At 71.2% G+C, this 52,910-nt stretch carries 60 protein-coding genes, 1 tRNA gene and 1 pseudogene (2 of these 62 running past the window's edge); 34 read left to right on the top strand and 28 right to left on the bottom strand.

Going from position 1 to position 52,910, the window contains the following annotated elements; all coding sequences use genetic code 11:
• Positions 1–160, top strand: the 3' end of a protein-coding gene (locus tag C2L59_RS41055; protein WP_103354982.1) for an alpha/beta fold hydrolase. Its footprint begins 542 nt before the window's first position; only the last 160 of its 702 coding nucleotides appear in the window; the start codon falls outside the window, past its left edge; the stop codon is at positions 158–160.
• Positions 161–287: 127 nt separating this feature from the next.
• Positions 288–1,022 carry a 3D domain-containing protein gene (locus tag C2L59_RS41050; protein ID WP_103354981.1) on the top strand — a complete coding sequence of 245 codons (735 nt, stop codon included), beginning with the start codon at positions 288–290 and terminating at the stop codon, positions 1,020–1,022.
• 71 nt (positions 1,023–1,093) lie between these two features.
• Here C2L59_RS41050 and C2L59_RS41045 read toward each other — a convergent pair whose 3' ends face one another.
• Genes C2L59_RS41045 through C2L59_RS41035 form a run of 3 tightly spaced genes read right to left on the bottom strand, consistent with a single transcriptional unit; the run spans position 1,094 to position 3,273 of the window.
• Positions 1,094–1,642, bottom strand: coding sequence for an SMI1/KNR4 family protein (locus C2L59_RS41045; RefSeq protein ID WP_199199600.1), 549 nt, complete (start codon positions 1,640–1,642; stop codon positions 1,094–1,096).
• Positions 1,639–2,277 carry a nitroreductase family protein gene (locus tag C2L59_RS41040; protein ID WP_103354980.1) on the bottom strand — a complete coding sequence of 213 codons (639 nt, stop codon included), beginning with the start codon at positions 2,275–2,277 and terminating at the stop codon, positions 1,639–1,641. Before C2L59_RS41040 ends, C2L59_RS41045 begins: the two co-directional genes overlap by 4 nt.
• Positions 2,278–2,295: 18 nt before the next feature.
• Positions 2,296–3,273, bottom strand: coding sequence for an aldo/keto reductase (locus C2L59_RS41035; RefSeq protein WP_103354979.1), 978 nt, complete (start codon positions 3,271–3,273; stop codon positions 2,296–2,298).
• 47 nt (positions 3,274–3,320) lie between these two features.
• Here C2L59_RS41035 and C2L59_RS41030 point away from each other — a divergent pair, with 47 nt between their 5' ends.
• Complete coding sequence (locus tag C2L59_RS41030) at positions 3,321–3,800, top strand: MarR family winged helix-turn-helix transcriptional regulator (RefSeq protein ID WP_370444824.1); 480 nt, start codon at positions 3,321–3,323, stop codon at positions 3,798–3,800.
• Here C2L59_RS41030 and C2L59_RS41025 read toward each other — a convergent pair whose 3' ends face one another.
• The 3 genes from C2L59_RS41025 to C2L59_RS41015 all read right to left on the bottom strand — a co-directional run bounded on the left by C2L59_RS41025 (position 3,801) and on the right by C2L59_RS41015 (position 5,475).
• On the bottom strand, positions 3,801–4,220 hold the full coding sequence (locus C2L59_RS41025) for an ATP-binding protein (protein ID WP_103354977.1): 420 nt from the start codon (positions 4,218–4,220) through the stop codon (positions 3,801–3,803). It abuts the gene before it with no gap.
• A 62-nt stretch (positions 4,221–4,282) separates the two neighbouring features.
• Positions 4,283–5,062 carry a SigB/SigF/SigG family RNA polymerase sigma factor gene (locus C2L59_RS41020; RefSeq protein ID WP_103354976.1) on the bottom strand — a complete coding sequence of 260 codons (780 nt, stop codon included), beginning with the start codon at positions 5,060–5,062 and terminating at the stop codon, positions 4,283–4,285.
• Complete coding sequence (locus C2L59_RS41015; RefSeq protein WP_103354975.1) at positions 5,059–5,475, bottom strand: anti-sigma factor; 417 nt, start codon at positions 5,473–5,475, stop codon at positions 5,059–5,061. The genes C2L59_RS41020 and C2L59_RS41015 overlap by 4 nt, the downstream gene beginning before the upstream one ends.
• A 162-nt stretch (positions 5,476–5,637) precedes the next feature.
• Between C2L59_RS41015 and C2L59_RS41010 the strand changes: the two genes are divergently transcribed.
• From C2L59_RS41010 to C2L59_RS41000, 3 genes are all read left to right on the top strand, one after another.
• Entirely contained in the window at positions 5,638–5,946 is a 309-nt protein-coding gene (locus C2L59_RS41010) for a WhiB family transcriptional regulator (RefSeq protein ID WP_103354974.1), read from the top strand.
• A 230-nt stretch (positions 5,947–6,176) separates the two neighbouring features.
• Positions 6,177–6,530, top strand: a complete 354-nt coding sequence (locus C2L59_RS41005; protein WP_003078104.1) for an STAS domain-containing protein — start codon at positions 6,177–6,179, stop codon at positions 6,528–6,530.
• Between the two features lie 56 nt (positions 6,531–6,586).
• Positions 6,587–7,375 carry a metal-dependent hydrolase gene (locus C2L59_RS41000; protein WP_103354973.1) on the top strand — a complete coding sequence of 263 codons (789 nt, stop codon included), beginning with the start codon at positions 6,587–6,589 and terminating at the stop codon, positions 7,373–7,375.
• On the opposite strand, the gene C2L59_RS40995 is transcribed toward C2L59_RS41000, so the two are convergent.
• Positions 7,338–8,111, bottom strand: a complete 774-nt coding sequence (locus tag C2L59_RS40995; RefSeq protein WP_103354972.1) for a nuclear transport factor 2 family protein — start codon at positions 8,109–8,111, stop codon at positions 7,338–7,340. The genes C2L59_RS41000 and C2L59_RS40995 overlap by 38 nt on opposite strands.
• A gap of 95 nt (positions 8,112–8,206) precedes the next feature.
• On the opposite strand from C2L59_RS40995, the gene C2L59_RS40990 reads away from it, so the two are divergent.
• The 3 genes from C2L59_RS40990 to C2L59_RS40980 all read left to right on the top strand — a co-directional run bounded on the left by C2L59_RS40990 (position 8,207) and on the right by C2L59_RS40980 (position 9,705).
• On the top strand, positions 8,207–8,779 hold the full coding sequence (locus C2L59_RS40990; RefSeq protein WP_103354971.1) for a TetR/AcrR family transcriptional regulator: 573 nt from the start codon (positions 8,207–8,209) through the stop codon (positions 8,777–8,779).
• 96 nt (positions 8,780–8,875) lie between these two features.
• Positions 8,876–9,199, top strand: coding sequence for a hypothetical protein (locus tag C2L59_RS48345; protein WP_199199599.1), 324 nt, complete (start codon positions 8,876–8,878; stop codon positions 9,197–9,199).
• 38 nt (positions 9,200–9,237) lie between these two features.
• Positions 9,238–9,705, top strand: coding sequence for a hypothetical protein (locus C2L59_RS40980; RefSeq protein WP_233223978.1), 468 nt, complete (start codon positions 9,238–9,240; stop codon positions 9,703–9,705).
• Here the strand turns inward: C2L59_RS40980 and C2L59_RS40975 are convergent.
• The 3 genes and pseudogenes from C2L59_RS40975 to C2L59_RS40965 all read right to left on the bottom strand — a co-directional run bounded on the left by C2L59_RS40975 (position 9,702) and on the right by C2L59_RS40965 (position 12,788).
• Positions 9,702–10,165, bottom strand: a pseudogene (locus tag C2L59_RS40975) (helix-turn-helix domain-containing protein). The gene C2L59_RS40980 and the pseudogene C2L59_RS40975 sit on opposite strands and share 4 nt — an antisense overlap.
• Positions 10,166–10,248: 83 nt before the next feature.
• Positions 10,249–11,886 (bottom strand): ABC transporter permease, encoded by a 1,638-nt coding sequence (locus C2L59_RS40970; protein ID WP_103354968.1) that lies wholly within the window; start codon positions 11,884–11,886, stop codon positions 10,249–10,251.
• On the bottom strand, positions 11,883–12,788 hold the full coding sequence (locus C2L59_RS40965; RefSeq protein WP_103354967.1) for an ABC transporter ATP-binding protein: 906 nt from the start codon (positions 12,786–12,788) through the stop codon (positions 11,883–11,885). Before C2L59_RS40965 ends, C2L59_RS40970 begins: the two co-directional genes overlap by 4 nt.
• A 93-nt stretch (positions 12,789–12,881) precedes the next feature.
• Here C2L59_RS40965 and C2L59_RS40960 point away from each other — a divergent pair, with 93 nt between their 5' ends.
• A complete protein-coding gene (locus C2L59_RS40960; protein ID WP_103354966.1) occupies positions 12,882–13,370 on the top strand; it encodes a GbsR/MarR family transcriptional regulator in 489 nt (162 codons plus the stop codon).
• Here C2L59_RS40960 and C2L59_RS40955 read toward each other — a convergent pair.
• Positions 13,367–13,930, bottom strand: coding sequence for a TetR/AcrR family transcriptional regulator (locus C2L59_RS40955; protein WP_103354965.1), 564 nt, complete (start codon positions 13,928–13,930; stop codon positions 13,367–13,369). The genes C2L59_RS40960 and C2L59_RS40955 overlap by 4 nt on opposite strands.
• Positions 13,931–14,014: 84 nt before the next feature.
• Between C2L59_RS40955 and C2L59_RS40950 the strand changes: the two genes are divergently transcribed.
• The 4 genes from C2L59_RS40950 to C2L59_RS40935 all read left to right on the top strand — a co-directional run bounded on the left by C2L59_RS40950 (position 14,015) and on the right by C2L59_RS40935 (position 16,808).
• Positions 14,015–14,623 (top strand): NAD(P)-dependent oxidoreductase, encoded by a 609-nt coding sequence (locus C2L59_RS40950; RefSeq protein ID WP_103354964.1) that lies wholly within the window; start codon positions 14,015–14,017, stop codon positions 14,621–14,623.
• 10 nt (positions 14,624–14,633) lie between these two features.
• Positions 14,634–15,305: an SGNH/GDSL hydrolase family protein gene (locus C2L59_RS40945; protein WP_103354963.1), complete on the top strand. Its 672-nt coding sequence runs from the start codon at positions 14,634–14,636 to the stop codon at positions 15,303–15,305.
• Positions 15,306–15,726: 421 nt separating this feature from the next.
• Positions 15,727–16,332, top strand: coding sequence for an RNA polymerase sigma factor (locus tag C2L59_RS40940; RefSeq protein ID WP_103354962.1), 606 nt, complete (start codon positions 15,727–15,729; stop codon positions 16,330–16,332).
• Positions 16,329–16,808: a hypothetical protein gene (locus tag C2L59_RS40935; protein WP_103354961.1), complete on the top strand. Its 480-nt coding sequence runs from the start codon at positions 16,329–16,331 to the stop codon at positions 16,806–16,808. The genes C2L59_RS40940 and C2L59_RS40935 overlap by 4 nt, the downstream gene beginning before the upstream one ends.
• On the opposite strand, the gene C2L59_RS40930 is transcribed toward C2L59_RS40935, so the two are convergent.
• Both C2L59_RS40930 and C2L59_RS40925 read right to left on the bottom strand, forming a co-directional pair.
• Complete coding sequence (locus C2L59_RS40930; protein ID WP_103354960.1) at positions 16,805–17,554, bottom strand: polysaccharide deacetylase family protein; 750 nt, start codon at positions 17,552–17,554, stop codon at positions 16,805–16,807. The two genes, C2L59_RS40935 and C2L59_RS40930, sit on opposite strands and share 4 nt — an antisense overlap.
• Before the next feature lie 113 nt (positions 17,555–17,667).
• A complete protein-coding gene (locus C2L59_RS40925) occupies positions 17,668–18,117 on the bottom strand; it encodes an SRPBCC family protein (protein ID WP_103354959.1) in 450 nt (149 codons plus the stop codon).
• Between the two features lie 69 nt (positions 18,118–18,186).
• On the opposite strand from C2L59_RS40925, the gene C2L59_RS40920 reads away from it, so the two are divergent.
• On the top strand, positions 18,187–20,154 hold the full coding sequence (locus C2L59_RS40920) for an FUSC family protein (protein WP_103354958.1): 1,968 nt from the start codon (positions 18,187–18,189) through the stop codon (positions 20,152–20,154).
• Positions 20,155–20,177: 23 nt separating this feature from the next.
• Positions 20,178–20,375, top strand: a complete 198-nt coding sequence (locus C2L59_RS40915) for an antitoxin (protein WP_103354957.1) — start codon at positions 20,178–20,180, stop codon at positions 20,373–20,375.
• On the opposite strand, the gene C2L59_RS40910 is transcribed toward C2L59_RS40915, so the two are convergent.
• From C2L59_RS40910 to C2L59_RS40900, 3 genes are all read right to left on the bottom strand, one after another.
• Positions 20,376–21,344: a prephenate dehydrogenase gene (locus C2L59_RS40910; RefSeq protein WP_103354956.1), complete on the bottom strand. Its 969-nt coding sequence runs from the start codon at positions 21,342–21,344 to the stop codon at positions 20,376–20,378. It lies immediately after the preceding gene.
• Between the two features lie 98 nt (positions 21,345–21,442).
• Positions 21,443–23,455, bottom strand: a complete 2,013-nt coding sequence (locus tag C2L59_RS40905) for an NADPH-dependent 2,4-dienoyl-CoA reductase (protein WP_103354955.1) — start codon at positions 23,453–23,455, stop codon at positions 21,443–21,445.
• Entirely contained in the window at positions 23,452–23,994 is a 543-nt protein-coding gene (locus C2L59_RS40900) for a PadR family transcriptional regulator (RefSeq protein WP_103354954.1), read from the bottom strand. Before C2L59_RS40900 ends, C2L59_RS40905 begins: the two co-directional genes overlap by 4 nt.
• Positions 23,995–24,110: 116 nt before the next feature.
• Between C2L59_RS40900 and C2L59_RS40895 the strand changes: the two genes are divergently transcribed.
• On the top strand, positions 24,111–25,049 hold the full coding sequence (locus tag C2L59_RS40895; protein ID WP_233223976.1) for a patatin family protein: 939 nt from the start codon (positions 24,111–24,113) through the stop codon (positions 25,047–25,049).
• On the opposite strand, the gene C2L59_RS40890 is transcribed toward C2L59_RS40895, so the two are convergent.
• Complete coding sequence (locus C2L59_RS40890; RefSeq protein ID WP_103354952.1) at positions 25,046–25,888, bottom strand: SAM-dependent methyltransferase; 843 nt, start codon at positions 25,886–25,888, stop codon at positions 25,046–25,048. The two genes, C2L59_RS40895 and C2L59_RS40890, sit on opposite strands and share 4 nt — an antisense overlap.
• Positions 25,885–26,334 (bottom strand): MarR family winged helix-turn-helix transcriptional regulator, encoded by a 450-nt coding sequence (locus C2L59_RS40885; RefSeq protein ID WP_103354951.1) that lies wholly within the window; start codon positions 26,332–26,334, stop codon positions 25,885–25,887. Before C2L59_RS40885 ends, C2L59_RS40890 begins: the two co-directional genes overlap by 4 nt.
• 153 nt (positions 26,335–26,487) lie before the next feature.
• Between C2L59_RS40885 and C2L59_RS40880 the strand changes: the two genes are divergently transcribed.
• Together C2L59_RS40880 and C2L59_RS40875 are read left to right on the top strand one after the other, a co-directional pair.
• Entirely contained in the window at positions 26,488–27,450 is a 963-nt protein-coding gene (locus C2L59_RS40880; RefSeq protein WP_103354950.1) for an alpha/beta hydrolase, read from the top strand.
• A gap of 144 nt (positions 27,451–27,594) precedes the next feature.
• Entirely contained in the window at positions 27,595–28,803 is a 1,209-nt protein-coding gene (locus tag C2L59_RS40875) for an esterase family protein (RefSeq protein ID WP_103354949.1), read from the top strand.
• 5 nt (positions 28,804–28,808) lie between these two features.
• On the opposite strand, the gene C2L59_RS40870 is transcribed toward C2L59_RS40875, so the two are convergent.
• Positions 28,809–29,705, bottom strand: coding sequence for a hypothetical protein (locus C2L59_RS40870; protein WP_103354948.1), 897 nt, complete (start codon positions 29,703–29,705; stop codon positions 28,809–28,811).
• Between the two features lie 187 nt (positions 29,706–29,892).
• Here C2L59_RS40870 and C2L59_RS40865 point away from each other — a divergent pair, with 187 nt between their 5' ends.
• Positions 29,893–30,657, top strand: coding sequence for a DUF4383 domain-containing protein (locus C2L59_RS40865; protein WP_103354947.1), 765 nt, complete (start codon positions 29,893–29,895; stop codon positions 30,655–30,657).
• A gap of 6 nt (positions 30,658–30,663) precedes the next feature.
• Here C2L59_RS40865 and C2L59_RS40860 read toward each other — a convergent pair whose 3' ends face one another.
• Together C2L59_RS40860 and pcaB are read right to left on the bottom strand one after the other, a co-directional pair.
• Complete coding sequence (locus C2L59_RS40860; RefSeq protein WP_103354946.1) at positions 30,664–31,668, bottom strand: SCO0930 family lipoprotein; 1,005 nt, start codon at positions 31,666–31,668, stop codon at positions 30,664–30,666.
• Between the two features lie 345 nt (positions 31,669–32,013).
• Positions 32,014–33,411, bottom strand: a complete 1,398-nt coding sequence (pcaB, locus tag C2L59_RS40855; protein WP_199199597.1) for a 3-carboxy-cis,cis-muconate cycloisomerase — start codon at positions 33,409–33,411, stop codon at positions 32,014–32,016.
• A gap of 68 nt (positions 33,412–33,479) precedes the next feature.
• Between pcaB and C2L59_RS40850 the strand changes: the two genes are divergently transcribed.
• A complete protein-coding gene (locus C2L59_RS40850; RefSeq protein ID WP_103354944.1) occupies positions 33,480–34,121 on the top strand; it encodes a TMEM175 family protein in 642 nt (213 codons plus the stop codon).
• A gap of 4 nt (positions 34,122–34,125) precedes the next feature.
• Here C2L59_RS40850 and C2L59_RS40845 read toward each other — a convergent pair whose 3' ends face one another.
• Positions 34,126–34,671: a DinB family protein gene (locus C2L59_RS40845; protein WP_103354943.1), complete on the bottom strand. Its 546-nt coding sequence runs from the start codon at positions 34,669–34,671 to the stop codon at positions 34,126–34,128.
• Between the two features lie 268 nt (positions 34,672–34,939).
• Here C2L59_RS40845 and C2L59_RS40840 point away from each other — a divergent pair, with 268 nt between their 5' ends.
• Positions 34,940–35,731, top strand: a complete 792-nt coding sequence (locus C2L59_RS40840; protein WP_233223975.1) for a DUF11 domain-containing protein — start codon at positions 34,940–34,942, stop codon at positions 35,729–35,731.
• 54 nt (positions 35,732–35,785) lie between these two features.
• Here C2L59_RS40840 and C2L59_RS40835 read toward each other — a convergent pair whose 3' ends face one another.
• Complete coding sequence (locus C2L59_RS40835; protein ID WP_103354942.1) at positions 35,786–36,322, bottom strand: AAA family ATPase; 537 nt, start codon at positions 36,320–36,322, stop codon at positions 35,786–35,788.
• 111 nt (positions 36,323–36,433) lie between these two features.
• On the opposite strand from C2L59_RS40835, the gene C2L59_RS40830 reads away from it, so the two are divergent.
• The 3 genes from C2L59_RS40830 (at position 36,434) to C2L59_RS40820 (ending at position 38,507) form a co-directional block, all read left to right on the top strand.
• A tRNA-Lys gene (locus tag C2L59_RS40830) sits at positions 36,434–36,506 on the top strand.
• Positions 36,507–36,580: 74 nt separating this feature from the next.
• Positions 36,581–37,090 (top strand): histidine phosphatase family protein, encoded by a 510-nt coding sequence (locus C2L59_RS40825; RefSeq protein ID WP_103354941.1) that lies wholly within the window; start codon positions 36,581–36,583, stop codon positions 37,088–37,090.
• Positions 37,091–37,325: 235 nt separating this feature from the next.
• Positions 37,326–38,507, top strand: a complete 1,182-nt coding sequence (locus C2L59_RS40820) for an alginate lyase family protein (protein ID WP_370444823.1) — start codon at positions 37,326–37,328, stop codon at positions 38,505–38,507.
• Positions 38,508–38,549: 42 nt separating this feature from the next.
• On the opposite strand, the gene C2L59_RS40815 is transcribed toward C2L59_RS40820, so the two are convergent.
• The 3 genes from C2L59_RS40815 to C2L59_RS40805 all read right to left on the bottom strand — a co-directional run bounded on the left by C2L59_RS40815 (position 38,550) and on the right by C2L59_RS40805 (position 40,279).
• On the bottom strand, positions 38,550–39,266 hold the full coding sequence (locus C2L59_RS40815) for a trypsin-like serine protease (RefSeq protein WP_103354939.1): 717 nt from the start codon (positions 39,264–39,266) through the stop codon (positions 38,550–38,552).
• A gap of 253 nt (positions 39,267–39,519) precedes the next feature.
• Positions 39,520–39,891: a hypothetical protein gene (locus C2L59_RS40810; protein ID WP_103354938.1), complete on the bottom strand. Its 372-nt coding sequence runs from the start codon at positions 39,889–39,891 to the stop codon at positions 39,520–39,522.
• 22 nt (positions 39,892–39,913) lie between these two features.
• Entirely contained in the window at positions 39,914–40,279 is a 366-nt protein-coding gene (locus C2L59_RS40805) for a hypothetical protein (protein ID WP_103354937.1), read from the bottom strand.
• A gap of 442 nt (positions 40,280–40,721) precedes the next feature.
• Here C2L59_RS40805 and lanKC point away from each other — a divergent pair, with 442 nt between their 5' ends.
• Entirely contained in the window at positions 40,722–43,286 is a 2,565-nt protein-coding gene (gene lanKC / locus C2L59_RS40800) for a class III lanthionine synthetase LanKC (protein ID WP_103354936.1), read from the top strand.
• 582 nt (positions 43,287–43,868) lie between these two features.
• On the opposite strand, the gene C2L59_RS40795 is transcribed toward lanKC, so the two are convergent.
• Positions 43,869–44,282, bottom strand: coding sequence for a thioesterase family protein (locus C2L59_RS40795; RefSeq protein WP_103354935.1), 414 nt, complete (start codon positions 44,280–44,282; stop codon positions 43,869–43,871).
• Positions 44,276–45,556 carry a hydroxyacid-oxoacid transhydrogenase gene (locus tag C2L59_RS40790; protein WP_103354934.1) on the bottom strand — a complete coding sequence of 427 codons (1,281 nt, stop codon included), beginning with the start codon at positions 45,554–45,556 and terminating at the stop codon, positions 44,276–44,278. The genes C2L59_RS40795 and C2L59_RS40790 overlap by 7 nt, the downstream gene beginning before the upstream one ends.
• Positions 45,557–45,691: 135 nt before the next feature.
• Between C2L59_RS40790 and C2L59_RS40785 the strand changes: the two genes are divergently transcribed.
• The 8 genes from C2L59_RS40785 to C2L59_RS40755 all read left to right on the top strand — a co-directional run.
• Entirely contained in the window at positions 45,692–47,350 is a 1,659-nt protein-coding gene (locus C2L59_RS40785) for a thiamine pyrophosphate-dependent enzyme (protein WP_103354933.1), read from the top strand.
• A 213-nt stretch (positions 47,351–47,563) separates the two neighbouring features.
• Entirely contained in the window at positions 47,564–47,737 is a 174-nt protein-coding gene (locus tag C2L59_RS48340; protein ID WP_199199595.1) for a hypothetical protein, read from the top strand.
• A gap of 200 nt (positions 47,738–47,937) precedes the next feature.
• The gene (locus C2L59_RS40780) at positions 47,938–48,141 is read left to right on the top strand and encodes a cold-shock protein (RefSeq protein WP_013222289.1); all 204 of its coding nucleotides are present in this window, start codon (positions 47,938–47,940) and stop codon (positions 48,139–48,141) included.
• Positions 48,142–48,205: 64 nt separating this feature from the next.
• Positions 48,206–48,418, top strand: a complete 213-nt coding sequence (locus C2L59_RS40775) for a heavy-metal-associated domain-containing protein (protein WP_103354932.1) — start codon at positions 48,206–48,208, stop codon at positions 48,416–48,418.
• A gap of 187 nt (positions 48,419–48,605) precedes the next feature.
• Positions 48,606–49,640, top strand: a complete 1,035-nt coding sequence (locus C2L59_RS40770) for an ATP-NAD kinase family protein (RefSeq protein WP_103354931.1) — start codon at positions 48,606–48,608, stop codon at positions 49,638–49,640.
• Complete coding sequence (locus C2L59_RS40765; protein ID WP_103354930.1) at positions 49,637–50,404, top strand: thiamine pyrophosphate-dependent enzyme; 768 nt, start codon at positions 49,637–49,639, stop codon at positions 50,402–50,404. Before C2L59_RS40770 ends, C2L59_RS40765 begins: the two co-directional genes overlap by 4 nt.
• Positions 50,405–50,500: 96 nt before the next feature.
• Positions 50,501–51,763 carry a helix-turn-helix domain-containing protein gene (locus C2L59_RS40760; RefSeq protein WP_103354929.1) on the top strand — a complete coding sequence of 421 codons (1,263 nt, stop codon included), beginning with the start codon at positions 50,501–50,503 and terminating at the stop codon, positions 51,761–51,763.
• 264 nt (positions 51,764–52,027) lie between these two features.
• A protein-coding gene (locus C2L59_RS40755; RefSeq protein ID WP_103354928.1) for a hypothetical protein crosses the window boundary here: on the top strand, positions 52,028–52,910 show its 5' portion. It continues 533 nt past the right edge of the window; 883 of the gene's 1,416 nt are visible here — the first part of the coding sequence; the start codon lies at positions 52,028–52,030; its stop codon lies beyond the right edge, outside the window.

Here is a 52,910-nt window from a genome sequence, read left to right as displayed (position 1 = left end):
GGTGCTGCTCGCGCGCGACGACCGGTTCTTCGTCCCGGACTTCCAGCGGCGGGTGGCGCGCGAGCGCCTCGGGATCGAGCCGGACGAGCTCGACGGCCCGCACTGCGTGCCCCTCAGCCACCCGGCCGCACTGGCCGACCGGCTGGTGAGTTACCTCTGACTGCGCCGATCGGCGATTAAAGGTCTAGACCTATTGACGGAGTGGTTCAGGCCACTTAACGTCGTGAGCAGCGGCGAACCCGCTCGCGTCACCTCCACCCCGGTCCCCGCCATGGAGGTTCCCCGTCATGCGTCTCGCTCACCTCCTCGCGCTGACCGTCTTCGCGAGCGTGCTCGTCGCTCCCGCGGCCTCCGCCGCTTTGTCCGCCTGCCAGCACTTCTACCCCGGCCCGATCCCGGACCGACCGGTCACCGGCGGGCACGGCCCCGGTGCGCTCGTCGGCGCCGTCGACGTGAGCAACCGCCTGCCCGCGCCCGGCTCGGTCAGCGGGGGACTGGGCACCGACGGCAAGGTCACCTTCGCCTTCGCCCGGGTCGCCGGCGCAAAGGCCTACCGTGCATTCCGCAACGGCCAGGCCCTGCAGTGGATCAGCGACTGGGGCCAGCCGACGCTCACGGTCACCGACGCGAGCCCGTGCCAGAACGCGAATTACCAGCTCTACGCGATGACGGCGGAGGACAACTCGCCGGGCTCGCTCGGCCAGATCTCGACCGCCTACCGCCTCGACGGCGGGAACCGGCTGGCGCCCTACCGCGTCCCGGCCGGCACCACGCTGAACTACCGCGTGACGTCGTACAACGACGTCGCTCAGACGGCCTTGGGGTACACCGCCGGGCCGGGTTTTTGCGCCGTCGACACCCGCACCATCCCGTGGGGCACCCGGTTCTCCGTCCCCGGCTACGGCGAGTGCTTCGCCGCCGACATCGGCAGCTGGATCTCCGGCGACATCGTCGACGTCTGGCTACCGGGCGCCCAGGCCGACGCCTGGGGCATCCAGCGGCTCACGCTCACCGTGCGCTAGACCACCTGGCCGCCGAAAGGCCGTGAAGGCCTCCTTGCCGACGTCCCCCATCTGCCCCGGCAAGGAGGCCGTCACGGACGGTCGAGCCACTCCGAGTACCACTCGCGAAAGCCCGTGCCGACGGGCGAGATGCCGCCGTCGGAGCCGCGGTCGTCGAACCACAGCCGCCCCCGTTCCGGCCCGGTCACGACCAACCGGAAGTACGCGCCGCAGCCGAAGTGGCACAGCTTCAGCGAACCGGCGATCCAGCGCTGGTCCTCGTACAGCGCGTCCGGGATCTCGTTTTCGGCCGGGTGGTGCTCGGCGCGGTTCCACGCGCTCGTGTGCGGGAACGGTGCCGACAGGAAGCCGGGCCGCCACTCGTCCTCGAAGGGGCACTCCGGTGCGCCGAGCGAGTAGAGGCCGTAGTACGGCCCGGCGCCCTGTTCGCCGGCGGTCAACAGGAAGTCCCGGTAGTCCTCCGGCAACGTCACGCCGTGCCGGGTCTCGAACTCCTCGAGTTCCGCCTCCGGCTTCGGCGGCCCGAGCCGGTACTCGTGCTCGCGCGCGCCGAACCGTTCGAACCCCGGGTCGGCGGCGGCCAGGCCGGCCAGCCGCTCCCGGACGCCGTCCCAGTTCACCAGCGGTCGAGGTGCAGGACCTCCTCCAGCGGCTGCCGCGCCGCCGGCTTGAACGTCTCGCCCGTGTAGAACGCCGTCGGGATCAACGCCGCCTGGTGCACGTTCTTCGGCAGCTCCAGCACCTCCGCCGCCTCCTGCTCGTACTTCAGGTGCAGCGTCGTCCACGCCGTGCCCAGCGTCACCGAGCGCGCCGCGAGCATGAAGCTCCACACCGCCGGCAGCAACGACGCCCAGAGGCCGGCCTGGTTGCCCGCCGGCAGCTCCGTCGACTCCGTCTCCAGGCAGGGGACGACGAGCACCGGGACGTCACCCATCCGGTCGGCCAGGTACGCGACGCTGTCGCCGACGCGCTGCTGCACCTTCGACCGCTCGGGGTCGTCGGCGAACAGCTTGCCCGCCGCCCGCGCCGACTCCAGGTACTCCTGGCACGCCCGCCGGTAGATCGCGCCGAGCGCGGCGCGGCGGCCGGCGTCGGTGACCACCAGCCACTGCCACCGCTGCGTGTTCGAACCGCTCGGCGCCTGCAGGGCCACCTGCACGCAGTGCTTCACCAGGTCGAGCGGCACCGGGCGCTCGAGGTCGAGCCGCTTGCGGACGGTCCTGGTGGTCGTCAGGAGCTCTTCGGGCGTCATCATCGGCCCATCATGCCGGGCTTACCAGCGATCGTGCACCAGCGGCCGGATCAGCTCGTCGTAGGTTTCGCGGACGCCGGCGGCGGCTTCCGCGGACAGCGGGGGCAGTGCGGCCGCCGCGGTGTTCGCCGCCGCCTGCTCCGCGTTGCGGGCGCCCGGGATCACCGTGCTCACGCCCGGCTGGTCGATGATCCAGCGCAACGCGAACTGCGCCAGCGTCTGCCCGGCCGGCACCAGCCCGCGCAGCCGCTCGACGGCCTCCAGCCCGGCCTCGTACGGCACGCCGGAGAAGGTCTCGCCGACGTCGAACGCCTCGCCGTGGCGGTTGAAGTTGCGGTGGTCGTTCTCGGCGAACGTCGTCTGCGCGGTGTAGCGCCCGGACAGCAGGCCCGACGCCAGCGGCACCCGCGCGATGATCCCGGCGCCCGCCGCCACCGCCGCGGGCAGCACGCGCTCCAGGGGCTTGAGCCGCAGGCAGTTGAGGATGATCTGGACGGAAGCCACGTGCGGCCGCGCCAGCGCCGTCAGCGCCTCCTCGGCCGTCTCGACGCTCACGCCGTACGCCTTGATGCGGCCCTCGTCGACCATCGCGTCCAGGGCGTCGTACACGGCGTCCGAGGAGTACACCGGCGTCGGCGGGCAGTGCAGCTGGACCAGGTCGAGCGAGTCGACGCCGAGGTTGCGGCGCGACCGGTCGTTCCATTCGCGGAAGTTCTCGGCGACGTAGTTCTCCGGCACCTGCTCGACCCGGCGGCCCATCTTGGTCGCCACGAACACGTCGCCGCGCTCGGCGAGGAACCGGCCGACCAGCCGTTCGCTGCGGCCGTCGCCGTAGACGTCGGCGGTGTCGAAGAAGGTGACACCGTTGTCAGCGGCCGCGTGCAGCACGGCCAGCGCGTCGTTCTCGTCGACCTCGCCCCAGTCCGCGCCGAGCTGCCAGCAGCCGAGCCCGATGACGGACACCTCACGGCCCAGACGGGCGATCTTGCGGTTCTCCATGCCGCGATCCAAGCACACGCGCCCGCCTATGATCGGCCGTCATGGCCATGACTTCGGGTCCGGACGGGCTGGGGACCCGGCTGCGGCACGTCCTGGAGATCCTCGACGGCGACGTCGCGCGGTTCCTCGCCGACATCGGCCTCGAGGACTACCGGCCGCGGTACTCGCCGGTGGTCCGGGCCCTGCTGGCGCGGGGCCCGCTGGCCATCCGGGACCTCGCCGCGGAGATGCGCGTGACGCACTCGGCGGCCAGCCAGACCGTCGCGCAGATGAGCCGGGCCGGCCTGGTGACCCTCGAACCGGGCGCCGACGCCCGGCAGCGGATCGTGTCGCTCACCGCGAAGACCCGTGACCTGCTGCCGCTGATCGAGGCGGAGTGGGCGGCGACGACCGAAGCGGCGGCGGCGCTGGAGGCCGAGCTGCCGTATTCGCTGCGGGCCCTGCTGGACGCGATCGTCGAGGCCCTCGACCGGAAGCCGTTCCGGGACCGGATCGGCGAGACCGCGGCCGCGCGGAAGGTGCGCTGATCAGGCGGGCGGGAGCTGGAAAACCGCCCAGACGTACTTGCCGCCGGGACAGCGTTCGAAGCCCCAGTCCAGCGACAGCGCCTGCACCAGGACGAGCCCCCGGCTGCGGGCCTCGGCCGGGGACGGCGCCCGCAGCTCGGGCAGCTGCCGCCCGGTGTCGTGCACCCGCAGCGTCAATGGCCCGCCGGCGTACTCCAGCTCGAGCCGCTGCGGCCGGTCGCCGTGCTCGAAGGCGTTGGTGACCAGCTCCGACGTCGCCAGCAGGACGTCGTCGAACTGGCACTCCTGCAGGCCGAAGCCGAGCAGCGCGTTCCGCACCGCGTGCCGGGCCAACGCCGGAGCCGTGACGTCAGCGGGGAGGAGCACCCTCAGCGGGGCGGCCGGCGCAGCTGCCCGCTGCGGCATCCTCGACGTCGTCATCCGGTCCCCCTCCCAGTGAGTTCGGCACCGCCCGCCAAATACCCAGGCGGTTGTTCGGCTAATCAGGTGCCGTCGGCCAGCTCGGATTCGTCCAGACCGGACCGCAGCTTCTTGAGCGTCGCAGCGAGTAGCCGGGACACTTGCATCTGGGACACCCCGACGCGGCGCGCGATGTCCGATTGGCTCATTCCCGAGCCGAACCGCAGCGCGACGATCTTGCGTTCCCGCTCCGGCAGGCTCTCCAGCATCGGGCGCAGCGCCTCGCGCAGCTCGGCCTGGCCCAGCTCGGCGTCGGGCGCCCCGAACCGGGTGTGTGCCGCGTTCTCCAGCAGGTGGTCCAGCGAAGCGCCGTAGCGGCCCTGACCGGCTCGAAGACCTTCGTAGACGTCTTCGACGGGCACCCCGACGCGGGCGGCGATCTCACTCGGCTTCGGCGCGCGCGAGAGCTGCACGGTGAGCTCTTCACGCGCGGCGGAGATGTTCGCGTTCAGCTCCTTGAGCCGCCGCGGCACCCGCACCGACCAGCTGTTGTCCCGGAAGTGGTGCCGCAGTTCGCCGGAGATGGTCGGCACGGCGAAGGCCAGGAAGTCCGTCCCCTGTTCGGGGTCGAACCGGTCGACGGCGTGGATCAGGCCGACCGTGGCGATCTGGATGAGATCCTCCATCGCCTCGTCGCGGTTGCGGAACTTCCGGGCGAGGTTGCGCGCCAGCTCCAGGTGCGCGCGCACGAGGGTGTCGCGGATGCGCTCGCGCTCGGGCGAGTTCGCGCCCGCGGCCGCGAGTTGGGTGAACAGCGCGCTGACGTCGAGGTCGCTCCCGCTGCTCCCGGCGGGATCGCTCACGAGTCCGCCGCCTGGCTCTCCCGGACGAGGTCGACCCGGGACAGGTAGCGCCCGTTCTCGGGGGTGATCGTGCGTTCGGCGGTCGTCGCGAGCGCGGTGAGCAGCTGCCACGACAGGCCGGCGTCGTCCTCGTGGTCCGCGCTGTCGGCCAGTACCGACACGGAGACCTCGATGCGCGGCCCGCGCCAGGAGAAGACGCAGGTCAGGCGGCCGTCCGAGCTGGCGGGAAGCAACAGTGAGCAGGCTTCGTCCACCGCCATCCGGAGGTCCTCGACGGCGTCGAGGTCGAAATCCTGGCGCATCGCGATGTCGGCCACGATGGTTCGCAGGGTGGGTACGACGTGCGGAATCGCTGCGGTCCGCACCTCGATGACCTGCGCGCCTTCCGGGACGAGCGGGGCGTTGTCCTCCACGTTTGTTCCTTTCTCCGGCTCGCGCTCCAGGGGATCGGCGGTGTCCTCCACGCCCGGCAGCGAGATGCCCGTGGTGTGAGCAAACCAAACCCGGGTTTGATCCGCTCCACCGGCGGGCATGTAGCGGTCGACACGGGAGATCCTGGGAAAGGCAGGGACAACATGGCTGACGTGAGCCGGCTGCCCAACGTGGTTGCTGAAGAGTGGGAATGGCAGCTGCGCGGCTCTTGCCGGGGTGCGGACAGCAGCCTTTTCTTCCACACGGACAACGAGCGGGGTTCGGCGCGGGAGCGGCGTGAGTCGCGGGCCAAGGCCATCTGCCAGACCTGTCCGGTCCTGGCCCAGTGCCGCACGCACGCGATGACCGTACAGGAGCCCTACGGCATCTGGGGCGGCCTCGGCGAGATCGAGCGGCGGCAGCTGTTCCTGCGCCAGCGCAGGGCCGCCCGCAAGGCGATGAGTGCGCACTGAGCAGCGCGCTGAACAGGCAGGATTTGATCGCAGGTGAGCAGTCCACGCGAAAGAGCGGCGGCCGTGGCGGGCGCGGCCGCTTCCTGGGTTAGGGTTGGCGCCGGAGTTGCCTGGACCGTGTCCGGTGCGGGGTCCGGCCCCGTGCCGCGGAAGGCGCGGTGACACGGATGCCGCTTGAGACAACAGGCGCGTACCCGGCGCAGGAGCAGCGCCTGACGAGGAGAAACTGCATGCCCGCAGCCGACCAGAACGCCACCCCGCCCGGGTTCGGCATCACGCTGGACACCGACGCGACGGAGCCCCGGGTGGTGGTCACCGGCGAGCTCGATCTGCTGACCAGCCCGCAGCTGCAGGAGGCCCTGGCCGGGCTGATCGCGGACAAGCGCGCGCAGCGGGTCGTGGCCGATCTGACCGGGGTGACCTTCTTCGATTCCTCCGCGCTGAACGTGGTGCTCCGCGCACAACGCCAGGCCGGCGAGCAGGACGTCGAACTCGCGGTCGTCCCCAGCCCCGCGGTGAGCCGCGTGATCGAGCTCACCGGCGTGGCCGAACACCTGAGCGTGTCGGAAGATCCCCAAGCCTGACCGCCCGCTAACGTTCCGCGGACTGATTTTCCGCGGATCCTGGGGGCGGCACGATGATGGGGCGCACGCATGCCCTGACCGGCTGGTGCGCGGGCTTGGCCCTGGCGCCCGCGGTCGGGGCGGGGTCGGTGCACCAGGCGGTGGTCTTCGCGGCCACGACGGCGGGGTTCGCCCTGCTGCCCGACCTCGACCACCCCGGAGCGAGCGCCTCCCGCCTGCTCGGCTGGCTGACGGGCGCCCTGTCCTGGCTCCTGCGCCACGTCTCGGCGGGGATCTACGCCCTCACGAAGGGCCCGCGCGACGAGAAGGTCACCGGCAAGCACCGCCACCTGTCCCACACGGTCCTGTTCGCGGCCGGCCTGGGCCTCCTGACGTCATGGGGTACCGAGCAGGGCGGCCCGTGGGCGGTCGTCGGCGTGGTGATCTTCGGCCTGATGCTGGCGGAAGGCGCGTTGGGCGACTGGCTGCTCCCGGTGAGCGGAGCGGCGGTGGCGTGGTGGTTCTTCACGGCCCCGCCGGACCGGGCGGGTGAGCTGGAGTCGATCTCGGGCTGGCTGGGCATCGCGGTGGCAGCGGGGTGCTTGACCCATTGCCTGGGTGACGCGTTGACGGAGGCCGGGTGCCCGTTCCTGTTCCCGGTCCCGATCGCGGGCGAGACGTGGTACGAGATCCGGCCGCCGAAGGCGCTGCGCTTCCGGACCGGCAAGAAGGTCGAGAAGCGGCTGATCTTCCCGGTGTTCGCGCTGCTGGGGGTACTGCTGGTGCCGGGGGTGTGGGAGCACACGGTGAGCACGTTCGAGCGGCTGTTCATTCCCCCGTCGAGTCAGCAGGCGACAACGCCTTGAGCCGCTCCGCCGCGGCGGCGGTGTCCGTGTAGTCGCGGGAGTGGGTGATCCGGCCGTTCTGGACCGTCATCACCATCACGTACGTGGACACGAACGCCGCGCCGCCGACCTCGCCGTGCAGGTCGAACTCCGCGACCAGCACCGCCGGGTCCGCGGTCGCGTGGACCACGACGTTCTCCGCTTTCACCAGCCGGCGAACCTGCCCCGCGGCGTGGAAGCGGCGGCGCAGCTCTTCGCGCCCCTTCGTCAGCCGCGGTACGCCGGGGAGCGTGAACGGCATCTCGATGGTGACGTCCTCGGCGTAGAGGTCCGCGAGGTCGTCCCAGCGGTTCTCCACCGAGGCGGCGAGGAACCGGTCGAACACCGGCCGGGCGAGCCGCGCGGCCGCGGCCAGGTTCGGGTAGTCGCGGTACGACGTGATCTCCCCGTCCGCAACCGTCACGACCCCCACCGAAGACGGGAACTCGCCCGCCGGGCCCGAAACCACCAGCTCCACCGCGAACCCCGACTCGGTCAGCGTGGTCGTGACCTGCGCTTTCGTCAGGCCGAAAGCTCTGGCCCGGACACCGCCCGCGGCCAACGCCGTCACCACTGCGTCGCGGCCTTCGATCCGTTCCCCGAGGAACGGCAGCTCGTACACCGCGTCGGCGGCGAACAGGTCGGCGAACGGGGTGGTGTCCAAGGTGGACAGGCCCTTGGCGACCAGGGCGGCAACTTCGGGCACGGTGCGCGGCATCGGAATTCTCCTGCAAGACTGGGCGTTGAATCGGAACGGTGGACCCGCTTGCGACCATACGGAGCGCGCGTTCCGGTTGTCAACGAGGAGACTTGATGGAAAAGATGCGTGTCGACGCCCGGCGCAACCGGGCCAAGGTGCTGGCCGCCGCCGAGGAGGCGTTCGCGCTTGACGGCCTGGCCGTGCCGCTTGACGACATCGCGCGGCTGGCCGGGGTCGGGGCCGGCACCGTCTACCGGCACTTCCCCAGCAAGGAAGCCCTTTTCCAGGCCGTCGTCCTCGAACGCATCCAGCAGTTCGCCGAGGAAGCCCACGCCCTGGCGACCGCCGATGACCCCGGCGCCGTCTTCTTCGACTACTTCGTCCGCGTCATCCGGCAGGCGTCGCTCAACCGGGCGATCTGCGACGCGCTCGCCGAATCGAGCGGGCACGCCCTCAAGGCCGGAGCGGGCGACGAGTTCCGCGCGGCCCTCGCCGAGCTGCTCCGGCGGGCCCAGGCGGCCGGCGCCATCCGCCCGGACATCGACGGCGACGACCTGCGGGCGCTCATCGTCGGCTGCCTCGCCGTCGAGCGGTACGCGCCGGGCAGCGAACACCTGATCCGCGTGGTCGTCGACGGCCTGCGCGCCACCGCGGCCCTTCAAGCCGCGCCTGCGACGCAAAGTTGAGCCGGCAGAACTCAATGTGCACTTCGGGTAACACGACGTAAGATCAACGCGAGTTAGTCCTCGTACCTGCGCTGCGCGTGGCGAGGGGGTGCCCGGATGAGTGGCCGACCTACCTGGGGTTCCGCCGCGGTCACCGGGCTGGCGGGGTTCGCCACCGGGTTGCTCGTCGCCGCGCTGCTCGTCGCCGGCCGGTCCGGTCCGCGGCCGGTCGACACCACCAGCGATCCGACGACCCGGACCGTGTCCGCGGTGCCCGTCACCGTGACCGAGTCGGGGCCGGCGGCCACCGTCACCTCCGTCGAGACGTCGCCGCCCACGACCACCACCAGCGTCGTCGAGGTCACCGTGACGTCGGCGACGTCCGTCACGCCGACCTCGTCGTCGCCGGCGTTCCCGCTGACTTCGGGGTGGCGTGACTGATGATGCAACCGGGCGGGCGCGGGGCCCGTCTGGCCGGTATGCGTGCTTTCCCCTGGATCGCCCTGGCCGCGGCGGGCACGGCCGGCTGCGCCGCGCCGGTCGTCGCCTGCCCCGCGATCGGCTACCTGACCGGGATCAGCCTGACGATCCCGGCGCCCGCCGGCATCACCCGCGCGACGCTGGAGGCGTGCTGGCGCGGCCAGTGCGTCAACCGGGCAATCGACCTCACGCCCGAGACGACCGCGGGCGCCGCGACCTGCGCCGGCACCGGCCCGGACAGCGCCTGCGGCGCCTCGATGGTGCCGACCGGCGGCCTGCACGGCTTCGCCGACATCCCGGGCCTGCCCGCCGAGCCGGTCCGGGTCACCGTCCGGTTCGACGACGGCCGGCCGCACGCCACCGACGTCACGCCCACCTTCAGCGAGCCGAACGGCCCCGCCTGCGGAAAGGCGGGGCCGCAGGTGCAGCTGCTGGTCGGGCCGGACCGCGAGCTGCGGCCGATCTAGCCGTACTGACCCGTGAGGTTGAGGACGCGGCCGGCGGGTGGTTGGCCTGCGAGTGCGGTGTGACCGCGGTAGTGATTGTAGGTGTGCAGCCAGCCTGGTAAGGCTTGACGGCGTTCGGCTTCGGTGCGGTAGGGCTGGGCGTATGCCCACTCGTCGAGCCGGTAGCGGGTCAGGATCCGATGCACGGTCGAGGGGTTGAGCCCGAGCAGGTAGCCGATGCGGGCTGGGCCCCATCGGCGTAGGACGCGGACCTTGATTACCCGCCGCTCCGTCCGGGATGGGGTGCGGTTCGGGCTGGTCCGGTCGGCCAGGCCGGCTTCGCCGTGGTCGCGGTAACGGCAGGCCCACCGCGCGGCGGTCGAGACCGACACCTGGCACCGTTCCGCAGTGGCCATCCCTTCTCCGCGACACAGCGGGCCAGGCGCAGTCTCCCGGTCGGCGTTAAGGGTGCGTGAGTCACGAAGGGCCTCCGTTGACCGGTGTAGACGTCGCAATCCACACCGAACCCGGAGGCCCTTCCCTACCGCAAGATCATCCGCTCGTCTAGCCGACGTCGCGGCGCCTCCAGCCGAGCAGCCCGGCGGCCAGCGCGACGACGGCGACCGCCAGCAGCCAGGCGAGCGGGGTCGCGGTGAACGCCTGGCCGGGGATCTTCGGCGGGTGCTGAAAAGGCGAGACGTCCAGCATCGCCTGCGGCAGGTCGAGCACCGGGCCGAACAGGCTGAGCAGCAGCGCCAGCGCGCCGGCCGCCCACGCCGCGGCCGAGAAGCCCGGCAGCAGCCCGAAGATCGCCACCGCCAGCGCGACCACCACCCAGGCCGCGGGCAGCTGGACGAGCATCCCGGCGAGGGTGTCCGCGATCGAGCCGCCGACATCGCCGGTGCGCAACCCGTTGGCCAGCCCCATGAACACCCCGCCCGACAGCAGCAGCGCCGCCGTGCCGAAGAAGGCGAACACCAGGTGGCTGCCCGCCCAGCGCAGCCGGCCGACGCTGGTGGCCAGCACCGGCTCGAGCCGGATCGCGGTCTCCTCGCCGCGCATCCGCAGCACCGCCTGGACGCCGTACAGCGACGCGACCATGGCGAACATCCCGGCCATCGCGGCGAGGAACGCCTGCGTCAGCGCGTGGCTGCCGCCGAGCCGCTCGAAGATCTGCTGCGCCTGCGGGCTCGAGCCGACGAGGTCGCCGATGCCGCTGGCGATCGAGCCGAAGACCGCGCCGACCACGGCGGTGCCGATCGTCCAGCCGAGCAGCGGGCCGCGGTGCAGCCGCCAGGCCAGCGCGAGCGGCGACCGCAGGCTCGGGGCCGCCGTCGCCGGGCCCGGCCGGGGCGGCAGGATGCCGACGCCGACGTCCCGGCGGGGGAGCAGCCAGTACCCGAGGGCGCCGGCGACCAGGGTGAACGCCACCGGCAGCAGGAGGACCCACCAGCGTTCCCCGGCGAACGCCCGTACCTGCTGAACCCACCCGATCGGCGACAGCCAGGACAGCCAGCGAGCGTCCACAGTGGAGTCCCCGGCCCCGCGGAGCAGGAAGGCGGCACCGACCACGGCCGTCCCGATGCCGTTGGCCGTGCGCGAATACTCGGCCAGCTGGACGGCGACCGCCGCCACCGCGGTGAACACCAGCCCCACCAGCGCTTCCGACGCGCCGAAGGCGACCGAACCGGCCGCGGGCAGGCCGGCGCCGACCATCGTGCCGGCCTGGACCAGCCCGGTCAGCACGCTCGCGCCGCCGGCCACCAGCAGCGACGCCGTCAGCGCCGCGTACCGGCCGACCACCGCGGACGCGAGCAGCTCCGCGCGCCCGGTGTCCTCCTCGGCGCGGGTGTGCCGGGTGACGGTGAAGACGACCATCAGGCCGGTGAGCACGGCGAGGAACCCGCACATGCGCCAGGCGATGAACCCGCCGGCCGTGGTCAGGTCGAACGGCGGGCCGTAGAGCAGTGCGTACGACGGGTTGGCGTTCGCGCCGGCCTGCAGCGCGAGCCGGTCGGCGACGGTCGGGTAGAACTGCGTGAACGTGTTGACCGTGCTCGCCGGGACGACGCTGAGCAGCACGATCCAGATCGGCAGGACCACGCGGTCGCGGCGCAGCGCGAGCCGGGTGAGGTGCCAGGTGCCGGCCAATTCGTGCGCGGGCGCGACCGCGGCTTCGGCGCGTGAGAGGGTCGCGGTCATTTCGCGCCCGCCTCGGTCGTGTAGTGGCGCAGGAACAGCTCTTCCAGCGTCGGCGGCTGGCTGACCAGGCTGCGGACGCCGACCTCGGTCAGCTGCCGCAGGGCTTCGTCGAGCGAACGCGTCTCGACGTCGAAGCGGACGCGGTTGCCCTCGACCTTGAGGTCGTGGATGTCGGCCAGGTTCGCGAGCCCGTTCGGCGGGGCGGCCAGCTCGGCGGTGATCGACGTCCGGGTCAGGTGCCGCAGCTCGGCGAGCGTGCCGGACTCCACCGTGCGGCCGTTGCGGATGATGCTGACCTTGTCGCACAGCGCTTCGACCTCGGCGAGGATGTGGCTGGAGAGCAGCACGGTCCGCCCCTGCTCGCGTTCCTCCTGGATGGCGTACTGGAAGGTCGCCTCCATCAGCGGGTCGAGCCCGGACGTCGGCTCGTCGAGGATCAGCAGGTCGACCCGGGACGCGAGGGCGGCGACGATGGCCACCTTCTGCCGGTTGCCCTTCGAGTACGTCCGCCCCTTCTTCTTCGGGTCGAGGTCGAACCGCTCGATCAGCTCGGTGCGGCGCTTGACGTCCAGGCCGCCGCGCAGGCGCCCGAGCAGGTCGATCACCTCGCCGCCGGAGAGGTTGGGCCAGAGGTTGACGTCGCCGGGCACGTAGGCCAGGCGGCGGTGCAGGCTCGCGGCGTCCTTCCAGGGGTCGCCGCCGAGCACACGAACTTCCCCCGAAGCACCAGGATCCTTGCGGAGCAGGCCGAGCAGCACCCGGACGGTGGTCGACTTCCCGGCGCCGTTCGGGCCGAGGAAGCCGTGCACCTCCCCCGCGGGCACCTGCAGGTCGAGGCCGTCGAGGGCCTTCGTCCGGCCGAACGACTTGTGCAGGTCGATGACCGAAATGGCGTTTTCCATGGTTCGGAAGCTACGCTTGCTTCACAAAGTTGTGAAGTTAAGAAAATGTCTAGATCAAGTGATCGCTGGGGGCGGGTACGGGAGGATGGGCCGATGACGACGCCTGAAGCGAAGCGAGATGAAGACGCCGTCCGCCGGTACGTCGAGAGCCTGGCGCTGGTGCTCTCCCAGATCGGGATGCAGCGCATGTCCGCGCGGGTGTTCGCCGCGCTGATGACCACCGACGAGGGCCGCCTGACCGCGGCGGAGCTGGCCGCGCAGCTGTCGGTCAGCCCGGCCGCCGTCTCGGGCGCGGTGCGCTTCCTCGAGCAGGTCGGCCTGGTCGCCAAGGAGCGCGAGCCCGGCGAGCGCCGCGACCACTACCGGCTCTTCGACGACCTCTGGTACGCCACGTTCCTCAAGCGCGACCGCATGATCACTATGTGGCGCGACGCGGCCGACAACGGCATCGACGCCCTCGGCGAGGACTCGCCCGCGGGCCGGCGGCTCGCCGAGATGCGCGACTTCCTGTCGTTCATGCTGGCGGAGCTCAACGGCATGTACGAGCGCTGGCACAAGCTTCGCGAGGAAAAGAACGCCTAGAGAGCGGCGAGCAGCGTGCCCGCGAGCCGGTCGGCGAGGTCGGCCGGCTCGCGCTCGTGGAACGTGGCCAGGAACGCCTGGTGGAAGCACGCGCCGAGGAGCAGGGCCGCGGCCGCTTCGACGTCGGTGTCCGCCTTGATCCGGCCCAGCGCCCGCTCGGCGCGCAGGTAGTCCGCGACGGCGCCGAGCAGCACGTGCGGGCCGTGCTCGCCCAGCCGTTCGCGGTGCGACCGCAGCAGGTCCCGCGAGGAGAAGACCGAGACCGCGATCGGGAACCCTTCGGTGTAGAAGGCCAGGCCGAGCCGGGCGACGCGGGCCAGGTTGTCCCGCAGCGGCGCCCGGCCGGGGTCGGCGATGAGTTCGCCCAGGGTGGCGCCGAGCGCCGGCAGTTCCTCGCCCATGACGCTGAGGAACAGGTCGGTCTTGTCGTGGAAGTGCTTGTAGAGCAGCGCCTCCGAGTAGCCCGCGGTCTGCGCGATGACCTTGGTCGTGGCGTGCGCGTAGCCCTGCTCGCGCATCACCTTCGCGGCCGCGGCGACGATCTCTTCGCGGCTTCCCATGGCGGCTCCCTGAGTGCGTTCTCAGCGTGGTTAGTGAACACTCACCCTACCCGGTGAGTGTTCACTAACCACGAAGGAGGCACCATGCGGATCACCGTTCTGGGGGCGACCGGTGGCGTCGGCGGCGAGGTCGTCAAGCAGGCGCTGGAGCGCGGCTGGCACGTGACGGCCGTCGTCCGCGACCCCGCGCGCCTGAAGCAGCCGGCCGAGGTCGTCGTGGCGGGCCTGCACGAACACGGGAAACTGGCGGCCGCCGTCGAAGGCCGGGACGCGGTGATTTCGGCGGTCGGCTCCCGCGACCGCGGGCCGACGACGGTCTGCGTGGACGGCGCCCGCGCGGCGATCGGCGCCGGGGCGAAGCGCCTGCTCGTGGTCAGCGCGAGCGGCATGCACACCGAAGGGGACGGCTTCTTCACCCGTTCCCTGGTGAAGCCGCTGCTCAACACCTTCCTCAAGCACGGCTGGGCGGACATGCTGGCGATGGAGGCCGTGGTCGCCGCCACCGACCTGGACTGGACGATCGTCCGGCCGCCGATGCTGCTGAACGGGCCGCGCACCGGCAAGGTCGCGAGCCGGCTCGACGGGAACGTCCGCACGTTCACCATCCGGCGCGCCGACGTCGCCGCGTACCTGCTGGACGCCGTGGCGGACCCCACGCTGATCAGGCGCAAGGTCTCGATCGCCCACGGCTAGCTTCGAACCCATGGTGATCCTGGCTCAAGCGCTGTACGTCAAGCGGACGACCCCGCGGCTCCCGGGCGCGGCCGGCCCCACCGAAGGGCTCGTGCCGGGCGCCGGCGAGCCCTTCCGGCTGGCCGTGCTCGGCGAATCCACAGTGGACGGCGTCGGCGCGGCCGACCACGAGGAAGCGCTCACCGGCTGCCTCGCCCGCGAGCTGGCCCGCGGCGGCCGGGCGGTGCGCTGGCAGGCGGCCGGCCGGACCGGCGCCAACGCCCGGACGGTCCGCGCCGAGCTCGTCCCGCTGGTCGCGCCGGCCGACCTGGTCGTGATCGCCCTCGGCGTCAACGACACGATCGAGTTCCGGACGGCCGCGGGCTACCGGCGTGACCTGCTGGCGCTGGTGCTCGACCTGCGCCGGCGGCTCGGCCCGGTGGACGTCCTGCTGGCCGGCGTGCCGCCGATGTCCCGGTTCCCCGCGCTGCCCCGGCCGCTGCGGGACGTCCTGTCCGCGCGGTCGACGGCGCTCGACACCGCGGCCGCCGCCCTCGCGCGGCTCCCCGGCGTCACGCACCTGCCGATGGACCCCGCCCTGCTCGACCCCGGCGCCTTCGCATCCGACCGCTTCCACCCGGGGCCGGCCGGGTACGCGCGGTGGGCGAAGACCCTCGCCGATGCACTCCCCGTGATCAGTTAGCCGCTCAGCGTCGATCTTCAAAAAAATCCGCCGGATCGTGTATCTGGGGGTCCGGCCACTGCGTCCTGTGGAGCAGCCACGCACGAAAGAACGCGACAGGGGGTGTCGAGTTCGAGGAAACGCGGTGGCCGGGAGCCGAGGGGGCTGCCGGACACCGTCGGCCGGATGGCCTTTCGGGGGAGGGGACATCCGGCGGGGCCCGTTGGGGAGCGGGCCCTTGAGGGAGGGGAGTATCGGTCGGCGCGGGCCTGCCCGCCCGCGTCGGCCGGTACCTCCCTTGCAGCCAGTTGACCGGTAGGGCACGACCGACGAAGTAAGTGACTTGATGTATCCGAGATCCACCTGCACGCTCCTTCCCCCCGAAGGACCCGCGATACTGCCATTGCCGACTCGAGAACTCTTCCGAAGAGGGGCAGCTACGGTGACCGACGTGCAAACCACAGAGGTAGATCCGCCCTGGGAAGGCCTGACCGGCGCCGAGCTGCACGCCGCGTGCATGCAGGCCGCCCGCGACGGCGACCGCCGGGCGATGGCCCGCCTCGTCGACGAGCTGACGCCGCTCCTCTGGCACGTCGCCCGGGCCAACGGGCTCGACCGCTCGGTCGCCGAGGACGTGGTCCAGACCGTGTGGCTGGCGCTGTTCAGCCAGCTCGGCAAGCTCCGCGACCCGAAGGCGCTCGCCGCGTGGCTGATCACCACCACCCGCCGCGAGGCCACCCACCCGTTCGGCCGCCGCATGCAGCCGGTGCCGCTGAGCGACGAGGTCGCCGAAGCCATGCCGAGCACCCAACCGGCACCCGAAGACGAAGCCGTCCGCGCCGACCGCGACCGCCGGGTCTGGCGCGCCTTCGTCCGGCTGCCCCACCGCTGTCAGGAACTGCTCCGGCTCACCGTGCTCGCGGGCCGCGCGGAGTACCAGCTCGTGGCCGAAGCGCTGCGCATGCCGCGCGGCAGTGTCGGCCCGACCAGAGGTCGCTGCCTCGACCAGATGCGCGATCTCCTCACCAGTGAAGGGGGAAGCCGATGAACGACCTCGGGGCGCCGGGGGGCCAAGCCTCCTTCGGTGACGACGTACTGCTGGCCGACATCGGCCGCTTCCTCGACGAACTGGACCCGCCGCCGGGCGACCTGGTGCAGCGGGTCCAGTTCGCGCTCGCGCTGGAGGACCTGGACGTGGAGGTCGCCCGCTGGGAGCACCTGGACAACCTGGCGGGTGTCCGCGGCACCGGCACCGGCACGATCACGTTCACGGTCAGCGACCTGACGGTGATGATCAACCTGACCAAGATGGGCAAGCTCCACCGCATCGACGGCTGGCTGGTCCCGGCGGGCCAGTACGGCGTGGAGGTCCGCGTAGCCGAGCACGGCACGTCCTCCACAACGGCGGACGAGGGCGGCCGCTTCGTGCTGGACAACGTGCCGCGAGGAACGACGCAGATCCTGGTGCACCTGGGTGACGTGTCGTGCCGCCGGACCGTCGTGACGCCGACGGTGGTGCTTTAGCCGAGGAAATCGGCCAGGGGGACGGGAGTCAGCCCGTCCTTCTTGGCCTGTTCCACGAACGCCGTGTAGTCCTCTTTGAACGTCTTGCGGAAGTGCATCAGCACGATGTCGCCCGGCTTGAGCTTGTCGCCGGCCTGGAACTGGACGTGCCCGTCGTTGACCGCGGCCGTCCACAGGACCGCCGCGCGCATTCCGCACGCCGCCGCGGCTTTCAGGGTGTTCTGGTCGTAGTTGCCGAACGGTGGGCGGAACAGGGCCGGGCGGATGCCGAGGCCGCGCTGGAAGTCGTCCGCGTCGTCGCAGATCTCCTTGCGCTGGAACTCGAACGGCTTGCCCTTGAGGTTCGGGCGGTCGACCGTGTGGTCGCCGAGGGTGGCGCCGGTGGCGTCGAGGATCTGCTTGAAGTACGCCTCGTGGCCCTGGACGTACTTCTGGTTCAGGAACAGCACCGGGTGGGTGGGGCTCTGCTGCATCAGCTTGAGCGCGTCGGGGTCCTTGACCGCGCCGTCGTCCATGGTGAGGAAGACGTACGGCTTGTCGGTGGTGATCCGCTTGACCGCGGCAACCTGGCCGTTCTGGACCGCGGGCGCCTTCTGCTGGACCGTGCCGAACGGGTACGGGCCGGCCGTCTTCGCGCCGGGGCCCACGCCCTGCGGTGCCGGGTTCGGCTGGCTGGTGCCGAACTCGCGCTGGTCGGATTCGTGGCCCGAACACGCGGTCAGTGCCAGTGCCGCCGCGGCGACCACGGCTGTCAAGCGCTTCCTCACGCTTTCCCCCTTTCGTGTACTCCCGAAAGGGTGACGCGGGGGAGGGCGGGGAAGTTGCGTGAGGCGATCTTGTGTGGCCGGAGCCACCCAGGTCAGCGCCCGGTTTCGGCGGCCTTGACCAGCTTCGCCGAGAACAGCCGGATCACCGCGCGCAGCGTCGCCGCCAGCACCGGGCCGCTGCCGCGCACCGGCTCGGTGAACGACCCGGTCCACCGCAGGTGCGTCCCACCGCCGGGCGCGGGCGTGAAGAGCACCTCGGCGCGGTAGTCCTTGATCGGATTCGCGCCGAAGAACGTGTAGACGTGCTTGCGCCCCGGCTCGTACTCGACCGTCTCCTCGCGGATCAGCACCGGCCACAGCCCGACCTCCCGGACCGCGCCGACGCCGTCCGGGTCCTCGGTGCCCCGCCGCGCCCAGCGGGCCTGGACGATGAGTGGCTTTCCCCACTCCGCCCAGCGCGGGCCGTCCGCTTCGAGCGCGAACAGCGCCGACGGCGACGCCGTGCTCGTGCGGTTGACCTCGAAGGAGTACTTGCGGCCCACCCGGAACCTCCCGCGTTGTTGACAGACTGATAATTAATCGTCTCGCGCAGCGTAGGTCAAGATGAACCGGTGAGCACGCCGCGTCCCGACCTCGCCGCGCCGCACTGGCTCGTCCAGCTGCTCCGCAGCAAGCCGGTCCCGGTGCCGTGGAACATGGTCGCCCGCGCCGTCTTCGCGCTGGCCGTCCCGCTCGGCGTGGCGTACGCGGCGGGGGACATCGCCGTCGGCGCGCTGATCTCCACCGGCGCGCTCCCCGCCGTGCTGTCCGAATCGGCCGGCCCGTACCGCTACCGCGCCCGCCGGCTGGGCGGGGCGACGCTGGCCGCGACCGCCGGCTACCTCGTCGGCCTGCTCACCGGCGGCACCCCGGCGCTGTCCGTGCCCGCGGTGATCCTGGTCGCCGCGGTCTCGGCGCTGATCAGCGCGGCCGGCAGCAACGCCTCCGTCGCCGGGCTGCAGATGTTCGTGTTCTGCGTGCTCGGCACCGGGCAGCACGCGACCGGCGTGCGCGTCGAAGTCCTCTTCGGCTTCTTCTGCCTCGGCGCCGCCTGGAGCTTCCTGGTCGCGCTCGTGACGTGGACGGTCCGGGCGACCAGCCCCGAGCGCAGCGCCGTCGCGCACGTCTACGTCGAGCTGGCCGCGATGCTCTCGGCGACCGACGAGCCCGTCTCGCGGGTGGCCCGGCACCGGCTGACCACGGCCATGAACACCGCCTACGACCAGCTGCTCACCGCGCGCTCGTGGCTGTCCGGCCGCGACGCCGCCTACCGGCACCTGCTCAACCTGCTTTCGGCGACCACCCCGGCGGTCGAAGCGTCGGTGGCCATGGTCAACGCCGGCCGCCGCCCGCCCCAGGCGGTCATCGACCACTTCGTCGCGCTGTCCGCGTCGGTGCTGGCCAGCCAGCCGCTGCCGGAACCGCCGCCGGTGCCGTCCGACGACGGCGATCCGCTGCTCGCCGCGCTCTACGCGGGGCTCGTCCGGATCGGCAAGGGCGACGACCGCAAGCGCCGCGAGCCGACGCCGTGGTACCGGCGCCTGCGGACGTGGGCCGGCTCGCTCGCGTCCGGTCCGCTGACCTGGATCGCTGCCCTGCGGCTGACCCTGTGCGTCGCGATCGCCGAGGTCGTCGGCCTGCTGGTGCCGTTCGAGCGGTCCTACTGGATCACCCTGACCGTCGGGATCGTGCTCAAGCCCGACTTCGGCTCGGTGTTCGGCCGCGCGGTGCTGCGCGGGATCGGCACGCTCGCCGGCGTCGGCATCGGGGCCGTGGTGCTCGCCGCCGGCGGGCACGGGTGGCTGCTGGTCGCGCTGATCGCGATCTTCGCCGGCGGGGTCGCGGTCGGGAAGGTGCGCAACTACGGCATCCTCAGCGCGTTCGTGACGCCCCTGATCATCCTGCAGATGGACCTGGCGAATACCGGCAGCTGGAACGTCGTCGTGGCGCGGCTGGTCGACACCGCGCTGGGCTGCGTGATCGTGCTCGTCTTCGGCTACCTGCTGTGGCCGGGCAGCCGGCGGCCCCAGGTCGGCGGCCGGCTCGCCGACGGGCTGGACGCGGTCGCGAAGTACGTCTCGCACGCGCTGGTGGAGGCGTCCGGCGGGGAGGCGCGGCTGGCGCGGTCGCGGGCCCGGCGCGGCGCCTACCGGGCCCTGGCCGACCTGCGGACGGCGTTCCAGCAGGTCGTCGTCGAGCCGTCCGCGAACGGCCGCCAGGCGGTGGCGTGGTGGCCGGTGATCGCCGCGCAGGAGCGCGTCGCGGACGCCGTCACCGAGGTCGGCGTGACGATCGGGCGGGGCGTGCCGCCGCCGGCTCCGGCCGACGTCGAGCTGCTCACGGCGGCCCTCGGCGAACTCGCCGCGGCGGTCCGGGAGCAGCGCGAGCCGCGGTCGGTGCCCTTGCCGGACGCGGAGCAGCTGGCCGGCGTGGTCGACCAGCTGGAGTCGGCGTTCGACGCCGTCCGCGGCCCCGACCTCGCCGAACGCGCGCCGCTGCGGCTCGTCCGGCGGTTCCTGCCGTACCACCGGCGCACGTGACGGGCGTGCTGTTCAATGCACCCATGGGAATCGACTTCGAAGCGTTGAAGGGCAAGGCCGAAGAGGCCCTGCGCGAGCACAACGACAAGATCGAGGATGGCCTCGACAAAGCCGCTGACTTCGCGAAGTCGAAGTTCACCGGGCACGACAGCCAGATCGACACCGGTGTCGAGAAGGCGAAGGACTTCCTCAACAAGTTCGACGACACGCCCGATCGGTAGCTACTGGACCTCGCCGGTGGCAATCCCGTCGGACAGCCCGGTGATCCGGCCGCCGCGCTCGCCGAGCGCGATCAGGCCCTGCCGGGCGTCCGGCGCGGACAGGCTGATCCGGACCCCGGCCCGTTCGGCGTCGAGGCCGGCCGCAAGGGCTTGCGCGCCTTCGTACCCGGCGTTGATCGTCGCCGCGAGGCCGCCGGTCGACGCCAGCGAGCCGCGGGCCGCGCCGAGCCGGCCGAGGGCCTCGTCGACGATCGGCAGCAGCGCGTCGCGGTTGCCTTCGGTCATCGCGCGGACGAGCTGCGGGTTCGAGCCCGCGACGCGCGTGCCGTCGCGGTAGGACCCGGCCGCCAGCGACATCGCCAGCGGGCCGCCCTGCGCGCCGATCGTGGCCAGGATCGCCGCGAACAGGTGCGGCAGGTGCGAAATCCGGGCGACGGCCTCGTCGTGCGACTCCGCGGGCAGCGGCACCACGTGCGCGCCGACGTCCAGTACGAACTTCGCCACCTCGGCCCAGGCGTCGAGGTCGGTGTCCTCCTCCACGGCGACCACCCACGCGGCGCCCTGGAACAGCGTGGCGTCGCCGGCCAGCCAGCCGGAGTTCGACGTGCCGGCCATCGGGTGCCCGCCGACGTACCGCGTGTACGGCACGCGGCGGCGGACCGCGTCCAGCACCGGCGCTTTCACGCTGGTCACGTCGGTGAGCAGGCCGTGCGACGCGTGCTGGGAGACCAGGCGCAGCAGGTCCTCGACGGCCGGGAGCGGCACGGCGAGCACGACCATCGCGTCCTCGGCCGCGGCCCGGTGCAGGGCCGCTTCGACGTCGGTCGTGACGTCGTAGCCCGCTCTGCTCGCCGCGTCGGCGTCCACTTCGGATACCGCGGCACCCCACGCCGTGCGGCCGCTGGCGGCCGCCGCGCGCAGCAGCGACCCGCCGATCAGCCCGAGCCCGATCACGCATACGTCTCGCACGGGTTCATCCTGCCAGTAACAAGCGGGTCTGCGCCCCGAGCCGGGGGCTCCGCCACCCGGACCCCCGAAAAGAAGGTGTGTGCCGGACGCATATCGGGCTACAGCGCGGCGGCGAGCCTCGTTCCCTGGTCGATGGCGCGTTTCGCGTCGAGTTCGGCGGCGACGTCCGCGCCGCCGATCAGGTGCACCGGCAGCCCCGTCGCACGGAGTTCGCCGGCGAGGTCCCGCACGGGTTCCTGACCGGCGCAGACGACGATCGTGTCGACCTCGAGGAGCCGCGGGGTGCCGTCGACGGTGATGTGCAGGCCGTCGTCGTCGATCCGCTCGTAGGTCACGCCGGTGAGCTGTTCGACCTTCTTCGCCTTGAGCGCGGCCCGGTGCACCCAGCCCGACGTCTTGCCGAGCCCGGAACCGATCCCGGATTTCTTGCGCTGCAGCAGGTACACCTGCCGCGGCGACGGCTCGGGCTTCGGCGTGCCGAGTCCGCCCGCCGCCTGTTCCGGGTCGGTGACACCCCATTCGGCCATCCACGCGGCGCGGTCCAGCGCCGGGGACGCGGTGTGCGTCAGGAACTCGCTGACGTCGACGCCGATGCCGCCGGCCCCGATCACCGCGACCCGCTCGCCGACCGCCTTGCCGTGCTTGACGACGTCGACGTAGGACAGCACCTTCGGGTGGTCGATCCCGGGCAGCGACGGCACCCGCGGCGCGACGCCGGTGGCCAGCACGACCTCGTCGAAGCCGGCCAGGTCGCCGGCTTTCGCGCGCGTTCCGAGGTGCAGCTTCACGCCGGTGACTTCGAGGCGCCGCCGGTAGTAGCGGATGGTCTCGGCGAACTCCTCCTTGCCGGGGATCTTCCGCGCGATGCCGAACTGGCCGCCGATCTCGTCGTCGGCTTCGAACAGCTCGACGCTGTGCCCGCGTTCGGCCAGCGCGGTGGCGGCGGAGAGGCCCGCGGGCCCCGCGCCGACGACGGCGACGTGCTTCGACCGCCGCGTCGGGGCGAGCGTCAACGTCGTTTCGTGGCCGGCGCGCGGGTTGACCATGCAGGACACGAGCTTGCGCTTGAAGGCGTGGTCGAGGCACGCCTGGTTGCAGGCGATGCAGGTGTTGATCTCGTCCTCGCGGCCGGTCTCGGCCTTGCGGATCCACTCGGGATCGGCGAGGAACGGCCGCGCCATCGACACGAGGTCGGCGTCGCCGCTGCTCAGCGCTTCCTCGGCGACCTGCGGCATGTTGATCCGGTTCGAGGTGACGACCGGGATGCCCACGTGCGGTTTGAGCTTCCCGGTCACCCAGGTGAACGCGGCGCGCGGCACCGACGTCACGATCGTCGGCACGCGGGCCTCGTGCCAGCCGATGCCGGTGTTGATGATCGTCGCGCCGGCGGCCTCGACCTCCTTCGCGAGCGCGACGACGTCCTCCCAGCGCTGGCCGCCCGGCACGAGGTCGAGCATCGACAGCCGGTAGATGATGATGAAGTCATCGCCGGCCTTTTCCCTGGTGCGCTTGACGATCTCGACGGCGAACCGGCGGCGCTTCTCCGGCGTGCCGCCCCAGGCGTCGGTGCGCTTGTTGGTGCGCTCGGCCAGGAACTGGTTGATCAGGTAGCCCTCGGAGCCCATAATCTCGACGCCGTCGTAGCCCGCTTCGCGCGCGAGAGCGGCGCAGTCGGCGAAGGCACGGATCTGCTGACGCACGCCGTAGCCGGTCAGCGCGCGCGGCCGGAACGGGTTGATCGGCGCCTTGCTGCTCGACGCCGACACGCTCAGCGGGTGGTAGGCGTACCGGCCCGCGTGCAGGACCTGCAGCGCGATCTTGCCGCCGGCGTCGTGCACCGGCTTGGTGAGCTGCCGGTGTTCCTTTGCCTCGGCGGACGTCGTCAGCTTGGAGGCGAGCGGCAGCAGCCAGCCGGTGCGGTTCGGCGCGAAGCCGCCGGTCACGATGAGGCCGACGCCGCCGCGGGCGCGCTCGGCGTAGTACTCGGCGAGCTCGGGGAAGTGCGCGGCCTTGTCCTCCAGGCCGGTGTGCATCGACCCCATCAGGACGCGGTTGCGCAGCGTCGTGAAGCCGAGGTCGAGCGGGGACAGCAGGTGCGGGTACGGGCTCATCGGGCGTCCTTCGGGTTGAGGGCGGCGAGGACTTCGTCGAACCACTCGACCTGGCCCTCTTCGACGCGGATGCCGCCGCGCAGGACCAGGTACTGGTGCAGGTCCTGGCCGGTCAGTGCGGCCGGCGCGGGGAAATCGCGCTTCTCGATCTGCCGGTAGACGTCGAGGCGTCCCGCGTGCGTCGCGCGGTGCCGGACGATCTCCTCGGCGACTTTCGCGGGGTCGCCGAAGGTCGCGCCGCGGATCTTCACGGCCAGTTCGACCGGTCCGGCGGCCGGATCCGGCTCGGCCAGCCAGCGGACGAGCTCGGCGCGGCCGCCGTCGCTGACCGTGTAGACCTTCTTGTCCGGCCGGCCCGACTGCGCGACGACGTCGACGGCCACCCAGCCGGCCTCTTCCATCCGCTTGAGCACGCGGTAGATCTGCTGGTGGGTGGCGCTCCAGAAGAGCCCGATCGACTTTTCGAACCGGCGCGTCAGCTCGTAGCCCGAGCCGGCGCGCTCGGACAGCGAGACGAGGATCGCGTGCTCCAGTGCCATGCATCCAGTTTCATATGCACCCAGTTGCACAGCAACGAGGGACGCGTCACTTTCACGTGAAAGTGCCCACCTGGGAGCGGCACTTTCACGTGAAAGTGCCGCCTTGGGGGAGCAGGATGGGAGGAGTGCACCCGGTACTCGAACTGATCTCCGGACGGATGGCGGCGGGCAGTGTCCCGGGCGAACGCACCGACGGCCGGCGCCTCGCGCTCGTCATCGAAGGCGGCAGCAGCCGCGGCACGTACTCCAGCGGCATGGTCCTGGCGCTGGACGAACTCGGCGTGACACCCGCGTTCGACGCCGTCTACGGCTCGTCGGCCGGCGCGCTGAACGGCGCCTGGCTGCTCTGCGGCCGCTCGTCGACCGGCGTCCGGACCTGGTGGAACCCGGTCGTCATGCGGCGGATCATCAACCCGCTGCACACCCTGCGCGGCCGCGCGGTGATCGACCTCGAATACCTCGTCCACCAGGTCTACTCGGTGCTGGAACCGATGGACTTCCCGGCGATCCTGGCCAACCCCGTGACCTTCCACCCGCTGGCCACCGACGCCGACACCGGCGAGTCCACCGACCTGCACCCCTTCCTGACCGACGTCGACGCGATCAAGGTCGCGCTGGCCGCGTCGTCGTGCATGCCGGTGCTGGCCGGGCCGCCGATCCCGATGGCCGGCCGCCGGTTCGTCGACGCCGGCGTCGCGGAGCCGATCCCGTACCGGACCGCGCTCGCCCAAGGCGCGACCGACGTCCTGGTGCTGCGCACCCGCCGCGCCGACGAGCTGCCGGTCCGGCCGCCGCGGATGCACGACGTCGTCGTACCGCGGTTTCTGCGTCGCCAGGCACCCGGCGCCATCCCGGCCTGGCAGGACACCTACCGCCGGGACGTCGAGGACGAGGAGACCCTGGCGGCCGACCCGCGGATCCTCAGCGTCCGGCCACCGGTGGGCGCGCCGGACGTGGCGGTGCTGGAGCGCGACCCCGAGGTGCTGCGCAAGGCCGTCGACCTGGGGAAGAGCGCCGTGCTGGACGTGCTGGAAAGCCTGCGCGAAGCGTCTTAGGGCTTGCGCGCGACCCCGCCGATCACCCGCGACTCGGACGGCGAGCCGGCGAACACCGTGCGCTCGTCCGGGTGCCACGCCGGCGCGTAGACGAGACCGGGTTCGAGCATCGGCCAGCCGCCGAAGAAGCGTTCGAACTCCGCCATCGTCCGCAGGAAACCCGGGTTCGTCGTGGTCTCGTAGTACTCGAGCAGTTCGAGCAGCGCCTGCCGCTCGTCCTCGTTCACCGGGTTCTCGTTGGTCATCTGCGACAGCACCAGCAGCGAGCCGGGGGCCAGCCGCTCGCGGTAGAACTCCAGCAGCTGGTCCGGGTTCTGCTCGTCCTTGACGAAGTGCATGACCGCGTTGATCACCAGGGCGACCGGCTCGCGCGCGTCGATGATCTCCGACGCCTTGACGCGCTCCCAGAGGTCGTCCGGCTGCAGGAAGTCCGCGGCGATGGCGTGGTGGCGGTCCGGGTCGGCGGTGTCGGCCAGCAGCAGCGTCGAGTGGGCGAGCGCGATGGGCTCGTTGTCGATGTAGAGCACCCGCGTGTCCGGCCGCGAACTGGTGTCATCTGCGACCTCGTGCACGTTGCCCGCGGTGGGCAGGCCGGAGCCGACGTCGACGAACTGCCGGATGCCTTCGCGGACGCACTGCCGGACCGCGCGGCCGAGGAACTGCCGGCTCGTCAGGCAGTAGTCGCCCATCAGCGGCAGCCGCGCGCGGACCTTTTCGGCGAACGCGCGATCGATCGCGTAGTGCGTGTTCCCGCCGATGAAGTAGTCGTAGATCCGCGCCGCCGAGGGCCGGTCGAGGCTGCTTTCGACGGCCTTCAGCGCGTCGTCGTGGTTGATCATGCCGGTGCCATGGCCTCCCGGTAGGCGTTCACCGACTCTGTCAGGCGGTCCAGCTCGGCCCGCATCCGGGCCACCCCGGCGTCGTCCAGGCTCATCGCCGCGCCGATCACGTCCGGGATGCCCTGCGCCTTCTCGCGCAACGCCTTCCCGGCGTCGGTCAGGCTGACGCGGACCGCGCGCTCGTCGTCGGCCTGCCGGTTCCGGACCACCAGTCCCGCCGTCTGCAGCCGCTTGAGCAGCGGCGACAGCGTGCCCGAATCGAGGTTCAGCTCGGCGCCGAGCTCCTTGACCAGGCGGTGGTCCCGTTCCCAGAGCGCCAGCATGACCAGGTACTGGGGGTAGGTGAGATCGAGGTCCTCCAGGACGGCCCGGTACAACGACGTCACCGCACGAGACGCCGCGTACAACCCGAAGCAGAGCTGGTCGTCCAGCCGCAGCGATGCCATGGCGTCCTCCTCTCTCGTAACTCTTCATGGTCCTCGGCCTGGCGGCGGGAGGCAACTCAAGTGCCCTGCATCTCATTGGGCTCAAATTAGTTGTGCACAACTGAGTTGCGAGCTACCTTCAGGGCATCAGCTTGCTTCACCGAGGAGGATGACATGACCGCCAACCCGCACAACCTGGCCCTCGAACCGGCCGCGCAGGCGTTCGCGGAGGCCACCGACCAGCCGCCGTACCTGTTCCAGCTGGCGCCGGAAGAGGGTCGCAAGGCCGTCGACGGCGTCCAGGACGGCGAGGTCGCCATGGCCGCCGCCGAGATCGAGGTGCTGACCGTCCCGGGCGGCCCGAACGGCGACGTCGAGACGCGGATCGTCCGCCCGGCCGGGGTTTCCGGTCCGCTCCCGGTGATCGTCTACATCCACGGCGCCGGCTGGGTGTTCGGCGACTTCCACACGCACGAGCGCCTGGTGCGCGAACTGGCGGCCGGCGTCGGCGCGGCCGTCGTGTTCCCCGAGTACAGCCGCTCGCCGGAGGCGCGTTACCCGGTCGCCATCGAGGAGAACTACGCGGTCGCGAAGTGGGTGGCCCAGCACGGCGCCGAGAAGGGGCTCGACACCTCGCGCATCGCGATCGCCGGTGACTCCGTCGGCGGCAACATGACCGCGGCGCTGACCATCCTGGCCAAGCAGCGCGGCGACGTCACCTTCAAACAGCAGGTCCTCTTCTACCCGGTCACCGACGCTTCGTTCGACACCGAGTCGTACCTGAAGTTCGCCGAGGGCTACTTCCTCGGCCGCGAAGGCATGCAGTGGTTCTGGGACCAGTACACGACCGACCCCGCCCAGCGCGCGGAAATCACGGCGTCGCCGCTGCGCGCGTCGCTCGACGAGCTCGCCGGGCTGCCGCCGGCGCTGGTGATCACCGGCGAAGCCGACGTGCTTCGCGACGAAGGTGAGGCGTACGCGGCGAAGCTGCGTCAGGCCGGCGTGCCCGTCACCGCCGTCCGGTACCAGGGGATCATCCACGACTTCGTGATGGTGAACGCGCTCCGCGAGACCCACGCCGCCGAGGCCGCGATCACCCAGGCCGTCACGGTGCTGTCCCGGGCGCTCGCAAAGTAACTGAGAAGACGCTGAGTACCCGGCACGTTGCGGCCTTATGACGGAGCTCACAAGGTCGCAACGTGCACGGGGGCTCAAACGTGATATATACGCGAGTCCCGCGATCCGGGCGCGCATTTCTGCCCGCCTGGAAGGACCGTTGTCATGCACCTGAGCAGCATCCGGCTCGACTCGCCGGTCAACATGATCGTGGTGGTCGTGCTGACGCTGCTCGCGATCATCGCCGTCCCGTGGTTCTGGGACCGCTGGAAGCGCAAACGGTTGTGGCGCAGCGCGACGATCCTGCTCGCCGTCGTCCTCGTGGTGCTCAGCGCGGGCATGGGCGGCAACATGATCGGCGGGTTCTTCCCGACGGTCGGCTCGCTGCTCGGCACCGGCGTCTACGCGGCGCAGGGAACCGACGCGGAAGCGGCGCAGAACGGCGAAGACCTCGAGAAGCTGCGTGACACCGGCGCGGCGCACGCCCGCGAAGGCAAGGGCACCGTCGTCCACATGAAGGTGACCGGGCGGCGCACGAAGGTCACCCGCGACGTCACGGTCTACCTGCCGCCGCAGTACTTCGACGCGGCGTTCAAGGAACTGCGGTTCCCGGCGATCGAGTGGATCCCGAACTACCCGTCCGGCCCCGAGGTCGTGACCGGCGGCTACCACCTGCCGGAACAGCTCGACGCGGCGATCGCCAAGCGCGTCCTGCCGCCGACCGTGGTGATCATTCCCGACCCGACGGGCGTCCCGAAGGTCGGCCACGACACGGAATGCGTCGACGAGGTCAACGGCACGGCGAACGACACGTACCTCACCGCGGACCTGCGCGACTGGGCGCTGCAGAAGCTCGGCGTCGCGGCGAACCGGCGGGCGTGGACGATGGCGGGCTGGTCCTCCGGCGGGTACTGCGCGATGAACCTGGTGACCCGCCACCCGCAGTGGTACGGCCAGGCGGTCAGCGTCAGCGGCTACGACAAGGCCCAGGTCGACGCCGAGACCGAAGACCTGTTCCACGGCCGCCAGGACATCAACGACGCCAACAACGTCCGGCTCAACGTGGCCCGGCACCCGTCCCCGGTGGACATCCTGGCGATTTCGGGTGACAAGGAGAACTACGAGAGCTTCGCGATCGACCAGATCCGCGCGGCGGCCCGGCCGCCGGTCCAGTTCTCGTCGTGGAAGATCCGGGACGCCGGCCACAACATGAACACCTTCAAGTCGCAGATCCCGGACGTCCTGGCCTGGATCGGCGCCCACACGACGGGCCCGTCCCCGGCCGGCCGGCAGCTGGAGACCACCGGCGGCGTGCTCCCGTGGCCCCTGCCACGCTCGGGCGCGCACGGCGCCCTGGCCGACACCGACCAGTAAGCCGGCTAGCGGAGCAGCTGCGTGACGATGTCGGTGACGCGCTTCGACGCGGTCGGGTAGTCGACGCCGGCGGGGTGTTCGGTCAGCACCACCACGATGTAGCGGCTGTCTTCGCCGAGCACACCCGAGGTGTGCAGCGTCCGCGCCGGCCGGCAGCACGACCAGCCCTGCTTGATCGCCCACGGCCGCCCGCCGGCGGCGTCCGGGATGCCGAAGTACTGCCGGAACCCGTCGGACCCGCGTTCGGTCGCGTTCCGCAGCGCGGTGAGGATCGCGGTGGCCTTGTGGTCGAGCAGGTACCGGTAGACCTTGACGATGTCCGGCGCGGTGATCTGCGTGTCGCCCCAGCGGCCGGGATCCGCGGGCGGCCGGGTGCCGGTGAGGCCGAGCTTCTTGGCCCACCCGGTGACGATCGACGTCCCGCCGTAGGACACCCAGAACCGGCTGGCGAGGTCGTCGTCGCTGCGGGAGAGCATCCGCTGCACGTCCGCGACGGGACCGCCGCGCTCGAGCACGGAAAGCGCTATCAGCAGTTTCACCAGTGACGCGGACGTGTAGCCGCGGTCGGCGTGCACCGAGACGGTGGTTTTCCCGCTCTGCCGGTCGAAGACGACGGCGCTGACGTTGCCGCCACGCACCAGCTTGTCCAGCGCGGCGGCGTCCACCCCGGTGCCCAGCTCGGCGTCTTCCTTCGGCGCGGCCTGGGGCTGTTCCTTCGGCTCGTCCTCGGGTTCCGCCTTGGGCGCGGCGCTCGGCGTCGGCGTTCCGCTCGGCGTCGCGACGGCTTCGGTGACCGCGATCGGCTTGGGCGCGTCGGCCCAGCCGTGACTCGCCGTCACCACCACCGCGCCGATCGCCCCCAGGCACAGCCCCACCAGGAAGATGCCGCTCAGCTTGCGCATGACCCGAATTGCCGGGAAGGCCGCGCGCTGTTCGCTCGAACGGGGGTAGTTGTGGGATTGCTCTCGAACCGGGCCCGATCCGGGAACGCGCAGGTGCCCTGCGGGCAAGCATCGTTTCGCTCACCGTGGTCGCGGGGTACTACAGCGCGGTGACGGTCGTCACCACCCGCTGGGAAGGACTGGAGTCATGGTTCACGCGAAAGGCGCACGCATCCGGGTCCGAGGCCTGCAGCCGGCGCAGGTGCTGGCCGGACTGGCCGGGATCGCGTTCCTCGTCGTCGGCATCATCGGATTCTCAAGGACCGGCTTCGGCGACTTCGCCGGCCACCACGACGCGGGGTTCTGGCGGTTCTCCGGCAACCCGCTCATGAGCCTGGTCCGCGTCGTGACCGGCGTCGTCGGCTTGCTGCTGGCGTTCGGCTCGGGCCGCGCGCGGACGTTCGGCTGGCTGCTGTTCATCGGCTACGGCCTGCTGTTCGTGTGGGGCCTGATGATCGACGGCCTCATTTCCACCAACCCCCTCGCCAACGCCGGCAACCCGATGGACCTCGGGCGCGCCGACACGTGGCTGCACCTCGGCGTCGCCGCGCTCGGCCTGCTGATCGCGGTCCTGCCGGCCCGCCGCACCATCCTGCTGCCCGAGGACGAGGTGGCCGACGAGCCGACGGTGGCCGAGCAGCGCACCGAGGTCATCGACCGCGACCGCACCGACGTCGTCGACCGCGACCGCACCGACGTCGTCGACCGCCGCTCGGACGTCGTCGATCGCGGCCGCCGTGCGGATGTCGCCGACCGCGGCCGCCGTGCCGATGTCGTCGACCGCGGCTCCCGCACCGACGTCGCCGACGGGGTGGCCGAGGAGCCGCGCCGCCGCTCGTTCCTGCGTCGTGACCACAAGGAGCGAGGCCCGGAGGTCGCTCGCGAAGAGCGTCCGCCGGGCCTCGCCCACTAGGTTCGTTCAGTAGGTGGTGCCGGTACCACCGGAGGAGTCGTTGCTGCTGCTCCCAGCACCGCTGTTCGCCGCCGGAGCCTGGCTGGCGGTGCTGGGAGTGGTCCCGACCTTGCAGCCGTTGGGCTCGATGACGAACCAGGTGCCGTTGACGCCCATGCCGTTCGCGTCGCCCGGCTTCAGGTCCTTCGAGAAGTTGTAGACGGGCCAGCCGCCGATGGTGACCTGCTCGGTGCCGTCCTGGCGCTTGATGCTGCCGAGCAGCTTCGAGTCGATGCCCTGCAGTTCGACCTTGCCGTTGTTCGACAGGACCGGCGGCCAGGTCTTGGCGCAGTCACCGTTGCAGGCGGAGGCCTTCTTCTTGGTGTCCTTCGTGAACAGGTAGAGCGTCATCCCGTTCTGGTCGACGATCGCGTCCCCGAGCCCGTCGATCTTGCTGGCGCTGAGCTTCACGGCCCCGGATTCGGAGCCGGCGGCCGCCGCCTGCCCGGACTTCCCGCCCTTGGCGTTCGCCGCGTACCAGGCCCCGCCGACGCCCTGACCGGTCGCGTCACCGGGCTTGGCGTCCTTGGCGTAGCGGTAGAGCGCCCACCCGCCGACGGTGATCTGTTCGGTTCCGTCGGAGCGCGTCACCTTCCCGACGAGGTTCTTGTCGACCCCCTGGACTTGGACATCCCCGGTCGCCAGCATCGGCGGCCAGGCCTTGGCGCAGTCACCGTCGCAGTTGGACTTCGGCGGCTTCGCGGTGTCCTTGTCGAACCGGTAGAGGGTCATGCCGTTCTGGTCGGTGAGCACCTGCCCGACATCGGCCACATCCGCGACGACCAGTTTCGACTCGTTCGAAGCCGGAGCAGCGTTCCCGACCTGCCCGTTGGCGGCCTGGCCGCCCCCGGTCCCCCCGGCAGCCGCCGGAGCCACAACGGGCTGGGCGGTCTCGGCACCCGAGCAAGCGGTGAGCACTGCCAGCCCGGCTGCCGCCGCGGCGACGGAGACGGCGATGCGCGTGCGAAGCATGGAAGTTCTCCTTGTGTCCGTTGGGATTCCCGCCGCTCGGTGCGGCTGCTTGATACCCAGTACACGGACCCGTGGGGAAGACGGTTCAAAGAATTTTCGCCGAGGTGGGGTGAGTGGTCGGGATGGTGGGGGCGGGGGCGGTTGAGCTGGGGACCGGTGGTTGGGGAGGGGTACGCCTTGGCTTGCGCCGCGCGTCGCCGCGCCCACTGCGCCCGCTGCGCCGGCCTCGTGGGTCGCGGGTTGGCCGCCGCGCCCGCCCCGTGGGCTTCGTGGGCCGCGGGTTGGCCGCCGCGCCCGCCGTCCTGCCGACCAGCTGCAGCCCCACCTCCACGAACGTGGCGGCTGCTACCCCGGCGCGCCCGTGCTGCCGAGGGCGCGGTCGACCAGCGCGGCGGCCGCGCCCGTGTAGCCGGCCGGGTCGAGCAGCTCGTCGAGCGCGGCCGGCGTCAGCACGTCGGTGATGGCGGGCAGCTCGTCCAGCACCTCCCGCAGCGGCCGGTCCTCGTGTACCGCTCGCCGGGACGCCTCACCCAGCAGTTCCTTGGCCCGCGCCTTGCCGAGCAGCGGCGCGAGCACCGCGGAGAGCCGTTCGGAGACGATCAGCCCGTGCGTCGACGCCAGGTTTTCCCGCATCCGCCCGGGCACGGCGGTGAGCCCGCGCGCCAGCTCGGCGGCGGTGTGCGCGGCGCCGCCGGTCAGCCGCAGGCATTCGCGCACCAGCTGCCACTCGGCGTGCCAGACCCCGGCCGACCGCTCGTCCTCGGCGAGCATCGCCTGCGTGACTCCGGCGGCCAGCACCGGCACCTGCAGCGCCGCCGACCGGATCAGCGTCGCGAGCACCGGGTTCCGCTTGTGCGGCATCGCCGAGGAACCGCCCCGCCCGTCGGCGGCCGGTTCGGCGACCTCGCCCAGTTCGGTCCGGGTCAGCGTCTCGACGTCGACGGCCAGCTTCCCCAGCGCCCCGGCCGTGAACGCGAGCGCGCTCGCCAGGTCGGCGACCGGCGTCCGCAGCGCATGCCACGGCAACACCGGCGCGGCCAGCCCGGTCTCCTCGGCGAACGCGTCGGTCAGCCGCTCGGCATAGTCACCGCCGGCGGTGCCGTCGGCCAGGCGGGCGTACTCGACGTATGCCGCCAGCGTTCCGGCCGCGCCGCCCAGTGAGACCGGGAGGCCGCCGTCGAGCACGCGCCGGATGCGGACAGCCGCGTCCAGGACCAGCTGCCGCCAGCCCGCGGCCTTGAGCCCGAACGTCGTCGGCACCGCGTGCGCCGTCAGCGTCCGGCCGGCCATCGTCGTGTCCCGGTGCTCGCGGGCCAGCTCGGCCAGCGCCTCGGCCGTCGCGTCGAGGTCGGCGGCGAGCGGCCGCAGCGTCCGGTCGGCGACGAGCATCATCGCCGTGTCGAAGATGTCCTGGCTGGTCGAGCCGCGGTGCACGTACTCGGCCGCGCCGGGCGCAACTTCGCCGACCGCCGACGTCAGCGCCTTGACCAAGCCGACGACCGGGTTCGCGGTCGCCCGCGATCCGCGCGCCAGCTCGACGACGTCGATCCGCGCACGGCCCGCGGCCTCCGTGATCGCGGCCGCCGCCTCCGACGGCACCGTCCCGAGCCGCGCCTGCGCTCTCGCGAGCGCCGCCTCGGCGTCGAGCATCGCGCGCAACCACGCCTCGTCTCCGGTCGACGCTTCGGCCGGCGTACCGGCCCGTACCGGGGACAGGAGTCCGGAATCGGGGTCGACCGTCATGGCGTCAGCATCGCACGCGCGCGACCTCGGCGACGGCTGCGCAGCCGCGTCTGGCACGCTCATCGGCCATGACCAGCGCCCCGTCCGCGGAGGACACCGCCGGCACCGAACCCCGGGGAATCGCCGCCGAGCGGCTGACCTTCTTCTCGGACGCCGTCGTCGCCATCGCGATCACGCTGCTCGCGCTCGAGCTGCCGCTGCCGGAGGGCGCCACCAGCGCCGAACTGCTGCGGTCACTCGGTCATCACCAGTCCGAATACATCTCCTTCCTGATCAGCTTCGTCGTCATCGGCGGCCATTGGCGCGCGCACCACCGCCTGTTCAACTACGTCACGACGCTCGGCGGCGGGCTCGCCCGGCTCACCTTCGGCTGGCTCCTGACGCAGGTGATCATGCCCTTCGCCACGAAGGTCCTCGCCGAAGAGGGCGCGTTCGAATTCCGCTTCGTCTTCTACGCCGTCGTGCAGGTCATCGCGCTGTCGCTGTTCCTCCTCATGGCGTGGCAGATCCAGCGCAACCACCTCTACCGCACGGACACCCCACCGGAGCTCTTCGGCACGGTGTACCGCGGGATCGGCGCGATGATCGCCGCCTTCGCCGTCTCGATTCCCTTCGCCTTCTTCACGCACTGGGCCTACGCGTGCTGGATCGTCGTTCCGCTCGTCGTCAACCTCCTCTTCCGCGTCCGCCGCCGGACGGCCGCCGCCTGAGCCGTCATTCGCCGGTCGCGCCGTCGATCCGCTCGCGGATCAGGTCGGCCTGGCCGATGTGGCGCGCGTATTCGCCGATCATCCGCAGCATCAGCCAGCGCAGGGTGAACGGTTCGCCGGTGCTGCGGCGGGTGCCGGTCTGATCCAGCGAGCCCGCCTCGTCGACGATCTCCCGGGCACGCGCACACTCCGCGTGCCACAACGCAAACGCCTCGTCGACGTCGCCGTCGAGCGCGGTGAAGTCCTGTTCCGGGTCGTCGTCGGAGTAGTAGAGGTTCGGGACGTCCTCACCCGTGAACTGGATCCGGAACCACCAGCGCTCGACGCCCGTGAGGTGCCGCAGCAGGCCGTGCAGGGTCAGCGTCGACGGTGGTACCGAGTGTTCGGACAGGCGCGCGTGGTCCAAGCCGGCGCACTTCAGCTCGAAGGTGCGCCGGTAGTACTCCAGGCTCTCGGTGAGGGCCTGGCGCTCGTCCGCGACCGGTGCCGGGTCGTGTCGGGGGCCGGTCAGACGGGGCGGAGCGGCCACCGGGGTGGTGTGTTCGGTCATGAGCGGAGCGTGCCACAGGGGTCCGACAATTTCGGTTCGCCGGGGTGGTCGGTGACCCGGCAACTCGCGTCAAAACCCCAGTTCAAGCCCGGTTTGGCGAACCCGGTAACGAATCTTCGGGTGCGCCGATCTGATCTTCGTCACCCTGCTGCGCACGCCCGTCTCAACCGGTCGGAGCGGCACCCTCGGTTCGGAACCAGGAGATCACGACTATGCAGCGAACCGGACGAAGAACTGCCGTGCTGGCCGCCCTGACCACGGCGGTCCTGTGCGCAGCACCGGCCGTCGCGGCCGCGACGCCGGCCCGAGCACGATCGACGTCAGCGCGACCACCGTGCGCGCGGGCGACACGCTCACGGTCACGGAGCAGCTGACCAACCCGGCGGACTTCACGGTCACCGGCGCGAAGGCGGCGCTCTACGTCAAGGAAACGCCGATCGCCGACGTCGTGGACCTGGTGTCCTGCACGGGTGCGATCGCGCCGTGCGCGCCGTACCTCAGCAGCTTCCGCGGCGGCGTCGGGGACGTGGGCGCGGGCGAGAGCCGCACGGTGACGTGGACGCTGCGCATCAAGGAAGACGCCGAGCCCGGCCAGTTCACGCTCCAGCACCAGTTCGCCGGCGACAACTACGCGTTCGGCGTCGAAGACGGCCCGGCCGTCACGATCGCCACGCCGGCCAAGGCCGACGTCAAGGTCGCGCTGACCGCCACGCCCCGCGTCGGCCTGGTCGCCCGGGTCGACTACGTGATCACGGTGTCGAACACCGGCCCGGCCACCGCAACGGGCGTCCGCGTGACGGCCAACCCGGGAACGGGCCGCACGATCACCTCGGCGACGGGCTGCACCCGCTCGGGAGCGACGCTGACCTGCGCGATCCCCACCCTGGCCTCGGGCGCGTCGGCGACGGCGAAGTTCTCGTCCGAGGGCGGCGTCTTCGCGTGGGGCGCGTTCACGGCCACGGCCCAGCGCGCGGCGAGCGCCCCGGCCGACCCGAACGCCGCCAACGACAGCGCGTCGAAGAAGTGCAGCGCCTACACGGGCCTTTTCGTGCAGTGCTGACGGCCTGACGCGCGGGGCCCGGACGGGCCCCGCGCGTTCGTCCACACGGGAGCGTCAAAGCGCGAAGGCAGCTGACCGGGCCCGGCTCCGGACGGCATCGGTGGTCTCTTCGACGGTCTGCGCCGTGGTGTCCATGACGTGCCGTTCCAGCTCACCGAGCCCTTCGAACGCGGCATGCATCCCCTTGAGCGGCCCGACGTCGGTGAGTTCCGCGGAGTCACGGGCGGTCCCGCGAGCGAGGGTGACTTCGAGGCTGGGCCGGAGCACGACGTAGAAGAGGTCCAGACCGTCGCGCTGCGCGACGTCCCGGAACGGCTGCAGCGCCCAGGGCCCGACGACCCCGTCGAGCACCACGTCGTAGCCGCCGCGCGCATAGCCACAGGCGGCCTCGGTGATGACCGCGAGCACGACGTCGTTCTGCCGCGCGGCCTCGGGCAGGTAGGGCGGGACGAACCCGGTCCGGATCCAGGCGTAGAAGCTGTCGGTGTGCAGGTGCACGGCCGCCCGCGGCGCCCCCGCGGCAACGAGCCGGGCAACAGTCGACTTCCCGGCACCGGGCGGCCCGGTGAGGATCAGCAGCGAACCAGGCATGCACGCATCATGGCGACCGGACCTGCGAAGAACCAGTCTTGACCTCCGGCGGAGCCTCAGCCGGACCCGGAGTGCGGGAGGGCAACGGGGGCCTGGCTAAACTGGGGGCGCGGGCCGTTAGCTCAATTGGTAGAGCTGCGGACTTTTAATCCGTAGGTTCTGGGTTCGAGCCCCAGGCGGCCCACTCATACTTCGAAGTCGGCTTTGGTCATCTCCCGACGGCCTCTTCGGCGTGCGGGGTCGTTTAGGGTTGCCCGTATGGACGGGACCAGGTGGCTCATCGTTCTCCGGCACGCCAAGTCGGACTGGTCGGAAGGACTTGCCGACCACGAACGTCCCCTTGCGGCTCGCGGTGTGCGTGATGCGCCGCGGCTTGGGCGGTGGCTTGCCGATGGTGGGCATGTTCCCGAGCTCGTTGTCTGCTCCACCGCGCAGCGGACGCGGGAAACCTGGCAACGCGTCAGCGGCGAACTTTCCGCGCCGCCGCCTGTTGAGTACGACGATGATCTCTACGGTGCCGACGTGCCCGAGTTGCTGAATGCCGCCCGTCGGACGCCGCCCGAGGTGACCCGGCTTGCGCTTGTCGGGCATGAGCCCGGGGTCAGTGATCTGACCCGCTACCTCGCCGGTGATGGGGATGAGACCCGGCAGCTTCAGATCAAGTTTCCGACCGGTGCCGCCGCTGTTCTCGCCACCACCGATCCCTGGGATGCGCTCCGTTCCGCTCGGCTCGTTGCCTTCTTCCGGCCTCGCGACTTCGCCGAGTGAGGCTCGGCGCTCGGGCCGCGGTCTAGACCCTGGGCATTGCCTCTGACATGTTCACGTGCGTACTCTCCATTCACTCACAGGTTTGATGTTCATATTTGTGAATGGAGCGGACATGGTTCTCCGCCACATCGTCGTGGCCGCGGTCGCCGCGCTTGGGCTCGTTGGCACGTCGTTCGCCGCGCCGGCTGAAGCTGCGTCGCGGCCTGATCACTGCACCGTTCCCGTCCTCGGGCCGGTGTGTGCTCCCGATACCGCCGTTCTTGACGGCAGGCAGCTGCTTCGGACGAAGCTCGCCGCTCTCGTCGGCGAACGAACGTCTCGTACGGCGCTGAACAACCTGCTTGCCGCCGCGAAGACCGACCTCACGGCCGGTCCCTGGAGTGTCACCTCGAAGAAACAGGTGCCACCCAGCGGTGACAAGCACGACTACCTCAGCCTCGCGCCCTACTGGTGGCCGACCACGCAGCCGACCGCCGAAAATCCGTGGGGTTGTCCGTTCGTGCAGCGTGACGGACAGCGGAACCCGATCGTCGACGAGATCACCGACCACGCCTACCGCGGTGAGGCGTTCGCCGCGATCTACCGGCTCGCGCTCGCCTGGTACTACACCGGGGACGTCCGGTACGCGCAGCGCGCGGCGCTCGACCTCCGCACGTGGTTTCTCGACGCCACGACGAAGATGAACCCGAACATGAACTTCGCGCAGGGCATCCCGTGCAAGGTGGACGGCCGCGGCATCGGCATCATCGAGTTCTCCTACACGCTGACGCAGGTCGTCGACGCCACCGCGATCCTCGCGACCGGCGCCCCCGGGTGGACGAAGACCGACCAGGCCGGCATGACCGGCTGGTACACGCAGTTCCTGGACTGGCTGCGCACCAGCAAGAACGGCACCGACGAGGCCAAGGCCCAGAACAACCACGGCAGCTTCTACGACATGCTCGTCGCCTCGCTCGCCCTCGGCACGGGACAGCGGGACCTGGCCGCGGCCATCGTGCGGGACGCCGGGCCGAAGCGGATCGCGGCGCAGGTCGAGGCCAACGGTTACCAGCCGCAGGAGGCGAGCCGGACCCGTAGCTGGCACTACTCCGCGTTCAACTTGGTCGCGCTGACGCGGCTCGCGCAGGTCGGCAAGCACGTCGGCGTCGACTTGTGGCACTACACCGCGCCCAGCGGCGCCACGCTGTTCTCCGCCGTCGACTTCCTGATTCCGGGAGCCACGCAGGGGGCGTCCGCCTGGCCGTACCCCGAGCTGGACTTCCGGCCGTACGCGGCGCTGGACGTCCTCCACGCGGCGGCCGACGCGGGCGACAAGGCGGCGCGGACGGCGCTGCCGCGGGTGCCGGTCGAGCCGGGTGGCGATCTCTACCCCGTCCGGCCCGCCGCCGAACAGCTCGACGACATTTCGACGTCCTGACGGCAAAAGGGCCCGGCCGTGTGGCCGGGCCCTTTTCCGGAATCAGACGCCGGCGACCTGGGAAATCCAGCTGCGATAGCGCGTGATGTTCGTGTACGCGGTGTTGTTCGACCGGTCGCTCGTCGACGCGACGCCGACCTGGCGGCCGGACGCGAACATCGGGCCACCGGAGTCGCCGCCGGCGGTGATGCCGTTGACGCGGTTCGCGCACACCGCGACGCCGCCGGCGTAGTCGCTGCAGCTGATCGAGTTCACCCGCACGGTCGCGACCTTGAGGTAACGCGACTGACAGTTGATCTCGGAGCCGCACTGGCTGGTCGCGCCCCAGCCGTAGACCGAGACGTTCTGGCCGACCGAGACGTCACCGACGCTGCCGAGCGGCGAGTAGGTGGCGTTCACCGAGGTGGTGAGCCGGACGATCGCCAGGTCGGCGGCGCCCGGGTAGCGCGTGATGGTGGAGCCGGTGGCCGTCGTCCCGCCGCTGGACTGGTCCAGGCTTCCGATGCGGAACGTGTAGGTGCCGGAGCTGCTGACGCAGTGCTTGGCGGTGAGGATGTACTGCGGCGCGATGATCGTCGCGGTGCAGTTCTGCTGGCCGTTGACGAACAGCCGGGCGGCCCAGGGCCCGCTGGTGGCGGTGCTGCCGCCGATGATCGACGGCTGGGCCTGCGGGGTGCTGTCGGCGGCCGCGGGGCCGCCGAGCCCGACGACGGCCAATGCGGTGCTCGCGGCCAGCAGGACGAACTTGCCGAATTTCACGCTCACTCCTTTTCACGCGGGGGAGAACCGCGTGGGGGAAAGCCGGTGGGGACCGAACTCCAGGATTGTCCGAGTTCACGGCGAATGTCCGGAACCGACGAAAGTCGCCGGTCGAATCCGTATTTATTGCCCGCTGCGGACTACGTGCAGTTCCCTTACAGTTCCGCGCTCAACGCGTGGGCCCGTCGTCGGGCAGGGGTGAGGGAGGTGTGCCAGACGGGAGGCGTGGGACGTCCTCGAGCTGGGGTGACTTTCAGGCGGCGATCTTCGCCGGGGCCGTCTTCCGCAGCCAGTACAGGCCGATGACTGGCAGGACCAGCGGGATGAACAGGTAGCCCTCGCCGTAGACCGACCAGACGGTGGGGTGCCGGAACGCGGCCGCGTCGACGAGGCTCAGCGTGCCGATCGTCAGGACGCCCAGCAGCTCGATCGAGCAGGCCGCGAGGGCGACGCGCCACCAGCCGTCGCCACGCCGGGCCAGCGCGATCGTCGCGACGATGTAGACGACGGCGGCGAAGGCCGAGAGCAGGTAGGCGAGCGGGGCTTCGTGGAACTTCGTGCTGATCTGGACGCCGGCCCGCGACGTCGCCGCCAGCGCGAAGATCGCGTACACGGCGACGAGCACCCGTCCGGGGCCGCTGGCCGTCTTACGCTGTTGCTCCACTCCACACCTCGTTCAGTCGCAGCACCATCACCGGGATGGCCAGGCAGGCGATGCCGAGCACCACGGTGCTCGAGCGGCTTCGCTCGGCCAGCGCCCAGGCGGCGCCGACGGGCAGCACGACCAGGCAGCCGATCAGGTAGGCGAGGTAGGTCGCCAGGCTGCCGGGGCGTTCACCGCCGGCGAGCAGCACGATCCCGATCACCAGCTGCACGACCAGCAGCAGTTCGAGTACGGCGAGCGCGATCAGGAGCGGGTTGTCCGGCAGCCGGTTGCGAGCCGACTGCACGAAGCTCCAGAGCGCGACGAGCGTGGCAGCCACGGCGACCGTCACGGCGAATCCGAAGATCACCCGTTCCTCCTTCCGGTCCGCCGGCCGCCAACTTACTCTGTGGTACCGGCCGGTCTGTTCGCCGAGGTGCCGTGGGCGTGGCGTGGGCCACCGCGCCGATCGCCGGTGCTCGGCGAGGCCGACAGGGAAAGCGGGTATCGCGCGAATCCCTCACCGGACGTGTTGATGGCATTCTGCCAATTTGGCGGGATATTTAGTCGGAATCCCGGGTGGACCTGCGGAAGTGCTTGGATGATCTTTCTGTTACAACTCTTTGGTGTGATACGTCGGTCGGGGAGGATTACCCTGGGTTCGGCTACCGACCGGTAAATTCACTTTTTGCCTACCTCGGATAGCCCAGTTGAACCGCCGGGTTGGCGGATTGGCTCAGGCTGCTCGGCGTGGATGAATATTCTTCATCCCGGAGCCGTGGTGCCCGGGATCGTACGGAGGGGTATCTCGGATGGACCTGCGCCACGAAGCGTTTTGCTTCGTCGACCCGTTTTTCTACGACGAACAGCAGGAAAACGGTGCGCTGGTCGACGATTTCGCCACGGCGCTCCCGGCGCCGGAGGACGGTTGGGTCACCACGGTCAGGGGAGTCTGGCGGGCGATGCGTCCTGCTGGGCGCGTGCTCCCTGCTCAGGGGTGGAAGATCCGGGTTTCCGCCGGCCCGGACAACGTCCGCCGTGTGCTTGCGCAGGTGTACGAGAGCTGCATCGAGCACCGCATCTCGTACGAGCACCTCCGCTCGGCGTCGGCCTTGCTCGCGCGAAATTCCAAATACGCTTCTCCGGCTGCCGGCGTCGAGGTGGCGGTCATTTACCCGGTCGACGACAACGAACTCGAGCGAGCGCTCGTAGCCCTGTCGCAGCGGCTTGAGGGTGAGCACGGTTCCGATATTCCGAGCGACCTCCGGTACGGCGACGGGCCGCTCTTCGTGCGCTACGGCGGATTCGACGAACAGTGGGTCGAACATGAGGGCCGCCGCGTCCCCGCGGTGCGCAAGCCGGACGGCCGGCTGGTGCCCGACCGGCAGGGATCGACGTTCACCTTGCCCGATTGGGTGAAGATTCCGGCGTGTCTGCGAAGCGGGGTCGCCGCGCACAAAGGAGGTGCGCAGGGCCGGTTCCCCTACCGGTTGACGGCCACCCTGCACGTCTCCAGCGGCGGCGGCAGCTACCTCGCCGTTCCCAAGGCGGGTGGGGAGCAGGTCGTTCTCAAGGAGGCTCGCCCGTACGCCGGCCTCGACGAGGGGCAGGCCGATGCCGTCGAGCGGCTCCGCCGTGAGTACGACGTGCTCGCCCGGCTCGCGGACGTTCCCGGCGTGCCGCAGGTTCTCGAGGGGTTCGCCGTGTCGGAGCGCCACTACCTGGCGGTGGAGCAGATGCCGGGCATCACGCTGGACAGCTGGCTGACCCGCAATTATCCCCTGACCAGGCACAGCGCGACGGTCGCTGACCTCTCCGCATACGCTCGGCGCGCGCTGGCCATCGTCGCGGGAGTGGAGAAGGCGATCGCGGCGGTGCACGCTCGCGGCATCGTCCTGGGCGACCTGCACCCGCTGAACATCCTGATCGACGAAGACCACGACGACCGGATCTCGCTGGTCGACTTCGAGACGGCGTTCAACGTCGAGTCCGGCGATCGGCCGGCTCCCGGTGTGCCCGGTTTCCGCGCTCCGGACGACCGCGCCGGGTTTGAGGTCGACGAGCACGCGGTGGCGGCGCTGCGACTGTGGCTGTTCCTGCCGCTGCTCCCGCTGGTGAGGCTCGCTCCGGCGAAGCTTCGTCGTCTCGCCGACTTCGTCGAACGTCGGTTTGCGCTGCCCGAGGGGTACGCCGATGCCGCCGTCGCGGTGCTGGCCCCGCGTGACGTCGGCGTGGAGCCGGCGCCGGCCCACACGGAGCTTGACCAAGACAAACCGGACTGGTCGCTGGTTCGCAAGCAGATCGTCGAGGGGATCCTGGCCAGCGCGACCCCCGCGCGCCAGGATCGGCTGTTCCCGGGGGACGTCGAGCAGTTCGAGGTCGGCGGCGCTTGCTTCGGCGTCGGTGCGGCGGGCGTGCTGCACGCCCTCGATGTCGTCGGCGCCGGGCGATTCCCCGAGCACGAACGCTGGTTGATCGAGACGGTCCGTCGTGACCCGCCGACCCGGCCAGGCTTCTACGACGGCAGCGCCGGCATCGCCTACGTGCTGGAGAGCCTCGGGTACCAAGACGAAGCCGGCAAGCTGCTGGCGTCGTGCGCGCGGTTCATCGAGCAGACCACCGACCACTCCCTGGATCGCGGCCTGGCCGGCATCGGGCTGACCATGCTGCACTTCGCGACGGTCCGGCAGGACAACGAGTTCGGCCGCCAGGCGCTGGCCACGGCCGTCCGGCTGGCCGAGGCGCTGGAGACGGCGGCGCCCCCGGGACCCTCCGCCCGGGCCGGGCTGCTGTCCGGCTGGGCGGGGCCCGCGCTGCTGTTCGTACGACTCTTCGAGCGCACCGGCGAGCCGGCCTGGCTGTCGTTCGCCGACCAGGCGCTGTGCCGGGACCTCGAGGAGTGCGTCGAGGCCGACGACGGCTCGCTGCAGGTGCGCGACGGTTCGGCCCGTGCGTTGCCTTATGCGGGCGTTGGCAGCGCCGGGATCCTGGTGGTCGCGGAGCAGCTGGCCCGGCACCGTCCCGACGCCGAAGCGTGCGAGAGCGTCGCCGCGCTGCGCGATGCCTGCCGCGGCGAGTTCGTCATGCACCCGGGGGTGCTCAACGGCCGGTGTGGGCTCGCGGTGGCGCTCGGCACGAACCCCGATGCGGATCAGTCCATCCGCGCGGCGATCGACGGGCACCTGGCTTGGCTGGCCTGGTACGCGGTGCCGTACAAGGGCGGCCTCGCGTTCCCGGGCGAGCGGCTGCTGCGGCTCTCGATGGATGTCAAGACCGGTAGCGCCGGGATCCTCCTCTCTCTTGCTGGCCTGCTCGATGGCACTGAAGTCCTGCCGTTCCTGGGTGACACGCGGCCGCACTCGGCCGCCGGCCGGTGACGGTGCCGCCACGACGGCCCTGGCGGGCAGCCAACCCCCGGTACCAAGGGTTCGCTGCCCTCGGTAGGGACGGACTCGTTGCCGGGGCGCCTTCCGGCAACGAGTCCGCGACCCCTACCGGGCCGTCTGCGGTGGTGGTGGTGCGGTTGTGGGCGGGGCGCCTGCCGGCCACCGATCCGCTCTTTGCACCGACCGCATGCGGGCAGTGGTGCGTCCGCGCGCGGGACGTCTTCCGGGAACGGCACGCGACCACTGCGTATCCACATGTGTGCGAGCCGGCTGCTCACGCCCGTGCCGCCACCGGATCGACGCCTAGGCCGCCATCCGTGTGACCAGCCGCTCTGGTGAGACCGCTGCTCGTCCACTGTGGATCGATATAGCGCCACCAGCTTATCGCCGCCGGGAGGCCGTGGAAGCCCTTGATGGCAATCTGTGGACAACTCGCCGATGGTGACGGCACCTGTGGACAACTCGAGCCGATCGCCGCGTTCTGTCGGTGCCGTCGTGCATCATCGGAAGGGCAGGAAGAACGCAGCCCGGAATCGACACCGTCGGAAAGGAGGTGACCGGTGGCGGCACAAATCATCCGGGCTGCAGAGCCTCCAGCGCCTCGCGCAGCTTGCCGGCAAGCGGTGTCGGGCGGCGGGACTCGCGGTCCACGAAGACGTGCACGAAATGGCCTTCCGCGACCAGGGACTCGTCCGCGGCGTACATCCCGATTTCGTAGCGGACGCTGGACTTCCCGAGGTGGGCTACCCGTAACCCGACCCGCAGCGACCCAGGAAAGGAAACCGATGCGTGATACCCGCAGTGCGACTCGACGCACAGCCCGATCACCGCCCCGGCTTCGATGTCGAGGCCGCCCTGCTCGATGAGCCACGTGTTGATCACTGTGTCCATCAGCGAGTAGTGCACGACGTTGTTGACGTGGCCGTAGACGTCGTTGTCCTTCCAGCGCAACGGGATCGTCTGCCAGTGCGGGTACCCGTTCACCACAGCGACACCGACTCGCGCAGGATGCCCGACAGGTCGTCCGCGGACGCCTCGCGCGGTGCGGTGGCCAGCAGCCGTTGCTGCTTCAGCGTTCCTTCGACGAGGGAGTCCACATCGGACTCCGTGTAGCCGACGGCGCCGATGCCGTCCGGGATGCCGATCTGCCGCATCAGGTCGATCAGCACCGCGGGCAGGTGGTCGGCGAAGTCGCCGGGCCACTCGAAGTCGGGCGCCAGGAGGCGGGCGACGCGCAGGTGGCGGTCCGGTGCCGCGCTGAAGGTGAAGCGGAACGCCGCGGGCGCAGTCAGCGAGACCGCCATGCCGTGGGGGACCATGGGTTCTTCGCCCGGATAACCCTCCGGGTGGAAATCCCTGACCTGCCCGGCTATCGGGTACGCGTTGGCGTGCGGGATGTGCACGCCGGCGTTGCCGAAGCCGAGGCCGGCGAACGTCGCGGCCAGGGCCATGGCCTCACGCGCCTTGAGGTCGGAACCGTCGCGCACGGCCGCCGGGAGGGCCCACGACAGCAACCTCAGCGACTGCTCGGCGAACATGTCGGCCAGGGGGTTCGCACCGCAGTACGGCACCCGCTGCTCCGGGCGCTTGCGCTCGAACTCGGTGTACGGCTTGGCGGTGTAGCTCTCCGCGGCGTGGCACAGGATGTCCATGCCGCTGGCGGCCGTCACGCCCGGTGGCTGGCTGACGGTGAGCCGGGGGTCGACGACGGCGAGGGTCGGGCGCAGCCGCAGGTGGCTGATCCCGCTCTTGACGCGCAGCGACAACACGTCCAGGACGCAGACCGTCGTGCTCTCGGAGCCGGTGCCGGTGGTGGTGGGCACCGCGACCAGGGGCTTCAGCGGGCGGTCCGGGGCGCGGCCGCCGCCGACGGGGGCGTTGACGTAGTCCATCAGCTCGCCGTCGTTGCTGGTCAGCAGGTTGGCGGCCTTGGCGGTGTCGATGGCCGAGCCGCCGCCGACGGCGACGAAAGCGTCGTACGGGCCGGTTCCGCGGGCGAAGTCAACCGCCTTCTGCATGCTGACATCGGTGGGCTCGACGTGTACGCCGTCGAAGATCTCGGTTTCGATGCCGTAGCCGGCGATGCCCTCCGCGATGCGTTGGGGCCAGCCGGTCGCGGCCACCTGCGGGTCGGTCAGCACGAGGACGCGGTGGGCGCCGTACTGGGTGAGGTCGTAGCCGATCTCGTCGCTGGCTCCGGTGCCGTACTTCAACGCCGGTGCGCCATAAGTAAAAACAGTTTCATGTTCCGTGGCGGCCAAGTCTGTGGTCCTCGCTCCCTTGATCGGCAACCAGTCGGTCAAAGCGGACATTCAGCCCATCCTTACCGGGTTTCGGCGAAGATCACTTGACTGCACTGAACGGTGCCCGCCTAAGCTCTCCTCATTAGATACCAACTGGGAGCGACCGTCGCCCAGACGGCCGTGCGGATCCTGACCGAGGCGCGTGTCCGCCGCGTGTACGCGGTGGTCGGTGAGTCCTTCCTGGAACTGCTGGACGCCCTGCAACGCGAGCGGGAGATCACGCTCGTCTCGGCGCGGCACGACGCGGGCGCGGCCTTCATGGCGGAGGCCGAGGGCAAGCTCACCGAACGTCCTGCCGTGCTGCTCGCCAGCCGGGGGCCGAGTGCGGCGAGCCTGGCCATCGGCGTCCAAACGGCCTACCAGGACGAGACGCCGATGGTCGTGTTGCTGGAGACGCCGGCGACCGAACCGGTGCCGTCGTCGTCCGGGGAGCTGCCGACGTCGGACCTCACGGCCATGTTCGAGTCGATCGCCAAGTCGACCGTGCGGGTGACCGACCCGGACGGCCTGCCCGGGCTGCTGGCGCACGCGCTGACGACGTCGCAGGAAGGCCGGCCGGGACCGGTCGTGCTCGGCGTGCCCTGCGACATCTGGGGCATGCCCTACGACGCGGCGAAGCCGATGGCGCGGGTGCGGCCGCCGGCGTCCGGGACGCTGGGCCGTTCGGCGGATGCCGTGGCCCAGCTGGTGGACGAGGCCAAGTACCCCGTTGTCGTCGTCGGGGGGCGGGCGCGGTCGGCGCGGGACGAGCTGATCGCCGTGGCCGACGAACTCGCGCTGCCCGTCTACAACGCCTTCCGGCGGCAGGACGCCTTCCCCGAGAACCACGCCCGCTACGCCGGGCACCTCGGGCTCGGCATCCCGGCGCGTCAGCTGGACGCGCTCGAGCGAGCCGACCTCGTGCTCGCGCTCGGCACCCAGCTCGACGAGGTGACGACGCAGGCCTACCGCTACCCGACCGCGCAGCAGACGCTGGTCATGGTCGGCACCGGCATCGACGTCAGCCCCAAACGGCGGGGGCTGACCTTCCGGGTCGACTCCGAGGTCGAGCCGTTCCTGCGGGAGCTGCGGGCGGTGGCGTCGCCGCGGACGCGGCGGGCCTCGGCGGCCAACGCGGCCGTCCACACCTTCATGACCCCGCCCGACACCAGCGGGAACACCCGGGTGCACCCCGTCGACGTCGTCCGGGCGCTGCGGAAGCTGGCGCCCGAGGACACCATCGTGACCAGTGACGCGGGCAACTTCGCGCAGTTCATGCACCGCTACTGGTGCTTCACGGCGCCGCGCAGCCAGCTCGGTCCGAGCAACGCCGCGATGGGCTACGCCGTGCCGGCGGCCGTGGCGGCGAAGCTGGTCGAGCCGCGGCGGACCGTTGTCGCCATGGTCGGGGACGCCGGGACGCTGATGACCGGGCAGGAGATCGAAACGGCCGTCCGGTACCGGGCTCCGGTCATGGTGGTCGTCTTCCAGAACGGCGTGCACGGGGCGCTAGCCATGCACCAGGCCCGCACCTACGGCCGGCTCACCGGCGTCTCGATCCCGCTGACCGACTTCGCCTCTTGGGCGCGTGGATTGGGCGCGGCGGGGTACACCGTGGACGACCGGGAAGAGCTCGAACCCATCATCGCCAGTGCGCTGGTGCGGCAGCGGCCGTGCGTCATCGACGTGCGCACCGATCCCGACGTCGTCACTCCGGACGTGCGGCTTTCGGCGCTGCTCGGCCAGGCGCGCCCGCAACCTCCCGCGCAGTAAGGATTCTGCTCCGTTTCGTTCCGGAAAATCCGGGAATGTCGTGTGGTAGCAGTGCGTTGGCTCAGGTAACCTGGCGGTGTTCCGGTGGTGGTTCGCCGCTGAACCTTCCCGGCCGGGTCCCGGCGGGAGACAACCGGTTTCTGTCGGTGCCGCATGGCACCATCACGGTCATGACCCGCGCCGAAGCGGGCAGGGAACGAGGGGAGTTTCGACGTGACCGATCACCAGCACGGGTCCGAAGCAGCACGGAAGGCCTCCGGCGTCGTGCCGGTGCTGTTCAGCGCCAGTTCCGAGGCCCACGACGACGCCGTGGTCGCCGGCGAGCACGACACCGCGTGGCGCTCGCCGTTCGCGACCGAGGGCCTGCGCCCGGCGAGTGGCGAATAGCTCATCTCTCCAGGGTGAAGACCGCTTGTCCGCCCTGGTCAAGGTGTGCTTTACTGCTTATGGTCTCGATTTTTGTGAGTCACGCTCGCAAGATTCAGCGGGCGTAGTGTCTCCTCACCGAGGAAGCAAACCGTCCGGGTGCTGACCCGGGTCGCCGAAGTGGCTTCCTGATTTTTTGGTGTTACATATGGAGATTTTTGATGACTCAGGGCACTGTGAAGTGGTTCAACTCCGAGAAGGGGTTCGGCTTCATCACCCCCGACAACGGTGGCGGCGACGTCTTCGTTCACTACAGCGAGATCCAGGGTAACGGCTTCAAGAGCCTCGAGGAGAACGCTCGCGTCGAGTTCGAGATCGGCCAGGGCCAGAAGGGCCCGCAGGCCACGTCGGTCACCGTGATCTGACTTTGATCTTGGGGAAGGGCCGTCACCCGTTCGGGGTGGCGGCCCTTTTCGTAGGCTGCGCACCATGATCGAGCACGGTTACGCCGTTTCCGGGATGAGCTGCGGGCACTGCGCCCAGTCGGTGACCGAAGAAATCGCCGCGCTGCCCGGAGTGGCCGGAGTGGACGTCGACGTCCCGGCCCGCCGCGTCCTCGTGCGTGCCGAAACCGCGCTGGCGGACGACGACGTCCGCGCCGCGGTCGAAGAAGCCGGCTACACCTTCGAAGGTGCCGTGTAACCGGGCCGAGTTCCGGTTGGTTCTCACCCCTCTCCCGGTTGGACAGTCCACTGAAGACCAGCCAGTGGGACGCGCCGGTGTGATCTGTGACGCTTCGAGCACGCCCGAACACTGCAACGCCCTGCAACCCTTCCGTCCACGCCGATCGCGGGGTCTCCTGTTCTCCGGAACAGGAACGGGAGGTCAGGTGGGCGAAACGGTGGCGGGGATCGTCGCGAACCCGGCTTCGGGGCGGGACATCCGCCGGCTGGTCGCGCAGGCTTCGGTGTTCCCCACCGCGGAGAAGGCGAACATGGTCCAGCGGCTGCTGGCGGCGTTCGCCGTCACGGGGCTGGACCGCGCACTCGTCTCGACCGATCTCGGCGGCATCTCCGCCGCGGTCCTGCGCTCGCTCGGCCGGGGCGGGACCTGGCCGAAGGTCGACTTCTGCGAGGACGACCCCATCACCGGCACCGCGGCCGACACGACGAACGCGGTGCGCCGGATGGTCGAGGCGGGCGCCGGCGTCATCGTCGTCCTCGGTGGCGACGGAACCGCGCGCGTGGCCGCCGCCGCGTGCGAAGACGTGCCGATCCTCGCTCTCTCCACCGGGACCAACAACGTCTTCCCGCAGATGCGGGAGGCGACCGTGGCCGGCCTGGCCGCCGGGCTGATCGCCACCGGCCAGATCGATCCCGACCTCGTCACCCACCGCGTCAGCGTGCTCGAGGTCGTCACGAAGGCGCGTCGCGAGATCGCGCTCGTCGACGTCTGCGTGTCGCTGAGCAGGCACATCGGCGCCCGGGCGCTGTGGGACCCGTCCTCGCTCACCGAGCTGTACTGCACCTTCGCCGAGCCGGACGGGATCGGCCTCTCGAGCGTTCCCGGCCAGCTCTGCCCGAGCCCCCGGTCGAGCCCGGACGGCGTCGCACTGCAGCTCGGGCCGGTCGGGGAGACGCCGTACGTCGTGCAGGCGCCGATCGCACCCGGGCTCGTGCGGCCCGTCGGGGTGCGCGGCTGGGGTCTGCTCCGGCCCGGGGTGCGCGTCGAACTTGCGGCCGCCGGCGGGGTCATCGCGCTCGACGGCGAGCGGGAACTCGAGCTGAAGACCGGGGAGAGCGCGTTCGTCGAGCTCAAACCGGACGGGCCGTGGGTCGTCGACGTCCGGGCGGCGATGGCGGAGGCGGCGCGGAAAGGGCTGTTGCGCGCGGAGACCGATTCGGGGAAGGAGCGTCGAAGATGACTGACGCCCTGCAGGGTGCGTACCGCGTGATGTGCACCATCCGGGCCTTCGAAGAGCGAGTCCGCCGGGAGACCGGCGAACCGGCCGGGCCCCGGACCGCCGGTGCGGAGGCCGCCGCGGCCGGTGTCTGCCTGCACCTCGACGGCCGGGACGTCATCGCCGGCGCCCACCGCCGGCACGGTCACCGCATCGCCAAGGGCGTCGACGTCCGGGCCGTGATGGCCGATATCCGCGGCCGCCGGACCCACATCGCCGACGGCACGCTCGGCGGCGTCCCCCTCCTCGTCTGCGGCGCCGCGCTGGCCGCGAAACAGCAGGACAACGGCGGTGTCGGCGTGGCCTTCCTCGGCGAGAGCGCCGTCAACCCGGCGGCGACGGCGGAGGCGCTGACCCTCGCGTGCGCCTGGAACCTGCCGGCGATCTTCGTCGCGGAGGACGGCGGCTACGCCGATCGGGTGGCCGGGCTCGGCATGCCCGTCGTGATCGTCGACGGCTCCGACTTCTTCGCCGTCCACGAAGCGGCCGGCGAGGCGGTCGGCCGCGCCCGCGGTGGCGGCGGTCCGACGCTGATCGAAGCCGGCTTCGTCGAGGACGGCTTCGACTGCCTCACGCGGTTCCGCGCCCGCGTCACCGACAGCGGTGAGCTGGCCCGACAGGTCCTCGACGACATCGACGCCGAAGTCGCGAAGCTCATCGAAGATTCGGTTTCCGCCGCGAGCGCCACCCCGGACAGCCCGCAGACCGACGTCTACGTCTCGTACTGACCCGGGCCGGCCGGGCCCGGCCGCGATGTGCGCCACCTTCCGATCACCGCCTCGAAAAGGCAGACTCCGGGGAGGTAAGAGCGCAAGGAGCGGCGGTTGGGGCAGCGAGACCTCGAGGCGGCGTTGCCGGCGGGGGTGGATCCCGGGCGGCACGCCCGTGTCCTCGCGCAGGTGCACGAAGCGGCCCTGAGCGGAAAAGTGCTGCCCAGCCGCCCGCGGGCGGTCATCGGCGCATCCTGGCAACGCATGCGCCGCCTCGGCATGGACCCCGACAGCCGGGCCGCCGCACCCGTCCTGACCTTCGAACAGCTGGAAGCGCGCCGCCGCGCCAGCGGGCTGGCCGACGCGCTGCCGACCCTGCGCGACGGCCTGATCAGCCTCGCCGAGCAGGCCGCCCACATCATGGTGATCGCCGACGCGGGCGGTGCCGTCCTCTGGCGCGACGGCAGCGCCGCGGTCCGCCGCCGCGCCGACGGGCTCGGGTTCGTCGAAGGCGTCGACTGGCAGGAAGAGTCCGTCGGCACCAACGCGATCGGCACCGCGCTGGTCGCGCGCACGCCGGTGCAGATCTACTCGGCCGAGCACTACGTCCGTGCCCAGCACTCCTGGACGTGCGCGGCCGCGCCGCTGCACGACCCGCGTGACGGCAGGCTGCTCGGCGTCGTCGACCTCTCCGGGCCGGCCTCGACCGTCCACGCGACGACGTTGGCGCTGGTCGACGCGGTGACACGGCTCGCCGAGGCCCAGCTGCGCACCACCCACCTCACCGAGCTCGAACGGCTTCGCGGCTTCGCCGTCCCGGTGCTGGCGAAGGTCGGCGGACCGGCCGTGGTGGCCGACGAGCACGGCTGGGTCGCCGCGGCCGCCGGGCTCGCGCCGGTCGACCGGATCGCGCTGCCCACCGGCCTCGGCCCCGGCCGGGTCTGGCTGCCGGCGTACGGCAACTGCGCGGCCGAGCCGGTGCCCGGCGGCTGGCTGATCCGGCTGACCGAGACCGAAGCCGCCCCGCCCACCCGCGTCGTGCTCGACGTCCGGTCGCCGCGCGAGCCGGAGCTCACCGTGGCCGGCGCGGCCGGGACCTGGACGCACCGGCTCAGCCCGCGCCACGCCGAGATGCTGTACGTGCTGGCCAGCCACCGTGACGGCCGTTCGGCGTCGGAGCTGTCGGCCGACCTGTTCGGCGACGCCGGCCGCACGGTCACCGTCCGCGCCGAGATGTCCCGGCTGCGGCGCCACTTCGGCGGCATCCTCGGCGCCAAGCCGTACCGCTTCGCCGACGACGTCGAGGTGGTGGTCCGGCGGCCGCCGACGCCTGAAGCCGTCCTCCCGCATTCGCTCGCCCCGGCCATCCGCGGCTGAGTCCACTGTGGACAGAAGTGGCCACCCGCCGGAGGCGAACGTCACTCGAACAGGTGAAGGCAGCGTCCGCGGCGCGCTGACGTCGGCCGTCGGCGCTTGCACGCCGAGATCACGTGCTGGTGACAGGCGGCGGTGCCGGTGGCTGTGCGTGCGGCGACTCGGCTACCTTCTGCGGAGACGGCTCACAGAGCTTTTCGGGGGGGACCGGGTGGGGAAGCCCCCGGCCCGGGGCGAAGCCCCGGAAGGTACGGGGAGGAATCGGGGATGACCAGCACTGCGACGGCCCCGGGTCCCGCGGCGCCCGCGCCCGGACCCCCACCGTCGCCACCGGACGGCCGTGACCGCGCCGGGAGCCGCAGCGGCCTGCTGGGGCTGCTGGACCTGCCGGGCCAGGGCGTCCGCGCGATCGTCCGCTCCGCCGCGACCACGCCCGGGCGGCTCACCGTCATCGCCGTCGGGCTGGTGCTGCTCTCCCTCATCGCCGGCCTCGTGGCGACGCTGTCGGTGCAGAGCCGCGACGACACGATCTCCGGCGTCATCGACCACCGCGAGCCCCTCGCCGCCGCCGCACAGCAGGTCTACCGCTCGCTCTCGGACGCCGACGCGACCGCCGCGAGCGCGTTCCTCTCCATCGGCACCGAACCGCCGGAGCTCCGCCAGCGCTACGAGCGTGACGTCGCCGAAGCCGGTGCCGCGCTCGCCAAGGCCGCTTCCGACGCCTCCGACATCGCCGACGCGGCCCCGGTCGACGTCCTCAACCAGTCGTTGCCCGTCTACACCGGGCTCGTCGAGACGGCCCGCGCGAACAACCGGCTCGGCTACCCGGTCGGCGCGTCCTACCTCCGCGAGGCGTCCGAGCTGATGCGGGCGAAGATCCTGCCGGCCGCCCAGGACCTCTACCGCGTCGACACCGAGCGGCTGATCGACGAGCAGGACAGCGCGACCGGCTTCCCGTGGCTCGCCACGATCCTGCTGGCCGCCCTGCTGGCCGCGCTCGTCGTGGCGCAGATCCACCTCACCCGCCGCACCAACCGGCTGCTCAACGTCGGGCTCGTCGTCGCCACGGCCGCCGTCGTGGTGTCGCTGCTGTGGGGTGCGGTCGCCCTGGTCGTGCAGGGCAGCCTGGTCGGCAGCGGCCAGGCCGACG

This window comes from Amycolatopsis sp. CA-128772, from assembly GCF_002904295.1.
Lineage (GTDB): Bacteria > Actinomycetota > Actinomycetes > Mycobacteriales > Pseudonocardiaceae > Amycolatopsis.
This window is presented reverse-complemented; position numbering and strand designations above follow the sequence as displayed.

What these genes read in the sequence shown, in the direction of transcription:
- C2L59_RS40965 (WP_103354967.1), bottom strand. Translation starts at nt 12,788, where the DNA reads ATGGAAAACGCCATTTCGGTCATCGACCTGCACAAGTCGTTCGGCCGG.
- C2L59_RS40775 (WP_103354932.1), top strand. Translation starts at nt 48,206, where the DNA reads ATGATCGAGCACGGTTACGCCGTTTCCGGGATGAGCTGCGGGCACTGC.
- C2L59_RS40950 (WP_103354964.1), top strand. Translation starts at nt 14,015, where the DNA reads ATGCGGATCACCGTTCTGGGGGCGACCGGTGGCGTCGGCGGCGAGGTC.
- C2L59_RS41005 (WP_003078104.1), top strand. Translation starts at nt 6,177, where the DNA reads ATGCCCGCAGCCGACCAGAACGCCACCCCGCCCGGGTTCGGCATCACG.
- C2L59_RS40900 (WP_103354954.1), bottom strand. Translation starts at nt 23,994, where the DNA reads ATGGCACTGGAGCACGCGATCCTCGTCTCGCTGTCCGAGCGCGCCGGC.
- C2L59_RS40980 (WP_233223978.1), top strand. Translation starts at nt 9,238, where the DNA reads ATGCGTGCTTTCCCCTGGATCGCCCTGGCCGCGGCGGGCACGGCCGGC.
- C2L59_RS48345 (WP_199199599.1), top strand. Translation starts at nt 8,876, where the DNA reads ATGAGTGGCCGACCTACCTGGGGTTCCGCCGCGGTCACCGGGCTGGCG.
- C2L59_RS40890 (WP_103354952.1), bottom strand. Translation starts at nt 25,888, where the DNA reads ATGATCAACCACGACGACGCGCTGAAGGCCGTCGAAAGCAGCCTCGAC.
- C2L59_RS40850 (WP_103354944.1), top strand. Translation starts at nt 33,480, where the DNA reads ATGACCAGCGCCCCGTCCGCGGAGGACACCGCCGGCACCGAACCCCGG.
- C2L59_RS40990 (WP_103354971.1), top strand. Translation starts at nt 8,207, where the DNA reads ATGGAAAAGATGCGTGTCGACGCCCGGCGCAACCGGGCCAAGGTGCTG.
- C2L59_RS40835 (WP_103354942.1), bottom strand. Translation starts at nt 36,322, where the DNA reads ATGCCTGGTTCGCTGCTGATCCTCACCGGGCCGCCCGGTGCCGGGAAG.
- C2L59_RS40780 (WP_013222289.1), top strand. Translation starts at nt 47,938, where the DNA reads ATGACTCAGGGCACTGTGAAGTGGTTCAACTCCGAGAAGGGGTTCGGC.
- C2L59_RS40905 (WP_103354955.1), bottom strand. Translation starts at nt 23,455, where the DNA reads ATGAGCCCGTACCCGCACCTGCTGTCCCCGCTCGACCTCGGCTTCACG.
- C2L59_RS40880 (WP_103354950.1), top strand. Translation starts at nt 26,488, where the DNA reads ATGACCGCCAACCCGCACAACCTGGCCCTCGAACCGGCCGCGCAGGCG.
- C2L59_RS41025 (WP_103354977.1), bottom strand. Translation starts at nt 4,220, where the DNA reads ATGACGACGTCGAGGATGCCGCAGCGGGCAGCTGCGCCGGCCGCCCCG.
- C2L59_RS40935 (WP_103354961.1), top strand. Translation starts at nt 16,329, where the DNA reads ATGAACGACCTCGGGGCGCCGGGGGGCCAAGCCTCCTTCGGTGACGAC.
- C2L59_RS40945 (WP_103354963.1), top strand. Translation starts at nt 14,634, where the DNA reads ATGGTGATCCTGGCTCAAGCGCTGTACGTCAAGCGGACGACCCCGCGG.
- C2L59_RS41010 (WP_103354974.1), top strand. Translation starts at nt 5,638, where the DNA reads ATGGCTGACGTGAGCCGGCTGCCCAACGTGGTTGCTGAAGAGTGGGAA.
- C2L59_RS41035 (WP_103354979.1), bottom strand. Translation starts at nt 3,273, where the DNA reads ATGGAGAACCGCAAGATCGCCCGTCTGGGCCGTGAGGTGTCCGTCATC.
- C2L59_RS40860 (WP_103354946.1), bottom strand. Translation starts at nt 31,668, where the DNA reads ATGCTTCGCACGCGCATCGCCGTCTCCGTCGCCGCGGCGGCAGCCGGG.
- C2L59_RS40845 (WP_103354943.1), bottom strand. Translation starts at nt 34,671, where the DNA reads ATGACCGAACACACCACCCCGGTGGCCGCTCCGCCCCGTCTGACCGGC.
- C2L59_RS41040 (WP_103354980.1), bottom strand. Translation starts at nt 2,277, where the DNA reads ATGATGACGCCCGAAGAGCTCCTGACGACCACCAGGACCGTCCGCAAG.
- C2L59_RS40995 (WP_103354972.1), bottom strand. Translation starts at nt 8,111, where the DNA reads ATGCCGCGCACCGTGCCCGAAGTTGCCGCCCTGGTCGCCAAGGGCCTG.
- C2L59_RS40970 (WP_103354968.1), bottom strand. Translation starts at nt 11,886, where the DNA reads ATGACCGCGACCCTCTCACGCGCCGAAGCCGCGGTCGCGCCCGCGCAC.
- C2L59_RS40765 (WP_103354930.1), top strand. Translation starts at nt 49,637, where the DNA reads ATGACTGACGCCCTGCAGGGTGCGTACCGCGTGATGTGCACCATCCGG.
- C2L59_RS40960 (WP_103354966.1), top strand. Translation starts at nt 12,882, where the DNA reads ATGACGACGCCTGAAGCGAAGCGAGATGAAGACGCCGTCCGCCGGTAC.
- C2L59_RS41050 (WP_103354981.1), top strand. Translation starts at nt 288, where the DNA reads ATGCGTCTCGCTCACCTCCTCGCGCTGACCGTCTTCGCGAGCGTGCTC.
- C2L59_RS41030 (WP_370444824.1), top strand. Translation starts at nt 3,321, where the DNA reads ATGACTTCGGGTCCGGACGGGCTGGGGACCCGGCTGCGGCACGTCCTG.
- C2L59_RS40885 (WP_103354951.1), bottom strand. Translation starts at nt 26,334, where the DNA reads ATGGCATCGCTGCGGCTGGACGACCAGCTCTGCTTCGGGTTGTACGCG.
- C2L59_RS40825 (WP_103354941.1), top strand. Translation starts at nt 36,581, where the DNA reads ATGGACGGGACCAGGTGGCTCATCGTTCTCCGGCACGCCAAGTCGGAC.
- C2L59_RS40865 (WP_103354947.1), top strand. Translation starts at nt 29,893, where the DNA reads ATGGTTCACGCGAAAGGCGCACGCATCCGGGTCCGAGGCCTGCAGCCG.
- C2L59_RS41000 (WP_103354973.1), top strand. Translation starts at nt 6,587, where the DNA reads ATGGGGCGCACGCATGCCCTGACCGGCTGGTGCGCGGGCTTGGCCCTG.
- pcaB (WP_199199597.1), bottom strand. Translation starts at nt 33,411, where the DNA reads ATGACGGTCGACCCCGATTCCGGACTCCTGTCCCCGGTACGGGCCGGT.
- lanKC (WP_103354936.1), top strand. Translation starts at nt 40,722, where the DNA reads ATGGACCTGCGCCACGAAGCGTTTTGCTTCGTCGACCCGTTTTTCTAC.
- C2L59_RS40895 (WP_233223976.1), top strand. Translation starts at nt 24,111, where the DNA reads ATGGGAGGAGTGCACCCGGTACTCGAACTGATCTCCGGACGGATGGCG.
- C2L59_RS40875 (WP_103354949.1), top strand. Translation starts at nt 27,595, where the DNA reads ATGCACCTGAGCAGCATCCGGCTCGACTCGCCGGTCAACATGATCGTG.
- C2L59_RS40870 (WP_103354948.1), bottom strand. Translation starts at nt 29,705, where the DNA reads ATGCGCAAGCTGAGCGGCATCTTCCTGGTGGGGCTGTGCCTGGGGGCG.
- C2L59_RS40915 (WP_103354957.1), top strand. Translation starts at nt 20,178, where the DNA reads ATGGGAATCGACTTCGAAGCGTTGAAGGGCAAGGCCGAAGAGGCCCTG.
- C2L59_RS40955 (WP_103354965.1), bottom strand. Translation starts at nt 13,930, where the DNA reads ATGGGAAGCCGCGAAGAGATCGTCGCCGCGGCCGCGAAGGTGATGCGC.